Annotated in this window: 52 protein-coding genes (1 of these 52 running past the window's edge); 22 read left to right on the top strand and 30 right to left on the bottom strand. The window is 49.0% G+C overall.

What is annotated here, in order from left to right; translation table 11 throughout:
- Window positions 1-752: the 3' portion of a sensor histidine kinase gene (locus ACJAYR_RS02615; protein WP_415235159.1), read on the top strand. Its footprint begins 685 nt before the window's first position; only the last 752 of its 1,437 coding nucleotides appear in the window; its start codon lies beyond the left edge, outside the window; the stop codon is at window positions 750-752.
- A gap of 6 nt (window positions 753-758) precedes the next feature.
- Here the strand turns inward: ACJAYR_RS02615 and ACJAYR_RS02610 are convergent, their stop codons facing one another.
- The 14 genes from ACJAYR_RS02610 to rplU all read right to left on the bottom strand — a co-directional run bounded on the left by ACJAYR_RS02610 (window position 759) and on the right by rplU (window position 14,780).
- Window positions 759-2,243, bottom strand: coding sequence for a class I SAM-dependent methyltransferase (locus ACJAYR_RS02610; protein ID WP_415235158.1), 1,485 nt, complete (start codon window positions 2,241-2,243; stop codon window positions 759-761).
- 308 nt (window positions 2,244-2,551) lie between these two features.
- Entirely contained in the window at window positions 2,552-3,025 is a 474-nt protein-coding gene (locus tag ACJAYR_RS02605; RefSeq protein WP_415235157.1) for an RNA pyrophosphohydrolase, read from the bottom strand.
- Window positions 3,022-4,593, bottom strand: coding sequence for a divergent polysaccharide deacetylase family protein (locus tag ACJAYR_RS02600; protein WP_415235156.1), 1,572 nt, complete (start codon window positions 4,591-4,593; stop codon window positions 3,022-3,024). The genes ACJAYR_RS02605 and ACJAYR_RS02600 overlap by 4 nt, the downstream gene beginning before the upstream one ends.
- Window positions 4,594-4,623: 30 nt before the next feature.
- Entirely contained in the window at window positions 4,624-5,913 is a 1,290-nt protein-coding gene (locus tag ACJAYR_RS02595) for a S41 family peptidase (RefSeq protein ID WP_415235155.1), read from the bottom strand.
- On the bottom strand, window positions 5,913-7,337 hold the full coding sequence (locus tag ACJAYR_RS02590) for a peptidoglycan DD-metalloendopeptidase family protein (protein ID WP_415235154.1): 1,425 nt from the start codon (window positions 7,335-7,337) through the stop codon (window positions 5,913-5,915). The genes ACJAYR_RS02595 and ACJAYR_RS02590 overlap by 1 nt, the downstream gene beginning before the upstream one ends.
- Window positions 7,324-8,907: a 2,3-bisphosphoglycerate-independent phosphoglycerate mutase gene (gpmI, locus tag ACJAYR_RS02585; RefSeq protein ID WP_415235153.1), complete on the bottom strand. Its 1,584-nt coding sequence runs from the start codon at window positions 8,905-8,907 to the stop codon at window positions 7,324-7,326. The genes ACJAYR_RS02590 and gpmI overlap by 14 nt, the downstream gene beginning before the upstream one ends.
- Window positions 8,908-8,965: 58 nt before the next feature.
- The gene (gene rlmH / locus ACJAYR_RS02580) at window positions 8,966-9,424 is read right to left on the bottom strand and encodes a 23S rRNA (pseudouridine(1915)-N(3))-methyltransferase RlmH (RefSeq protein WP_415235152.1); all 459 of its coding nucleotides are present in this window, start codon (window positions 9,422-9,424) and stop codon (window positions 8,966-8,968) included.
- Between the two features lie 42 nt (window positions 9,425-9,466).
- Window positions 9,467-9,826, bottom strand: a complete 360-nt coding sequence (gene rsfS, locus ACJAYR_RS02575) for a ribosome silencing factor (protein WP_219821642.1) — start codon at window positions 9,824-9,826, stop codon at window positions 9,467-9,469.
- Between the two features lie 84 nt (window positions 9,827-9,910).
- Window positions 9,911-10,516: a nicotinate (nicotinamide) nucleotide adenylyltransferase gene (nadD, locus tag ACJAYR_RS02570; RefSeq protein WP_415235151.1), complete on the bottom strand. Its 606-nt coding sequence runs from the start codon at window positions 10,514-10,516 to the stop codon at window positions 9,911-9,913.
- A 2-nt stretch (window positions 10,517-10,518) separates the two neighbouring features.
- Complete coding sequence (locus tag ACJAYR_RS02565; protein WP_415235150.1) at window positions 10,519-11,805, bottom strand: glutamate-5-semialdehyde dehydrogenase; 1,287 nt, start codon at window positions 11,803-11,805, stop codon at window positions 10,519-10,521.
- A gap of 24 nt (window positions 11,806-11,829) precedes the next feature.
- Complete coding sequence (gene proB / locus ACJAYR_RS02560; RefSeq protein WP_415235149.1) at window positions 11,830-12,954, bottom strand: glutamate 5-kinase; 1,125 nt, start codon at window positions 12,952-12,954, stop codon at window positions 11,830-11,832.
- Window positions 12,942-14,006 carry a GTPase ObgE gene (gene obgE, locus ACJAYR_RS02555; protein ID WP_169544193.1) on the bottom strand — a complete coding sequence of 355 codons (1,065 nt, stop codon included), beginning with the start codon at window positions 14,004-14,006 and terminating at the stop codon, window positions 12,942-12,944. The genes proB and obgE overlap by 13 nt, the downstream gene beginning before the upstream one ends.
- A gap of 112 nt (window positions 14,007-14,118) precedes the next feature.
- Window positions 14,119-14,376 (bottom strand): 50S ribosomal protein L27, encoded by a 258-nt coding sequence (gene rpmA, locus ACJAYR_RS02550; RefSeq protein ID WP_415235148.1) that lies wholly within the window; start codon window positions 14,374-14,376, stop codon window positions 14,119-14,121.
- Window positions 14,377-14,381: 5 nt separating this feature from the next.
- Window positions 14,382-14,780 carry a 50S ribosomal protein L21 gene (gene rplU, locus ACJAYR_RS02545; protein ID WP_169544195.1) on the bottom strand — a complete coding sequence of 133 codons (399 nt, stop codon included), beginning with the start codon at window positions 14,778-14,780 and terminating at the stop codon, window positions 14,382-14,384.
- Between the two features lie 387 nt (window positions 14,781-15,167).
- On the opposite strand from rplU, the gene ACJAYR_RS02540 reads away from it, so the two are divergent.
- On the top strand, window positions 15,168-15,644 hold the full coding sequence (locus tag ACJAYR_RS02540) for a MaoC family dehydratase (protein WP_415235232.1): 477 nt from the start codon (window positions 15,168-15,170) through the stop codon (window positions 15,642-15,644).
- 10 nt (window positions 15,645-15,654) lie between these two features.
- The gene (locus tag ACJAYR_RS02535) at window positions 15,655-16,647 is read left to right on the top strand and encodes a TauD/TfdA family dioxygenase (RefSeq protein ID WP_415235147.1); all 993 of its coding nucleotides are present in this window, start codon (window positions 15,655-15,657) and stop codon (window positions 16,645-16,647) included.
- 96 nt (window positions 16,648-16,743) lie between these two features.
- Here the strand turns inward: ACJAYR_RS02535 and ACJAYR_RS02530 are convergent, their stop codons facing one another.
- From ACJAYR_RS02530 to ACJAYR_RS02520, 3 genes are all read right to left on the bottom strand, one after another.
- Window positions 16,744-18,291 carry an acyl-CoA carboxylase subunit beta gene (locus ACJAYR_RS02530; protein ID WP_415235146.1) on the bottom strand — a complete coding sequence of 516 codons (1,548 nt, stop codon included), beginning with the start codon at window positions 18,289-18,291 and terminating at the stop codon, window positions 16,744-16,746.
- 61 nt (window positions 18,292-18,352) lie between these two features.
- Entirely contained in the window at window positions 18,353-20,806 is a 2,454-nt protein-coding gene (locus tag ACJAYR_RS02525; protein ID WP_415235145.1) for a GcvT family protein, read from the bottom strand.
- A gap of 9 nt (window positions 20,807-20,815) precedes the next feature.
- Window positions 20,816-21,415, bottom strand: coding sequence for a helix-turn-helix domain-containing protein (locus ACJAYR_RS02520; RefSeq protein WP_415235144.1), 600 nt, complete (start codon window positions 21,413-21,415; stop codon window positions 20,816-20,818).
- Window positions 21,416-21,832: 417 nt separating this feature from the next.
- Between ACJAYR_RS02520 and ACJAYR_RS02515 the strand changes: the two genes are divergently transcribed.
- The 6 genes from ACJAYR_RS02515 to ACJAYR_RS02490 all read left to right on the top strand — a co-directional run bounded on the left by ACJAYR_RS02515 (window position 21,833) and on the right by ACJAYR_RS02490 (window position 27,687).
- Window positions 21,833-23,119: a mechanosensitive ion channel family protein gene (locus ACJAYR_RS02515; RefSeq protein ID WP_415235143.1), complete on the top strand. Its 1,287-nt coding sequence runs from the start codon at window positions 21,833-21,835 to the stop codon at window positions 23,117-23,119.
- 76 nt (window positions 23,120-23,195) lie between these two features.
- Window positions 23,196-23,723: a transcriptional repressor gene (locus ACJAYR_RS02510; RefSeq protein ID WP_415235142.1), complete on the top strand. Its 528-nt coding sequence runs from the start codon at window positions 23,196-23,198 to the stop codon at window positions 23,721-23,723.
- A 4-nt stretch (window positions 23,724-23,727) separates the two neighbouring features.
- Window positions 23,728-24,585, top strand: coding sequence for a metal ABC transporter ATP-binding protein (locus tag ACJAYR_RS02505; RefSeq protein WP_415235141.1), 858 nt, complete (start codon window positions 23,728-23,730; stop codon window positions 24,583-24,585).
- Complete coding sequence (locus ACJAYR_RS02500; RefSeq protein ID WP_169544203.1) at window positions 24,578-25,387, top strand: iron chelate uptake ABC transporter family permease subunit; 810 nt, start codon at window positions 24,578-24,580, stop codon at window positions 25,385-25,387. The genes ACJAYR_RS02505 and ACJAYR_RS02500 overlap by 8 nt, the downstream gene beginning before the upstream one ends.
- Window positions 25,388-25,454: 67 nt before the next feature.
- Complete coding sequence (locus tag ACJAYR_RS02495; protein ID WP_415235140.1) at window positions 25,455-25,853, top strand: nuclear transport factor 2 family protein; 399 nt, start codon at window positions 25,455-25,457, stop codon at window positions 25,851-25,853.
- Between the two features lie 58 nt (window positions 25,854-25,911).
- Entirely contained in the window at window positions 25,912-27,687 is a 1,776-nt protein-coding gene (locus tag ACJAYR_RS02490; protein ID WP_415235139.1) for an SLC13 family permease, read from the top strand.
- 4 nt (window positions 27,688-27,691) lie between these two features.
- On the opposite strand, the gene ACJAYR_RS02485 is transcribed toward ACJAYR_RS02490, so the two are convergent.
- Window positions 27,692-28,150: an Lrp/AsnC ligand binding domain-containing protein gene (locus ACJAYR_RS02485; protein ID WP_415235138.1), complete on the bottom strand. Its 459-nt coding sequence runs from the start codon at window positions 28,148-28,150 to the stop codon at window positions 27,692-27,694.
- Between the two features lie 174 nt (window positions 28,151-28,324).
- Between ACJAYR_RS02485 and putA the strand changes: the two genes are divergently transcribed.
- The gene (gene putA / locus ACJAYR_RS02480; RefSeq protein WP_415235137.1) at window positions 28,325-32,029 is read left to right on the top strand and encodes a bifunctional proline dehydrogenase/L-glutamate gamma-semialdehyde dehydrogenase PutA; all 3,705 of its coding nucleotides are present in this window, start codon (window positions 28,325-28,327) and stop codon (window positions 32,027-32,029) included.
- A 161-nt stretch (window positions 32,030-32,190) separates the two neighbouring features.
- The gene (locus ACJAYR_RS02475; RefSeq protein ID WP_415235136.1) at window positions 32,191-34,257 is read left to right on the top strand and encodes an ATP-binding protein; all 2,067 of its coding nucleotides are present in this window, start codon (window positions 32,191-32,193) and stop codon (window positions 34,255-34,257) included.
- 1 nt (window position 34,258) lies between these two features.
- Here the strand turns inward: ACJAYR_RS02475 and ACJAYR_RS02470 are convergent, their stop codons facing one another.
- Window positions 34,259-35,446: a glycerophosphodiester phosphodiesterase family protein gene (locus tag ACJAYR_RS02470; RefSeq protein WP_415235231.1), complete on the bottom strand. Its 1,188-nt coding sequence runs from the start codon at window positions 35,444-35,446 to the stop codon at window positions 34,259-34,261.
- A gap of 59 nt (window positions 35,447-35,505) precedes the next feature.
- A complete protein-coding gene (locus ACJAYR_RS02465) occupies window positions 35,506-36,024 on the bottom strand; it encodes a CYTH domain-containing protein (RefSeq protein WP_415235135.1) in 519 nt (172 codons plus the stop codon).
- Window positions 36,025-36,195: 171 nt separating this feature from the next.
- On the opposite strand from ACJAYR_RS02465, the gene ACJAYR_RS02460 reads away from it, so the two are divergent.
- Window positions 36,196-37,062 (top strand): DMT family transporter, encoded by an 867-nt coding sequence (locus tag ACJAYR_RS02460; protein WP_415235134.1) that lies wholly within the window; start codon window positions 36,196-36,198, stop codon window positions 37,060-37,062.
- Window positions 37,063-37,166: 104 nt separating this feature from the next.
- On the opposite strand, the gene ACJAYR_RS02455 is transcribed toward ACJAYR_RS02460, so the two are convergent.
- Both ACJAYR_RS02455 and ACJAYR_RS02450 read right to left on the bottom strand, forming a co-directional pair.
- Complete coding sequence (locus ACJAYR_RS02455) at window positions 37,167-37,634, bottom strand: MarR family winged helix-turn-helix transcriptional regulator (RefSeq protein ID WP_415235133.1); 468 nt, start codon at window positions 37,632-37,634, stop codon at window positions 37,167-37,169.
- A complete protein-coding gene (locus tag ACJAYR_RS02450) occupies window positions 37,631-38,788 on the bottom strand; it encodes an Acg family FMN-binding oxidoreductase (RefSeq protein WP_415235132.1) in 1,158 nt (385 codons plus the stop codon). Before ACJAYR_RS02450 ends, ACJAYR_RS02455 begins: the two co-directional genes overlap by 4 nt.
- 122 nt (window positions 38,789-38,910) lie before the next feature.
- On the opposite strand from ACJAYR_RS02450, the gene ACJAYR_RS02445 reads away from it, so the two are divergent.
- Complete coding sequence (locus ACJAYR_RS02445; protein WP_415235131.1) at window positions 38,911-40,095, top strand: MFS transporter; 1,185 nt, start codon at window positions 38,911-38,913, stop codon at window positions 40,093-40,095.
- Here ACJAYR_RS02445 and ACJAYR_RS02440 read toward each other — a convergent pair.
- Window positions 40,092-40,898: a metallophosphoesterase family protein gene (locus ACJAYR_RS02440; RefSeq protein ID WP_415235130.1), complete on the bottom strand. Its 807-nt coding sequence runs from the start codon at window positions 40,896-40,898 to the stop codon at window positions 40,092-40,094. The genes ACJAYR_RS02445 and ACJAYR_RS02440 overlap by 4 nt on opposite strands.
- Window positions 40,899-41,051: 153 nt before the next feature.
- Window positions 41,052-42,113, bottom strand: coding sequence for a hypothetical protein (locus tag ACJAYR_RS02435; RefSeq protein WP_415235129.1), 1,062 nt, complete (start codon window positions 42,111-42,113; stop codon window positions 41,052-41,054).
- Window positions 42,114-42,386: 273 nt separating this feature from the next.
- Here ACJAYR_RS02435 and ACJAYR_RS02430 point away from each other — a divergent pair, with 273 nt between their 5' ends.
- Window positions 42,387-44,195 (top strand): ABC transporter ATP-binding protein, encoded by a 1,809-nt coding sequence (locus tag ACJAYR_RS02430; protein WP_415235128.1) that lies wholly within the window; start codon window positions 42,387-42,389, stop codon window positions 44,193-44,195.
- Window positions 44,196-44,204: 9 nt separating this feature from the next.
- Here the strand turns inward: ACJAYR_RS02430 and ACJAYR_RS02425 are convergent, their stop codons facing one another.
- Window positions 44,205-45,146 (bottom strand): glycosyltransferase family 9 protein, encoded by a 942-nt coding sequence (locus tag ACJAYR_RS02425; RefSeq protein WP_415235127.1) that lies wholly within the window; start codon window positions 45,144-45,146, stop codon window positions 44,205-44,207.
- A 200-nt stretch (window positions 45,147-45,346) separates the two neighbouring features.
- On the opposite strand from ACJAYR_RS02425, the gene ACJAYR_RS02420 reads away from it, so the two are divergent.
- The 3 genes from ACJAYR_RS02420 (at window position 45,347) to ACJAYR_RS02410 (ending at window position 48,165) form a co-directional block, all read left to right on the top strand.
- Entirely contained in the window at window positions 45,347-45,874 is a 528-nt protein-coding gene (locus ACJAYR_RS02420) for a peroxiredoxin-like family protein (protein WP_415235126.1), read from the top strand.
- A gap of 435 nt (window positions 45,875-46,309) precedes the next feature.
- Complete coding sequence (locus tag ACJAYR_RS02415) at window positions 46,310-46,801, top strand: cold-shock protein (RefSeq protein ID WP_415235125.1); 492 nt, start codon at window positions 46,310-46,312, stop codon at window positions 46,799-46,801.
- Window positions 46,802-46,980: 179 nt separating this feature from the next.
- Complete coding sequence (locus tag ACJAYR_RS02410) at window positions 46,981-48,165, top strand: CaiB/BaiF CoA transferase family protein (RefSeq protein WP_415235124.1); 1,185 nt, start codon at window positions 46,981-46,983, stop codon at window positions 48,163-48,165.
- 19 nt (window positions 48,166-48,184) lie between these two features.
- On the opposite strand, the gene ACJAYR_RS02405 is transcribed toward ACJAYR_RS02410, so the two are convergent.
- Both ACJAYR_RS02405 and ACJAYR_RS02400 read right to left on the bottom strand, forming a co-directional pair.
- Window positions 48,185-48,883: a glutamine amidotransferase-related protein gene (locus ACJAYR_RS02405; RefSeq protein WP_415235123.1), complete on the bottom strand. Its 699-nt coding sequence runs from the start codon at window positions 48,881-48,883 to the stop codon at window positions 48,185-48,187.
- Between the two features lie 32 nt (window positions 48,884-48,915).
- Entirely contained in the window at window positions 48,916-49,677 is a 762-nt protein-coding gene (locus ACJAYR_RS02400) for an SDR family oxidoreductase (protein ID WP_415235122.1), read from the bottom strand.
- Window positions 49,678-49,831: 154 nt separating this feature from the next.
- Here ACJAYR_RS02400 and ACJAYR_RS02395 point away from each other — a divergent pair, with 154 nt between their 5' ends.
- Entirely contained in the window at window positions 49,832-50,542 is a 711-nt protein-coding gene (locus ACJAYR_RS02395) for a hypothetical protein (RefSeq protein ID WP_415235121.1), read from the top strand.
- 131 nt (window positions 50,543-50,673) lie between these two features.
- Window positions 50,674-51,000 (top strand): GcrA family cell cycle regulator, encoded by a 327-nt coding sequence (locus tag ACJAYR_RS02390; RefSeq protein WP_169544221.1) that lies wholly within the window; start codon window positions 50,674-50,676, stop codon window positions 50,998-51,000.
- Window positions 51,001-51,013: 13 nt separating this feature from the next.
- Here the strand turns inward: ACJAYR_RS02390 and ACJAYR_RS02385 are convergent, their stop codons facing one another.
- Together ACJAYR_RS02385 and ACJAYR_RS02380 are read right to left on the bottom strand one after the other, a co-directional pair.
- Window positions 51,014-53,065 carry a TPR end-of-group domain-containing protein gene (locus tag ACJAYR_RS02385; protein WP_415235120.1) on the bottom strand — a complete coding sequence of 684 codons (2,052 nt, stop codon included), beginning with the start codon at window positions 53,063-53,065 and terminating at the stop codon, window positions 51,014-51,016.
- Between the two features lie 43 nt (window positions 53,066-53,108).
- Complete coding sequence (locus tag ACJAYR_RS02380; RefSeq protein WP_415235119.1) at window positions 53,109-53,447, bottom strand: DOPA 4,5-dioxygenase family protein; 339 nt, start codon at window positions 53,445-53,447, stop codon at window positions 53,109-53,111.
- A gap of 411 nt (window positions 53,448-53,858) precedes the next feature.
- Here ACJAYR_RS02380 and ACJAYR_RS02375 point away from each other — a divergent pair, with 411 nt between their 5' ends.
- Both ACJAYR_RS02375 and ACJAYR_RS02370 read left to right on the top strand, forming a co-directional pair.
- Window positions 53,859-54,536, top strand: coding sequence for a hypothetical protein (locus ACJAYR_RS02375; RefSeq protein WP_415235118.1), 678 nt, complete (start codon window positions 53,859-53,861; stop codon window positions 54,534-54,536).
- 144 nt (window positions 54,537-54,680) lie between these two features.
- A complete protein-coding gene (locus ACJAYR_RS02370) occupies window positions 54,681-55,541 on the top strand; it encodes a crotonase/enoyl-CoA hydratase family protein (RefSeq protein WP_415235117.1) in 861 nt (286 codons plus the stop codon).
- Window positions 55,542-55,586: 45 nt separating this feature from the next.
- Here the strand turns inward: ACJAYR_RS02370 and ACJAYR_RS02365 are convergent, their stop codons facing one another.
- Window positions 55,587-56,228: a hypothetical protein gene (locus tag ACJAYR_RS02365; protein ID WP_415235116.1), complete on the bottom strand. Its 642-nt coding sequence runs from the start codon at window positions 56,226-56,228 to the stop codon at window positions 55,587-55,589.
- A gap of 694 nt (window positions 56,229-56,922) precedes the next feature.
- Here ACJAYR_RS02365 and ACJAYR_RS02360 point away from each other — a divergent pair.
- Window positions 56,923-57,671 (top strand): LamG-like jellyroll fold domain-containing protein (locus ACJAYR_RS02360; RefSeq protein ID WP_415235115.1); only part of this gene is annotated, 749 nt, incomplete at its 3' end.

The following is a 57,671-nucleotide window of genomic DNA, read 5'->3' as shown; positions in this document are numbered from 1 at the left end:
CGCAGTCAGCCAACCATGCGAAATCTGAATTCCTGGCCATTATGAGCCATGAACTTCGGACTCCTCTCAATGCGATTATCGGGTTTTCGGAAATCCTGGAAAAAGAAATGTTCGGTCCGATCGGAACCAGCCAATATAAAGAATACTCTCACGATATTAAGGTGAGTGGCCAACATCTACTTGCAATTATCAACGACATTTTGGATCTGTCTAAAGCAGAGGCCGGTAAGCTCACATTGCAGGAGCAGGACTTGTCGCTGGTTGACCTTGTGAGTTCTAGCCTACGGATTGTAAGGGATAAAGCAGCAGAGAATGGCGTGAGGATTGCGTTTGATATTCCATCTACGAACCAAATTGTTTTTGCAGACAGCCGGCTTTTATCCCAGGTCTTTTTGAATGTCTTATCGAATGCCGTAAAATTCACGCCTAAAGGCGGGTCGGTTACAATCAGTTTCAAACAGTTTGAAGATGGTGGGCTGGATGTTCGGATTGAAGATACAGGCATTGGCATCGAAGAGGAGAATATCGATAAGGTATTTGCTCCGTTCGTTCAAATTGAAAGCAGCCTTGCCAGAAACTATGAAGGAACTGGGTTGGGGCTGCCTTTATCCAAAAATGTGATGGAACTTCATGGCGGAAGTATCCGGCTGGAAAGTAAAATCGGGCAAGGAACAGTCGCCCATATTTGCTTCCCTGCACACCGAAATCGCTTTGAAATGGAGGAGAACAGTCTCCTCCATGCGCAGGCCTAAAGTCATTTACTCAGGTTTTGTCACATACAGAATGTGGCAATGATTGGTTTTGTCTGCCTGAACTTCCAGTTTAGCCTCAGCAGGAATGTTTTTGGCCATCGCCAGCATTTCTTCCTCCGTCCGATATTCCAACTGCCAATCCGTGACGAACTCGACTTGCCATTCCAGACTTTTTTCTGAATCCTTCATACTCCCAATCATCAAGGTTCCGCCGGGCTTCAGGTTCTGGTACAAATCGCGGACCATGCGTTCAGCCCGTTTGTCTGTCAGATAATCAACCAAGCCTACAGCGTAGATAACATCCTGTGCTTCTATTTTTTTGAACAGATTGCCTGCCGCGAGGAATTCAATAAATGTTGCGTGTAGACATTTCACTGAAGCCCGACCGTCAAGACGGGATACTTGCGGATAACAATTCTTGTAAGCATAGTTCAGGGCGTCGTGGTCCTGATCGATTAATGTGAACTGAACCGACGGTGATAAAGTATATCCCTGTAGGAAGTTTGCAGCTTCCTGCGCGGGTCCACAGCCCAGACTTGCGACCTTGAAATCAGTGTGGCCTTTTTCTTGAGCCTTCGATGCGAGCTCAGCAAGCTTCTGCTTGACCATGGTCATCCGGGTTGCGATAAACTCGCCTGTTGAGGTTCCCAGTTTATGGCAAAGCTTGTCATGGGCCGTATCTCCCAGCAGCGCCAGGTTATAGGCATAGTTCATTACCTGAAAATCCCCTGGATAGCCAAGAGGCTTCATATAGGCCCGCCACCAACTGGCGCCGCTCATCAATTTTGGCGTGAGGGTATTTTCAGTGTATCGTTTGGCGGCTTTGATCGCGCTCGGATCGGATCGCATTTTATTCAGTTCGACCATTCCACGTTCTGATATTTTCTTCCAGCGGGCATGAACTTCTTCTTCACAGCTGAGAATAATGTCCTGAATACGTTCATCGCGTCTGGGCGCATTCGCGGGGATGTCTCGTTCCACCTTTTCTAGTGTGTTCCGTGTTGAACGGAGCAGGTAAACAGCATCAGCGATGATGGTTTTGTAGGCATCAGAAACCTGAACAGACAAATCCTGCATGCCAGACTGGATCCGTCGCTTCAGGGCAATGTCGTCATGATGGTCCAGGATATTCTGGATATCGAGATACCCTTTGGTCAGTTCAACCGCGACTTTCTGTTTTCCTTCATGGGCTTCAACTCTTGAAATTTTCCCTTTACCCTGGAAAATTTCGCTACTGCCGAGTTTCAGTTTGACGGGCAGGTCACTTTCGTTCTCTGCGTCCCAAGGGGCTTTTTCCGGGCAGACGAAACTGAGCCCGCTCATGCTCATGTCAAATATTTCAAAGGATTTATCATCGACATCAACGACGACCGATATGTCTTGCATAACAACTGAGGCGCGAAAACGTTCGGCTCGATAGAAAACGCGCTTACCTTCGCCGCCTGTGAGTTCTTCATAATGCTTCATTTTACCGTTACTCTCACTCTTCATTCGGTTAAATATTCCGAATAAGTTACATGGGACGTTTTGAGTTCTCTCAAATGACGACTTTTACAGTTCGGTTACGAAACATTTTTAGTTGATCGGCTTTTAGCCGTGTGTCCCAACAACAATATCGACGCCAAAATTAATAGCGTTAACAAATCATTAAAAAATTATAAGGGTAATTTCAGGTTTAAAACAACAGAGAATATTCAATTAAGAGTATACTAATATACAGGTACTAGATATGGTGTTTAAAATATTAACCATAACTGTACATAGAAAATGGGGGCTTTGGTACACTTTCAAGTGTTGCTCTAGCCGAAGTGAGAAGAGAATCTCTCGACAATTTTTTTGTAGATTTCTTTCTTGAAAGGAACAATCTCGGAAACCAGATTTTCACGCGCTGACCACTTCCATTCAGAAAATTCAGGATGCTCGGTCGCTATGTTTATCTCAGAATCCTTGCCTTTGAAGCGAAAGAGGAACCATTTTTGCTTCTGTCCCCGGTATTTTCCCTTCCAGATATTACCAATCAGATGATTCGGTAAATCATAAGTCAACCAGTCCTCGGTTTCAGCGATCAGATCGGCGTTGTCTGTGCCTATCTCTTCCAGCATCTCGCGAATGGCAGCGTCTCGTGGGGATTCACCATCGTCAATCCCGCCTTGTGGCATTTGCCAATAGTCGGAAGGCATATCGATGCGTTTTCCAACAAAAACTTCGTTCCTCGCATTCAGCACCATAATGCCGGCACAGGGGCGATACGGCAGATCTCTTGCTTCAGTCATTGGATTTCCTGTCGATTAACGGCTGCCGAAACGGGCACTAAGACATATCCTTTCCGCGCGAGCGTTTGTGCCCAGCGGTTTATCCGATCCAACGTGACCGGATAGGGATAGCCAATGCCGACAGCGGTGCCGGTAAAGCGGGCAATTCTTTCAAGGTCGGCCAGCCGTGCGTCAATCGTTGCCCGATCGGCTTTATGATCCAGAAAACGATTATTGATCGCAACGGGTATGTTCAATTTCGCAGCTGTTGGGCCGGCGATGCTTTTGGCAGAGGTGCGCCCATCCAGGAATAAGAGGCCCCGTTCCTTAATAACGCTTAAAATAGGCGCGATATCATCGGGTGATGCGGTAAACCGGGAGCCCATCTGATTGGTGACACCTGAATAGCCGGTAAAGCGTCCCAGCATCCATTCTAGCCGTTTCAGATTTTCCCGATCGGTCAGGCTGGTCAGTAGACTGTGTTCGCCGGGGTCATTCTTAGGATAGCCAAATGGCTCCATAGGAAGTTGCAGCAGAACCTCGTGTCCGGCAGCGCGCGCCTGCTCAACCCAACTTTGAAGATCTCGCCCATGAGGATTGAACGAGAGGGTAACAGAGCCGGGCAGGTTCTGAATGGCCGATCGGGTTGCTTGATTGCTCATGCCCATTTCACTCATGACAATCGCAATTCTGGGGCGATTGAGAGGATCTTCAAATGGTTTGCGGTAGATCCGCCAAGGCTGACGGCCATCAGTGCTGATCGTCGGTAAAAGGCCATAATCCGATTTCGACGTCAGGGCAGGGTCCGGGACAGGGGGAAGAGGTGTATCCTCACCCGGAATTGCTTTCAGCTTTGAAAAACTGGGAACCTGTTTTTCGGCCGTTGGGCTCGTTGGCTTCGTTGTATCCTTTGCCTCTAGCGGGGTTTCAATGGCTGATGGTTTATCAGGTTCGCCGCTTTCCGTCTTTTCCGTTAGTGGTGGGGCGGATGGCTTTGCCTCGGAAGTCACTTCGGTTGATGGTTCTGCAACCTCTTCTGGTGTTTGGCCTGTCTGCGCTACCTTTGGCTTTTCAGAAACTGCCTTTGACGGCTCAGTGACAGCAATCGGGGTTTGCGTCCGATTGTCTGTCTCATCCGATTTTTCTGGATGGGGAAGATCTGGTGTTTTCTCCGCTGTTTTAGTTTGTTCCGCATCCGAAATGGGTGCGTCTTTGTCTGTCTCTGAAGAGATGTCCGCCTGAGTTGGAGCTTTTTCAGTGGTAGGTTTCTTGTCCGGTGGTAGCGAGGCCACAGGTTCTTTTTCCGCCTGCAGCGTTGGTTCTGCCGCCGTTTCAGTAGCCGGTGCTGGGTCCTGAGGTTCCTGAGGAAGCGGCTCTGCTTTATCCGCTGGCGCGTCAACCCGAACGGCCACCCCTATTTCGGTAGTTGCTCCGGTTTGTTGCAACGAATCCGTGCCATAGCTTTGCCAGGCAAGCCATCCCCCCAATCCGGCAACTGATAGAAAAAGGAGGCCATACAGAACAGATAAAACCGACAGTCCTTTCCCGGACGCCGGTTTTACCTGCTTATTATTTCCTGTCGTTTTCAAAAGGCACTCGCTGCAATAAAAAAGCTTCGGTTAGTTAAACGCTTTTTTCGCAAAGAGTGAAACACCTTTCAACAGATCTTTTGCCCGCAACAGCTGATAATCCTGAATTTCTTCATTTTCAGCGACCTCATCTTCTGCCGTTGCACTGTCTTCTTCAGCGCCATTGGCCAAATGATTTCTGAGATCGGCTTCAGATCGGCGGGCTCCGTTCTCGAGAACTTCAAGGCGGGATTGTTTGACTTCGATATCCGGAACAATGCCTTTTGCCTGAATGGATATGCCGGACGGTGTATAGTATCGGGCTGTGGTCATGCGCATGGCGCCGTTGCCTTGCAGCGGAACGATGGTCTGAACAGAGCCTTTGCCAAAGCTTTTTGTGCCCAGAATAACAGCGCGGCGATGATCTCTTAATGCGCCTGCGACAATTTCCGATGCGCTTGCTGAACCACCATTGATAATAACAATAATAGGCTTGCCGTTTATGACATCATCGTCTGTCGCGTTATACCGCTGAGAATCGCGGGCTTCGCGTCCGCGGGTGGAGACAATTTCGCCTTTTTCAAGGAAAGCATCAGAGACGGCTATCGCCTGATCCAGAAGCCCGCCCGGATTATTTCTAAGATCCAGAATGAGACCTCTGTAATCTCCGCCGGCTTCTTCCGCCAGATCACGAATGGTTTTTCTCAGTCCAGTATTCGTTTGTTGTGTAAAACTGGAGATCCGGACATACAGGATATCATCGTCCTCAAGTCGGCCACGAACTGACTGAACAGTGATAATCGCGCGGGTAATCGTGAGTTCGATGGGTGCTTTGGCGCCTTTGCGTCGGATGGTCAGGCCAATATCCGTATCCACCAGTCCGCGCATTTTTTCAACAGCATCAGAAAGAGACAGGCCCAGAACGGGTTCTCCGTCCAGATGGGTAATATAATCGCCAGCCTGAACACCGGCTGCCGCCGCAGGGGTGTCATCAATCGGTGTTACAACCTTTACAAGGCCATTTTCCATGGTCACTTCAATGCCGAGACCGCCAAATTTACCACGGGTCTGAACTTTCATGCCCTGATAGTTTTTTGGATTAAGGTAGCTGGAATGCGGGTCCAAAGAGGCCAACATGCCATTAATCGCCGCTTCGATCAGTTTGGCGTCATCCACTTCTTCAACATAATCCTCGCGGATCTTTGCAAAGACATCTCCGAACAGATTGAGCTGCCGGTATGTTTCAGAGCTGGCTTCTACTTTTCTCTCTGGCGTGGTGATAATCGCCAGAGACAGCGCGATAACTGCTATCGCCATTATGCCCGTAAAAACATGTCTCATTATCCACTGACCTTTCTATTTTCCGACGTCAACCAGGGTACTGGATTGACCGGAGATCCCTTAACTCTCAACTCCATATATAGCGTTGGTTTTCCATTTTTGTCATTCTTCATTTGACCGACAGGTTCACCAGCCAGCAAAAGCTGACCAACAGACCCATCAATGGACCCCATACCGGCGAGAAGAGTATGATATCCTTCTCCATGATCAATAATCAACAAAAGCCCGTAATTTCTAAAAGGACCAGCAAACGCTATCTGGCCATCATAGGGTGAAATCACTGCGGCTTCATCTCTTGTTTCGATCACAATTCCGTTTCTTGTACTGGACGACCCGGATTTTCTAAACCCTGAAATTATCCTGCCACCGACTGGTAAAGGAAGTGTGCCTTTTACAGCAGAAAAAGGTTGCCCACCGCCAATGGCGGCCAATTCCAGTTTCTTTTCCTCTGCGCGGATCGGTTTTTCAGGGGCTGGCGGCGGCCCTGATTTATGAGATGGCACAGGAAGGGGAACAGAAGCGACAGCCGGTGCTTGTTTGTCCGTCTCCGTTTTTGCTTTTTCTTCCTGTTGCTCAGCAAAGAGTTTTGAGGCCGCTTCCTTGGCGGCACGCCGTTTTTCCTCTGCCGCCGCGATGTCAGCCTCTATTCTTTGTCGTTCCTGTTCAAGACGCGCTTTTTTTTCTGTTTCAAGTCTGTTCATCAAGGCGACAAGATCACGGGCTTCAAGGCTGAGCTTTTGTTGTTGTCGCTCTTCTCGCGCGTTCAAACCGGACAACGCCGCGCGAGCCGCACTTTTTGAATCCAGTAAAGCGGTCAGTGTTTCCTGTTCTGATCGTCGGCTTTTACGAAGTTCAGCAAATTTTTGTTGCTCGCTCAGGAACTGGTCTCGGAGGTTGGCAAGGGTTTCCAATTGAACCGACAACAGATCGGCGTCTTTTTTTAGGGCTGGAATCGCCGACCGAAGCAAAGTCGCGGCCCGAAGGTTATTGATTAAATTTTCAGGGCTACCGATCAAGGTACCCTCAGGCTGTCGGGAGAGCTGTAATAAAGCCGAGAGTGTTTTTGCCAACCCCTTATTCTGTTTTGATAGTGTCTGGAGGGTTTGATGTTCAACTTCAGAGATATCCGCAAGCCGTGTTTCGGTTTCCAGAAGTTTTTTATCAATCTTGGTCAACCGATTTGCCGCCGCCACGGATTTTCGCTTAAGCGCCGTTATCTCGCTGGAAAGAAGTTGCAACCGTCCTGCAATTTCATTTTGTCGCTCAGATGAGACAGCAAGTGCTTTTCGCAATTTTGCGAGTTCTTCATCGGGGCTGGCAGACCAGGCTGGTGATGCCAAACAAGTCGTGAAAAGGCCCACAATAACGGCAGCGGCAAGTGTCGCTTTGGATAGGGGGAAGGTCCTGAGATCAGGACGCAGCACGATTTTCCTGCTTTTCATCATTCGTTTCGGCGAGATTGCGACCTGTCATTTCTTCAGGGACCGACAGACCCATAAAGGAAAGAACCGTAGGCGCCACGTCCGCCAATGTTCCGTTTTGCAATTTGCTTTCTGCTTCGCCAACGGCCAGGACAAAAGGAACAAGATTGGTTGTGTGTGCTGTGTGCGGCTCATGACTTGTCTGATCTCTCATCAGCTCAATATTCCCATGATCGGCCGTGATAAGCATGACACCTCCCACTTTTTCAACCGCTTCAGCTAATCGCCCGATACAGCCATCCATTGTTTCGACAGCCTTGATTGCGGCCGACAGAACACCGGAATGACCCACCATGTCAGGGTTCGCAAAATTCACGACGATCAGATCAAATGTTTCATCCGTAATCGCGCTGATCAGTTTTGCTTCTACTTCTGGTGCGGACATTTCCGGTTGTAAATCGTAAGTTGCGACTTTCGGGCTGGGGATCAGGATCCGTTCTTCGCCTTGATAGACCTGTTCTTCTCCGCCGTTCAGGAAAAAGGTCACATGGGCATATTTTTCGGTTTCAGCAATTCGCAGCTGGGTCCGCCCGCTCTTAGAGACAACTTCACCCAAAGTTTGTTTCACTTCGACCGGTGGGAACAGCGCAGGGATACGAGACGCCAGTTGCGCGGAATATTCAACCATTCCAACAATGGCCACCAGTTTAGGCATGGCCCCTTTGTCAAAACCGGTGAAGGTTTCGTCTGTCAGGGCGTCAAGAAACTGACGGGCCCGGTCCGCCCGAAAATTTGTCATCAGGAAAGCATCACCGTCCTGTATGCCTTTGTATCCCTCCCGAATGTGAGGTGTCATAAATTCGTCGGTTTCGCCTTTAGCATAGGCTGCCTCTATAGCATCAACAGAAGATGTCATGACGGTTCCAGTTCCGTGGAACAGGGCATTCCATGATTTTTCCACCCGATCCCAGTTCTTGTCCCGGTCCATGGCAAAGTAGCGGCCGCAGAGTGTCGCAATTTCAACCAGATCCAGAGAGCCGAGCTCTGTTTCGACGTCTTTGATAAATTCAAGGCCACTGGAAGGGGGCGTATCCCGGCCGTCCAGAATGGCATGAATTTTAGTGGGGATACCCGCTTCTTGAAAAATGCGGGCAAGGGCGATCGTGTGGTTCTGGTGTGAATGGACACCCCCTGGAGAGAGAAGTCCTGAAAGGTGGCAGGTGCCACCGGATGCTTTTAACTTTCCAATCATTTCCAGCAGGCGTTCATTTTTGCCCAGCGTGCCCGTATGAATTTCGCTATTGATACGGGGAAGGTCCTGCAAAATCACCCGGCCACTTCCAATTGTCATGTGACCGACTTCTGAATTTCCCATCTGGCCTTCGGGTAATCCGACATCTTCACCAGATGTGCCCAGCAGGCTCATCGGACGAGAGGCAACCATTGCATCCCAGTTGGGCGTGTTCCCAAGGGCGATGGCATTGTCGGTCGCGTCTTCGCGGTAACCCCAGCCATCCAGAATGCATAAAAGGACAGGACGGTTTTTTTGATCGTTGGAAATATCATTCATCATAGTGTTATACCGGTTCGCAGGTTAAATTTCCAATTTTTTCAACAAGATGGTGGCTTGTTCATGCCCGATGATAGGGGTGGTTGGTCAGGATTGAATGGGCTCTGTATAGCTGTTCAGCCAGAAGTCCCCGCACCATAAGATGAGGCCACGTCATTTTACCGAGAGAAAGTTTGTGATCCGCTTGCTGTAAAAGGGAAGGGCAATGGCCATCAGCGCCGCCAATGAGAAAGGCGATATCCTGAACACCGTCATCGATTAATCGGCCGAGAAGCTGGGAAAACTCGACGCTGCCATGTTCTTTTCCATATTCGTGCAGCGCGATAAGTGTGGCACCCTTGGGAATTGCTTTCAGCAGGAGTTCAGCTTCTCTTGATTTAAGCTGATCCCCTTTCAGGGGCTTTTTCTCTTCGACTTCTTTTAAGGTTATTTGCCAGGGCAGGCGGCCAGAATATTCGGCATACAGGTCCTGCAGTGGCCCGCCGCGAAATTTGCCAACGCTGGCAATGGTCAGGCGCATCCTGATCTCCTGAATTCTGGCGGCGACTGATCGCCGCCGTACTTAGTTTGTCATTTCGGCCGACAGCGTGGGCGACCAGATTTTTTCTAGATTGTAAAATTCTCTGACTTCCGGGCGGAACAGGTGAACAATGACGTCTCCTGCATCAACAAGCACCCAGTCTCCATTGGATTTACCATCAATCTGGACATGACCAAAACCGGCATCCTTGATGCGTTCTTTCAAATGGTCTGCCATCGCCCCTACCTGACGGGAGGAACGACCATTGGCGATTACCATATAGTCAGCAAATGAGGTTTTTCCGGAGAGGTCAATGGAAACAACGTCCTCCGCCTTATCGTCCAGCAGGCTCGCTTGGACCAGATCGCGGAGTTGGGCAACAACGGCTTCTTTAGCGTTCATAATCGGGTTAAATCTACTCCAGTAGAAAAATTAAAAAGGATACAAAACAAACAGTATCATTGACTAATGTGGGAATTTTTGCGCTTAAGAGCAAGCTTTTCCTTCGGTCTGGCGAAGATTTCTTATTTGTGTGCTGCTCAATTTATGTTTCGTATGCGAAATAAAAGTCCAGCGTGGGGTCGGACCTGTTGCAAAATTGATAATAGGACGATTAAATCCGGCCGGAAAAACGCGCCTTTTTGCATAGAGCGTTGCGGCTTTTCCTGACAGGGCTTTTTGTGTATATCCGGGGCGATCAAACACAGCAATCGGCACCAGATCAAAAATTTCCCGCCAATGATACCATTTCGGTATTTGAATTAAGTTATCCGCGCCCATCAACCAGACGAAATGGTGAAAAGGGTGGCGTTCCTGCAAAGCCTGAATGGTGTTGGCTGTATAGGTTTCCCGCAAGTCGAATTCGATGGTCGAAATCTTTATCCTTCGGCCCCGCGCGATCTTTAGCGCCGATTGAATGCGATCGTCGGCCCGCCCCATATCCTCGGCAGATTTCAAGGGGTTTTGCGGTGATACTAGCCACCATACCTCGTCCAGATCCAGCGTTCGAAGGGCGGTTTCACTAATATATAAATGGCCTTCATGGGCAGGGTTAAAGGATCCGCCCAGAAGGCCTATTTTACGTGCTCGCATGATTATGGCCGGGTTTGGCCAACACCTTTGACCTGATATTTGAAACTGGTGAGTTGCTCCACACCAACAGGGCCGCGGGCGTGCATCTTGCCCGTGCTGATCCCGATTTCGGCGCCCATCCCGAATTCACCGCCATCAGCAAATTGCGTGGACGCATTGTGAAGAACAATCGCACTGTCAACAACGGATAGGAATTCCGTCGCAGCCGCCTCATCTTCGGTGATAATACAATCCGTGTGATGGGAGCCATAGGTTTCAATATGCTGTATGGCGGCTTTTTGGTTCTCCACGATTTTTACAGCGACAATAGCGTCCAGATATTCTGTCTGCCAGTCCAATTCTGTTGCCTGATTCGCACGGGGCTCCAACTCGCAGACTTTTTTGTCACCGCGAATTTCGCAGCCCGCGTCAATTAACGTCTCAAGAATTGGTTTCAGGTGGCTATCGACCACCGCCTGATCTACGAGCAATGTTTCCAATGACCCACAAATGCCTGTCCGCCGCATTTTAGAATTCAGAACGATATCGCAGGATTTTTGCAAGTCAGCATTTTTTGCCACATAAATATGCACAAGACCGTCGAGATGTGAAAAGACAGGCACACGGCTTTCTCGCTGGACCCGCTCGATCAGGTTTCTGCCGCCGCGCGGCACAATGACATCGACTGTCTCGGACATTGTCAGCAGTTTGCCAACCGCAGCCCGGTCCGTTGTTGGAATAATCTGAATAGCTTCGGCAGGAAGGTTCGCTGTTTTCAATCCTTCTTGCAGGCAATCCCAGATAGCCCGACTTGAATGAAAACTTTCAGATCCCCCTCTTAAGATACAGGCATTGCCTGCTTTCAGGCAAAGTGCACCCGCATCAGCCGTTACATTGGGGCGGGATTCATAAATAATTCCGATGACCCCAAGAGGCACCCGAACGCGCGAAATTTCCAAACCATTTGGGCGATCCCATTCGGCAATAACATCGCCGACGGGATCTGGGAGGGCCGCAATGTCTTCCAAGCCTTTTGCCATCGCTTCAACACGCGCGGCGTCCAGTTTCAGGCGATCCAGAAAGGACGGCGCTGTTCCTTTGTCGAGTGCCGCCTGCATATCTTTCTCATTGGCCGCCAGGATTGTCGCTGTATTTGTTCGCAAAGACTTGGCCGCAGCGGCGAGCGCGGTATTTTTGGCGTCCGTCGGGGATTGTGACAGAATCTGTGAGGCGTGTTTTGCGCCTGTGCCCAGAGTTTCCATGACACTGTCGATCGAATTGTCTTCTGCAATGTTGGAATGTACCGTCATAACCGTTGTCCGTTTTCTTGTGTTTTAATCTAGGACTAACTCATCCCGATGAACAATTTCATCTCGGCCAGAATAGCCCAGAATTTTTGCAATCTCACTACTTTTGTGACCAATGATCCGAAGAGCGTCTTCAGAGGAATAGGCGGTCAACCCGCGCCCTAGTTCTTCGCCGTGCGGCCCTTCAATGGCAATCAGGTCGCCCCGCTCAAACGTACCGATGACTTTTGTCACGCCCGCTGGTAACAGGCTGGTTCCCCGTGACAAGGCCTGAAGGGCACCTGCGTCAACGCAGTAGGTTCCTTGCGTCGACAATCCGCCAGCGATCCATTTTTTGCGGGCACTTCTGGGCGTGTCTGCGGCAACAAAACAGGTTGTCCGCGCCCCGCGTTCAATTGCTGTTAAGGGGTGCTGGATCGTGCCACTGGCGATGTACATGTGACATCCTGCAGCCATCGCGATTTGGGCCGCTTTAAGTTTCGTGACCATGCCGCCGCTTCCAACGTCCGTTTGAACACCTCCTGCCATTGACAGAATATCCTCAGTGAGGTTCGAAACTTCCGAAATGAATTCGGCGTCCGGATTTTGTGACGGGTCTTCTTTATAAAGGCCATCCACGTCACTCAGCAGGACGAGGCAATCCGCACCTATCATCTGTGCGACGCGGGCGGCCAATCGATCATTGTCGCCATAGCGGATTTCGCTGGTGGCGATGGTATCGTTTTCATTGATAACGGGAACAGCACCGAGGGACAACAACGTCGATAAAGTGCTTCTGGCATTCAGATAGCGCCTGCGTTCTTCCGTATCCCCCAGGGTGAGAAGGATTTGCGCCACGTTCAGGTCATATATGCCTAAAAATTCCTGATAGGCATGGGCGAGTTGGATTTGTCCAGCGGCCGCAGCGGCCTGACTTTCTTCCAGCTTTAACACGCCGCTCTTAAGTTTTAGAATTTGACGCCCAAGCGCAATCGAGCCGGATGAGACGATCAGAACTTCCTGTCCGCGTTCGCGCATGACAGAAATATCCTCTGCCAATGCACTCAGCCAGGATTTCCGTAATTTTCCTGTCTCCCCGTCGACCAGAAGGGCCGAGCCAATTTTTATGACAACCCGCTTGGCCGTTGTGAATCTATCGCTTAAGGCTGCCATTTCTCTTCTTCTTCGCCTGCTTCCAACCGTTCGGCTGCTTGTTGTTCGGCTTTTTCATCCTCTTTGTCCGCATGGATGATATCCATCAGTTCAAACAGGACTTCATCAACCTTGTCCCCCGTAACAGCGGAGATCGTCATGACTTTGCTACCAGACAATTTCTCAAGGATCGCGACTTTTTCCGCTATTTCCTCATCCAGTAGAGAGTCGATTTTGTTTAGAACAAGAATTTCTTCTTTCTTGGCTAGATCTTCGGCATAAGCATCCAGCTCACCCCGAATGGTCTTGTAAGAGGCGGCTACATCTTCTTCGGTTCCGTCGATCATATGGAGCAAAACACGGCAACGTTCCACATGTCCAAGGAAACGGTGGCCAAGACCAACGCCTTCTGACGCGCCTTCAATCAAACCAGGGATATCGGCAAGCACAAATTCACGGTTGCCTGCCCGGACAACACCCAATTGAGGAACGAGTGTTGTAAACGGGTAGTCGGCTATTTTTGGTCGGGCACGACTGGTTGCGCTGAGGAAGGTTGACTTGCCGGCATTCGGCAAACCGACCAGACCGGCATCCGCGATCAGTTTCAGGCGCAGCCAGATCCAGCGTTCTTCACCGGGCCAGCCCTCTTCAAATTTCCGTGGGGCACGGTTGGTTGATGTTTTAAACGCGGCGTTGCCACGGCCGCCATCGCCGCCCTTACAAAGAGCAATTTCCTGACCGACCTCGGTCATGTCGGCAATGAGTGTGTCATTGTCATCTTCAAGGACCTGCGTTCCGACAGGCACCTTCAGAATGACATCCGGGGCGGACGCTCCTGTACGGTCGCGGCCCATTCCATGTCCGCCATTCTTGGCTTTGAAATGCTGCTGATACCGGTAATCAATCAGGGTGTTAAGGCCGTCAACACACCGGATAAGGACAGAACCGCCTCGACCGCCATCGCCGCCGTTCGGACCGCCAAATTCAATGTATTTCTCGCGCCGGAAACTGACAGAGCCGGGCCCGCCGTTACCAGACTTTAGATAGATTTTCGCCTGATCTAGAAATTTCATGATAATTGTCGCCGTTTTGCGGCAGATTTTGCTGCCTTGTTAGATAAACGCAAAAAAGGGGAATGGCTAGACCATTCCCCTTCTTCAAATCTTTAAACCGTCGTTGGTGGCTTTACGCCTGACCCGCCACGGATACATAGATCTTTCCGCCACTTTTCTTGGTAAAGGTTACTTTACCTTCAGCAACGGCGAAGATGGTGTGATCCTTGCCCATTCCAACATTTTCACCCGGGTACCACTTAGTGCCACGCTGGCGCAGAATGATGTTGCCAGGAATTACGGCTTCGCCGCCATATTTCTTGATGCCAAGGCGGCGACCTGCGGAGTCGCGACCGTTACGGGATGAACCACCAGCTTTCTTATGTGCCATCTAGCTTACTCCTCGCTTGCTTTTTCAGCGGCCTTTTTAGGGGCTGCTTTTTTGGCTGCTGCTTTCTTAGGGGCTGCTTTTTTAGCGCCTGAAGCTGCAATATCTGTAATTCTCAGAACAGTGATGTCCTGACGATGACCGGCTTTACGACGGTAATTTTGACGACGTTTCTTTTTGAAAACGACAATCTTGTCAGCCCGGCCCTGCTCTAGAAGAGTGGCTGAAACAGTCGCACCTTCTACGGTAGGGGCACCTACTGTCAGAGCACCATCTTCCGCGGTGACGGCTAGAACTTGGTCCAGCTGTACAGTATCACCAGCTTCACCTGAAAGGCGTTCTACTTTGATAACATCGTTTTTGGCGACTTTATATTGCTTGCCGCCGGTTTTGATCACTGCAAACATGGCTGATCCGTTTCGAACATAATGGATGGTCGCCGGGACGTGTTTCCCCGCGCACCTCAATTGAAGGCCGCAATATATCTATGGTCATTGTTAAGTCAACATGATTCACAGTCTTTATTGCAGTTTTTCGACAAAGGGCTCGAATATGGACGTTATTGTAGGGACTGGAGGGACAAATCAAGGTTTGTACTCTGATCCGTGTTTCCTGCTGGGCGGCTGACTGATCGTTTTTTTCGGAAATTTTGTCATAAAAAATGAATCACAGGCGCAAATATACGAATCCTTATTGCTCAGGCTTGCACAACGGGATCAAAAAGTGTGAACTGTTGGTCCATTCCTCATAGAAAAAGAACAAGAGAGGGCAATATAATGAGTGCAGATAACGAGATGGAGCGCTTCGATCCTTTTAGTCATACATTGGTTGAAACAAAGGGATTTGAAGAATTACAGGTAGGAGACCGGTTTCCTATTCCCTCCCGTACCATTGGGGGCGCAAATTTTGCGGCGTTTCAATTAGCATCGGGGGATAATCATCCTATTCACTATGACGAAGAATACTGCAAAGCGCTGGGCTATGAGGGATTGCTCGCCCACGGCTTTCAGGTCCTAATTCAGACTTGCCCGGGCGCAGGATTATTCCCCCATGTCCTTGGAGAATGCATGATCGGCTTTATTGAACAGTCCAGTAAATTCCTGAAGCCGCTTATTGCAGGGGATACGGTTTATCCGTTGCTTGTTATTTCAGATCTGAAAAAACAGACAAAAACGGGTGTTGTGACTGTCAAATCAACGGTCCACAATCAGCGCAATGAGCTTCTGATGGAAGGTGAAATGAAATTCCTTGTGAAACTTAAACCGGAATAAGGATCGAGATATGGCTGGATATCTGTCTTTCCGGGATCAGTCGCGGCACTATTTTGATCGACCTCATGAAGGCCCTGCAACAGAACCGGTGAAGGGAGAGGCCGCCTGGATCGGGGACGCGCTTCGTTCGTCGGAAGGCTGGATTGAAACCTTTACGCCGGAAGAGATTTCAGAAATTAATGCCGCACTGGCTTTTTCGGCAAAACAGGGCAAGCCAACCAAGGCGCTTAGTCCGTCTGACTTTCCGTTGCCGCATTTATCGGAAAAAATACAGAAGTGGCGGAAGGTGCTGCATTCCGGACGCGGATTTCAGGTATTGCGAGGGTTGCCGGTTGATGACTGGGGACCGGAAAAGGCAGAGCGCTTTTTCTGGTGCTTTGGTCTTCATCTTGGGCGACCGGGGGCGCAAAATGCAGCGGGTGATTTGTTGGGTCATGTCGTCGACACGGGGGCCGCGGAAGATGATCCGCTTTCCAGACTATACAAGACGGCATCTAAGATAAAATATCATTGCGACGGGGCCGATGTCGTCGGTCTTTTATGCCTGAATAAGGCGAAGTCAGGGGGGCGAAGCCGGATCGTCAGTTCTGTCACTGTGTTTAACCGGCTTCTGGAGAGTCGGCCGGATCTGGCGGCATTGCTGTTTGAAAGCCGCCCGTTGGATATTCGAAATGAAAGTAAATCGGGCGCCCGGTCGCACATCCGAGTAACACCCTGCACGTATGCAATGGGTCGGTTATCTACGTTTTACCATGCGGATTATTTCAGATCTGCTGTTCGTCACGCGGATGTGCCTGCTTTTTCTGAAATCGATCAACAGCTTCTTGATAATTATGAACGGATTGCCGCTGACCCAGCCCTGTATCTGGATATGGATCTTGAGCCGGGCGACATTCAGCTTTTGTCCAATCATACAAACCTGCATGCTAGAACGGATTATATTGATCAGGAAGATCCTGCCAAAAGACGGCACCTTCTCAGGCTATGGTTGTCTTTAGAATAATAGCCAGAAAGGCGCGGTGTATCTCGAACCTTTCTGGCGGATCCTGTTTTATTCAGAACGCACAGAACCGTATGACGGGGCACTTATGCATGTGTGTTATGGCCTAACGCCAAAGCTGGGGCGCCCGGTTTTTCGAAGGGGCGCTGCAAGATCAGCAAATTCACACAGTAATTTTCGGGTATCGCGAGGATCAATGATTTCTTCCACCATAAAGCGCTCTGCCGTTCTGAAGGGTGATTTATACTGGTTCAGGCGGGCTTCGATTTCCGCGAGCGTGGCGTCAGGATCATCAGAGGCTTCTATTTCCGACTTGTAAGCAGCTTCCAGTCCCCCCGCAACGGGTAAAGATCCCCAGTCGCCGGACGGCCAGGCATATCTGATATTGAAGCGTGATGCGTTCATATGGGCGGCCCCAGCAACCCCGTAGGCTTTGCGCAAAATAATACTGCACCACGGAGTTTTCGCCTGAAATATAGCAGTCATCGCGCGAACGCCGTGGCGAATGGTGGCTTGTTCTTCAGCTTCGCGCCCAACAAGAAAGCCCGGAACATCAACCAGATGAACCACCGGCAGGTGAAACGTTTCAGCAAGGTCGACAAATCGTAAGACTTTATCCGCGGCATCGGATGTCCAGGCGCCAGCATAATGGTAAGGATCGCTTGCCATTACGGCGACGGGCCAGCCATCCAGCCGGGCAAATCCGGTAATAACGGAGCGGCCCCATTTCTTGCCCATTTCGAAAAAGCTGTCTGTGTCGAAAACCGATTTCAGAATTTTCCGCATTTTATAAACCTGTCTTGGATTTCGCGGAATTGCCTCAATCAACCAGTCATCTTTTCGGTCGGCCGGATCCACGCAGGCTGAACGGGCTGGTAGTTGGTGCACGGATGGCGGAAGGTAGGATAAGAACTGGCGTGTTCGCTCGAAGGCTTCTTCTTCAGAGGCGACTTCGTCGTCAACAGCCCCGTTCTTAGTATGAATGTCCGAGCCGCCAAGCTCATTCTTGTCGAGATGTTCCCCAACCCTTGCGACAACGGGCGGACCCGCAACAAACATCTGTGAGGTGCCTTTGACCATCATGGAATAATGTGAAGCGGCAACCCGCGCGGCGCCCAGTCCGGCGGTTGAACCAAGCGCCAGCCCAACAACAGGCACTGTCGAGAGGTTGTCGACAACCACTTCCCAGCCACGAACGGCTGGAATATACGTGCGACCTTCTGTTTCGATCGTTTTTACGGACCCGCCACCGCCGGTACCGTCAACCAGCCGAACAAGAGGCAGTTCCAATTTATTAGCCATTTGTTCTACATGGGTGAGCTTCTCGCGAATGCCGGCATCATTGGCGCCGCCGCGGACCGTGAAATCGTCACCGGCAACAATTACCGTTCGGCCATCCAGTTTGCCCCGTCCTGTGATGAGGTTGGCGGGTTGCATCTGGGTAATATTCCCCTCGGCATCATAGTCTACTTTGCCCGTTACCGAGCCGACTTCGTGAAAGCTGTCTGGATCAAGCAGTTTCTGGATGCGATCTCTAACCGGTAGTTTTCCGTTCTTTATGTGGCGGGCAAGCTTTTCTTCGCCGCCCATTTTTTTGGCAAGTTCTTGACGGCGGCGAAGTTCGTTAATTTCTGGTTCCCAGGACATTTGATTCTCCCCTTATTATTTTTTTAGAATACTAGGGGAGAGCCAATCAAATAGCGAGGGGTTAAGATTTAGGCCGTTCAGATTTTGGATCATACAAGGGGCTAAGGCTTGCTGAGGCGGGATATTTCACGCCGGCAATTTCGATTTCGTACGTACTGGCGAGCAACGCCGATTTATCAAAACGGCCGTCGTATTTTACATATCCCAAACCAACAGCGCCGCCGACGGTATGGCCATAGGCTGCCGACGAAATATTCCCGGCCCGTTTGCCATCACGCCAGATCGGTTCGTCATGCAACAACGTGGCGTCTTTATCTCGCAATGTGAAAATAAGGAGACGTTTGCCATACCCTTCCTGTTTTTGTTTGAGCAACGCGTCTTTTCCGATGAAGCCTTCTGGTTTGTCCCAGTCAATTGTGAAGGCAAGGCCCGCTTCAAGGGGGGTGTCTTCATCCGTAATATCATGACCCCAATGGCGATAGCCTTTTTCAATGCGGAGCGAGTCCATCGCGTGATACCCCGTATGTTTGAGGCCATGCTTTTGCCCGGCAGCGACAATAGTGTCGTAAACATTTTGGGCAAATTCTGTTGGAATATAAAGTTCCCAGCCCAATTCCCCAACATAGGTGATCCGTGTGGCTTGCACCTTTGCGTAAGCAAGATCAATTTCCTGACTGGTACCAAATGGAAAGGCTTTGTTGCTTAAATCGCTGCTGGTAAGAGATGAAAGCAGGGCACGGGAATTAGGGCCCATAATTCCTAAAACCGCATAGGCCGACGTCACATCTGTTGCGGTTACGTGATCTTTTTCTGTGATCTGTTTGTTGATCCAGTGAAGATCCCGCACTTGTGATCCCGAGGCGGTGACCACCATAAAACAGGATTGCGAGAGACGAGTGATGGTAAGGTCCGCTTCGATCCCTCCGCGGGCATTGAGCCATTGAGTATAGACAACCTTACCATTTTCTACCGAGAGGTTGGCGGTGGAAAGCCGGTTCAGGAAAGCTTCCGCATTGGCCCCTTGCACTAGATATTTGGCAAATGAGCTTTGGTCAAACAGGCCAACAGTTTCCCGCACAGCGGTATGTTCGGCCGCGGCATTGTCAAACCAGTTCTGGCGGCCGAAACTATACTTGTATTCCGCTTTCATTCCGTCGGTTGCGTACCAGTTGGGGCGCTCCCATCCTGCTTGTTCACCAAAGCACGCGCCGGCTTGTTCCAATCGATCGTGGAGTGTTGACTTGCGAACGTTTCGGGCGGTTTCGGGCTGACGAAAAGGCCAGTGCATTTGATATAATAGACCAAGACTTTCTTTGGTTCTGTCATACAGATATTGTCGATTGGACTGAAACGGCATTGTCCGGCGAATATCCACATCCCAAAGATCCATGGTGGGTTCGCCTTGGTCGATCCAGTCAGCAAGGACTTTTCCCGCTCCGCCGGCTGATTGAATGCCGATGGAATTAAAGCCGGTGGCCATGAACAGATTTTCCATATTGGGCGCTTCGCCGAGTAAATATCGATCGTCAGGCGTGAAGCTTTCGGGACCATTGAAGAATGTGCGAATACCTGTTTTCTCCAGAATAGGCATCCGCTGCATGGCGTTCATCAGAAAGGGTTCAAAATGGTCAAGGTCGGGGGGAAGTTCATCAAAGCAGAAATCTTCTGAAATTCCGTTGTGTCCCCAAGGTTTCGCAACCGGCTCAAACGCACCGATCAAGAGTTTTCCTGCATCTTCCTTGATGTAGATACTGTGATCGGGGTCGCGCAGGACGGGCAGGTCATTGGGCAGGCCATCGATCCCTTCCGTTACAACGTAGAAATGCTCAGCGGCATGTAGAGGGACCGAGACACCGATGGCGGCGGCGATGTCCCGGGACCACATTCCGCCGCATAAAACCACCTTTTTTGCAGATATGGGGCCGTGATCAGTCTCAACGCCGGTTATCTTTCCGTCACGATGCTGGATATTTTCAACTTTGACCCCTTCATGGATATGGGCCCCATTGTCGCGGGCAACAGAGGCCATGGCACGGGTGGTGTCGATGGGGTTGGTTTGGCCATCGCTTGGTAGAAAAATGGCGCCAAGCAAATCTTCTGTTGTAATCAAAGGCCAACGATTTTTGATTTCCTCCGGGGTGAAAATCTCGCATTCCAGTCCCAGATTGCGGGCCATGGAAGCACCGCGGCGTAACTCTTCCCACCGGCCTTCTGTCATTGCGCAACCTAACGAGCCGTTCTGTTTAAAGCCGGTGGAATAGTCCGTGGTGGTTTCCAGATCACGATAGAGATCACTGGTATATTGAGCCATGCGCGTAAGGTTACTGGTGGCCCTTAATTGCCCAACCAGTCCAGCCGCATGCCACGTGGTTCCGCAAGTCAGGTCTTTGCGTTCCAGCAGATGGACATCTTTATACCCAAGTAATGCAAGGTGATACGCAACAGAGCAGCCGATGACACCGCCCCCGATGATGATGATATCTGCGCTTTGAGGAAGTGAGACTGTTCGTGACATGGCGTTTTCCTAATAATTTGGTGGTGTGATGACCCACGCAATGACAAGATTTTCATCGCCGGGATTGACGCAGGCATGTTCTCCTTCATCAGGCAGGGAAAAACTGTCCCCTTCCTTCAAAGAAAACGTTTTGCCATTTATTGTGATATCGAGAAGACCCTTTAGAATAAGGCCAGCCTCTTCCCCTTTGCGCTGCCTTGGCCGATCACCGGTTCCGGCGCCGGGTTGATAGGTGGTCAGAAGGAATTCCAGCGACCCGCTGAGATTGGGAGAGAGCAATTCTTCGGTCAATCCAGTGCTGGAAAGATCAAGTGTTTTTCGATTTTCCTTGCGAACGATGAAATCCCGTTCTTCTTTTGGGGCATTTGCCTGCCCGCTAAAGAACCAGCTGGCCTGAACGCCCAACGCAGCAGAAATATCCTGCAAGACCGGGATGGTGACCGAGCTTTTCCCCCGCTCTATCTGACTGATATACCCGACTGACTTGCCGATCGTTTCTGATAATTCTGTCAGTGTCAGTCTTTTGGCCCTGCGTAAATCCCGGATCTGGTGACCAATGGCAAGTTCATCCATCGAGGGATGATCTTTATTTTCCTGCATGTCACTCATAATTTGGGTCCAAAATTATTCATTCATGAAATTATTTGGGATTTTTTCACATATGAAAAATTTTGCAACATATTTTTATTATGGGAATAGAGAGTTCGGTTTTTTCAATGAAATTGAGGTGGGGCGCAGCTCAGGCTCGAGAGGGCGACGTTGGCTATCATTTGAAGAAGTTTTTTGGGGGAGCTTGGGGTGCGAGCTGAGACCGGGTGTGTACGGCACCCGGCCTATTCAAAACGCTACTGATTACGCAACTGGTACTCAACTCTTTACGCTACGAGATACGCTACTCTTTAAGCTACTGGCGTGGATAATAGGGGCCGGATCTTAAAAAGCAGTTAGGGAACACGGTTAAAAACCGTTTACTTTTGATTTTTTTTGAAATTTCTGGTTATCCTGTATTTTGCAAGGAGGGCGTGAATGACAGAAGAAAAACTGGCTGAGATTTTTAATCAGTTTTGGGGATATGTTGTTCAATCCCTTTCAGAGCCTCAAGTCCTTGTGCAGATCGGCGCAATCATCATTGGATATGGCCTGGCCCATATCGTTACTCCTAAAATCCAGCATTCCCTTGACGAGCTACAGAAGAAGATATCAGGTGCGTTTTTTCTCAAGATTGCGGACGCTGTTTTTTCAGTAACCCGTCCTGCCATTTGGCTGATCATCCAGTTTCTTGTTTTAGCAGGGATACAGGGGGCAGGGCATCCTTCTTCAATTCTAAGTGTCACCTGTTCGCTTTTGAGTGCGTGGGTTGTCATTCATATTTTCACCCGCCTGATGCAGAACACAACCTGGGCCCGTCTGGTTGCTTTGTGTGTCTGGGTGATTGCGGCGCTGAATATTGTCGGCCTACTGACGCCAACACTCGAATTCCTTGATAGCCTTGCTTTCAGTTTCGGGGATACACAGATTTCAATGCTGAAAATTGCCAAGGGTATTGTGGCAAGTATTATTGTTTTCTGGATCTGTCTGGGGGTTTCCCGCTTTACCGAAGCCCGCATCTACAAATCCAAAGCCCTGACACCTTCGGTTCAGGTATTGCTGGCTAAACTTATTCGGGTTGGCCTTATCGCCGCGGCGATTTTGATCGTTTTATCAAACTCTGGCATTAACATAACAGCCTTCGCGGTTTTCAGTGGTGCGTTGGGCGTTGGTATCGGCTTTGGACTGCAAAAGGTTGTGTCCAATCTGATCAGCGGCGTTATTTTGCTTTTGGATAAAAGTATAAAACCCGGCGATGTGATCGAAGTCGGTCAAACATATGGTCGGGTTCATTCCATGGGTGCGCGATATGCGTCTGTTATTACTCGCGATTCAATGGAATTTTTAATCCCGAACGAGGATCTGATTACACAGCAAGTTGTGAATTGGTCGTATAGTTCAAAGAATGTTCGTTTGAGAACGCCGATCGGTGTGGGGTACGGGTGCAATATTCCCGATGTTATCAAGTTGGCGGAAGAGGCTGCGGCCAGCCAAAAACGAGTATTGAAAACACCTGCACCGCGGTGCCTGATGCGTGGGTTTGGGGATAGCTCCATTAATTTGGAACTGCGGTTTTGGATTGCCGACCCAGAGGCGGGCTGCGCCAATATTACGAGCGATGTTCTGATCGCCGTTTGGCAAATTTTCCGGGATAATGATGTGGATATTCCTTTCCCTCAACGGGATGTGCGTGTCCAGATGGTCGAAAAACCCGAAACAACCTGACTCTTCTTGTTCGGATCAGGATCCACCCACAGTTCATACGTGTTCTGACGGCTGTTTTCTTTTGGAAAAAGGCATTGTGATACGCTTTACCTCTGCCGTATTATGTTATAATGTAACGCTCTTATTCCTGATGAGGTGGGTTATGCACGAATGCCACGAACATGCACTCTGTGTTGAGGATGCTGTTCAAGCGGCGAACCGTATCTGTGAAGAACGCGGTTTGCGCTTCACAGACTTACGGCGACGGGTTCTTGAACTGGTCTGGGAAAATCATGGATCAGCTAAAGCATATGATCTGTTGGAAAAACTCGGTTCCGACTATAGTGCAAAGCCCCCAACCGTTTATCGCGCACTTGATTTTCTTCAAGAAAATGGATTGGTTCATAAAATTAACAGCCTGAATGCCTATGTTGGCTGTAGCCATCCGTTGAAGCATCAGGACTGCTTTTTTCTAATCTGTTCTGTCTGCAATGAGGTGCAGGAATGCTGTACAGGAAAAATCGTGGATGTCGTTCGCGATATGGCTAAAAAAAGCCATTTCTCGCCCCATCACACCACATTGGAAATAGAAGGTGAATGCGAAAAGTGCGAGGCACGAAGCTAGTTAAATGGATAGTTTGATCTCTGCGAAACATGTCTGTGTTTCCCGCGACTCTCAGGAAATCCTGAAAGACATTTCCCTTGATATTGCAGAACAGGATTTTGTAACGATTATCGGGCCGAACGGGGCCGGGAAATCGATGCTGCTTAAATGCCTGATGGGTTTCTATCCGCCGGACAGTGGCCATGTCACCATGCGAAAGGGCCTGGTGATGGGCTATGTACCGCAGCGTCTGGTTGCCGATCCGACTATTCCGATAACGGCGCGCAGATTTCTGACGTTACGCCGAAAAACCGATAAGGCCGGATTAAAGCATGTTATTGAGGAAACGGAAGTCGCCGATTTTCTCGATAAGCCGCTAGCCGTATTATCGGGAGGGCAATTGCAGCGTATTCTTTTGGCCCGGGCCCTATTGAATAGTCCGGACCTGCTTGTACTGGACGAGCCCGCCCAAAATCTTGATATCACTGGACAGCTTTCTTTCTACAAATTGCTGGATCGTGTTTATCGGGAACGGAAAATTAGCGTTTTAATGGTTTCTCATGACCTGCATCTGGTTATGTCGTCGACCCGCAATGTCATCTGTCTGGCACAGGAAATCTGTTGTCACGGAGAACCTCGTGATGTGACGAAAGACCCCGAATTTATTTCATTGTTTGGAACGGATATGGCGGAGTTGATGGCAAGCTATCAACATCACCATTTTCATGATGATGATCCTCATCATCATCTTCACGCTCACAATTTTACTCAACCCCACACTCATCTTCATACAGGGGCCGACATTTGTGAGGACGACCATCCTCAGGGACTAACCGGCACTGACGAAAAGACTGCCGGATCCGGGACGCATAAACATGGTTGACCCTTTTATTCTTCGGGCGCTGGCCGCTGGTGCGGGTATTGCCCTGATCGCGGGCCCTTTGGGTTGTTTTGTCGTGTGGCGACGGATGGCTTATTTTGGGGATTCTCTGGCCCATAGTGCCTTATTGGGCATCGCACTGGGATTGTTGACTGGAATAAGTAGTAATCTGGGCACTGTTCTGGTTTGCAGTGGTTTTGCCCTTATTCTGTTATGGCTTCAGCATACCCGTATTCTGGCCACCGATACATTGCTGGGTATATTGGCGCATGCGGCTTTATCTATTGGTATGGTCGCCCTTAGTTTTGCCGGCAATCAACGATTTGATCTGCAATCTTATCTGTTTGGCGACATCCTGACGGTTCGCACTGAAGAGTTATACTGGATTTTCGGGGGTGGCGCGCTGGTTCTTGTATTGTTGCTGAAAAACTGGCTGGCCCTTACCTTGATGACCATTCATGAAGATCTGGCAAAGGCAGAAGGGGTCAAGACATTTTGGGTCAACCTGATGTTGATGTTGCTGATGACAATTGTTGTTGCAGTTTCAATTCGCATTGTTGGAATTTTATTGATCACCTCTTTGCTCGCTATTCCGGCGGCAACTGCCCGTCAATGGGTGCAGAGCCCGGAAGCAATGGCCATTCTTGCCGCATTTTTTGGTCTATGTGCCGTTGTTGGAGGGATCTTTGGCTCTGCGTATCTGGATACGCCTACAGGCCCGTCCATCGTGACAGCGGCAACTATCATGTTTGCTTTTTTGTTTCCACTCTCTCAGCTATTGCAAAAGTATCGGGGCATCCGTTAGGGGGCGTTTACATCTTCTGCCTGCACGACTAACATGCGTAAATCGCCTGAAAATAAAAGAGAATGCAATGATACAAAAAACGATTGAGAACTGGCACGAATTGTTGAAAACAAAAGACGTGGCGGGGCTGGATGCAATTTTGCACGATGATGTTGTTTTTCATTCTCCTGTTGTTCACACCCCACAAAAGGGGAAGCAGATTACCACCTTGTATCTTGCCGCCGCGTTTAATGTTTTGAACGGCGATGATTTCAAATATTTACGAGAAGTGATAGGCGAGCGAGAGGCGGTTCTGGAATTTCAAACTGTCATTGATGGGATCACGTTAAACGGTGTCGATATGATATCCTGTGATGAAAATGGGTTGATTACAGATTTTAAAGTGATGGTAAGGCCCTTAAAAGCGGTCAATCTGATCCATCAGAAAATGGGCGAAATGCTGGCGGCCCTGGGTAAGGCTTCCTAAGTCAGGCTGTGCAATTCAAGCTGTGCAACTCAAGCAATCCGCATAAGGAAAGACAGGAATGTCAGTCGACCAGATCATTCTATTTACGTTATTTGCCACTGTTTTTATCTTCCTTCTTTGGGGACGCTGGCGGTACGACCTTGTTGCGTTTATCGCCTTGATTATTGGACTGGTTCTAGGAGTGGTTCCGACCAGTGAAGCCTTTTCCGGCTTTGGTCATCCGGCGACCATTATTGTAGCGCTGGTTCTGGTTGTCTCGCGTGGTCTCGTCAAATCCGGGGCGATCGACATGATCACCCGAAAACTGACGGCAATGGAACTTGGATTGTCGCGGCATATTATCGCGATGAGTGGTTTGGGCGCTGTTTTCTCTGCCTTCATGAATAATGTCGCTGCGTTAGCGATATTAATGCCCGTTGATCTTCAGGCCGCGAAAAAAGCGGAAAGGACACCCCGAATTACGCTGATGCCGCTGGCTTTTGCGACTATTTTGGGAGGGATGATTACGCTCATCGGAACGCCGCCCAATATTATTATCGCGGCTTACCGGGAACAGGCGCTGGGCGAAGCATTTGGGATGTTTGATTTCGCCCCTGTTGGCCTATCCTGTGCGGTGGTTGGAATAGCGTTCGTCGCATTTTTCGGCTGGCGATTAATTCCGGTAAGCGAAAAAGACAATAATCCAGCAGGTGATCTTCTTGATCTGGAAGGATATGTTGCCGAGCTTAATGTCGTTGAAGGCTCGGATGTGATCGGCCAGATGGTGCGGGATCTGGATGCGGTTGCTGATGAGAATGACGTGTCGATTGTCGGTCTGGTCCGAAATAACCGACGTCTTGCAGGATACGCGCGCAACGTGGAAATCAAGGCGAAAGACATTCTGGTTGTCGAGGCGGGACCCCAATCCATTGATCAGTTCAGAGGCGCACTGAAGCTTGAATTCGATGGCGAGGAAAGGCATGAGAAAGTTGCTTCAGGCGGTATGACGTTGACAGAAGTTGTCGTGCCAGAAAATTCAATTATCGTTGGGCGTTCTGCATTGTCCCTGCGCTTGCTGGCGCGGCACGGCGTTACATTGTTGGGTGTTTCGCGACAGGGACAGCGGTTTCGTGAGCGGGTACGCCGTCTTGATATTATGGCCGGTGACATTTTGCTGTTGTTGGGCCCTTCCGAGCGGGTGAATGATGGAATTAGCTGGCTGGGTGTGCTTCCATTAGCGGAACGCGGATTGTCGGTCACCCAGTATAAAAAAGCCTGGATGGCGACCGGTATCTTTGCAGCAGCCATCGGCGTTGCCAGTTTTGGAGGTCTGTATCTTGCCGTTGCGCTGGCCATTGTTGTGGCAGCTTATATTCTGCTCGAAATCGTGCCTATTCACGAAGTCTATCAGCAGATTGAATGGCCCGTGATCGTGCTTCTTGGTTCGATGATCCCGTTGGGCGCGGCACTAGAGGCATCCGGGGGCACAGGCCTTCTTGCGCAATCCATTGTTAGTTTGACCGATGGGCTGCCAACCATCGCCGTTTTGGCCGCACTAATGATTGTCATTATGACGTTATCAGATGTGTTGAATAACACGGCCACTGCTGTTGTCGGGGCGCCGATTGCGGTGGATGTTGCGAACCGCCTGGGAGTTAGTCCCGATCCGTTTCTGATGGCTGTGGCTGTTGCCGCATCCTGTGCCTTTTTAACCCCAATCGGACACAAGAATAATACGTTGATCATGGGGCCGGGTGGCTACAAATTCGGCGATTACTGGCGTATGGGGTTGCCGCTGGAAGTTCTTATCGTTTGTGTCGCGACACCATCCATTTTGTTTTTCTGGCCGTTGTAATCCATTAGTCCGGTATGTTGAACGTTACTGTGTCGACAACGGATTCCAGAACGATATAAGTGCTTGTCTGCTGTACTTTGGGGAGCTGGGCAATCGTAGTTCCCAGAAAATGGCGATAGTCCGTTACGTCTTTTGTTCTGACTTTAAGTAGATAGTCAAAATTCGCGGCGACCATGTGGCAGGCTTGTATTTGCGGGACCTTTTGAACAGCAAGATTAAACTCCTGCAAAGCCGCGGTTGTGGTATCGTTGAGGGTAACCTGTACGAAGGCGATGTGACCGGCATCCAACGGGGCAGGATTTAGGTGTGCCCCGTATCCTAGTATGACCCCCGTTGCTTCCAGTCTCTTTAATCGTTCAATACACGGGGTCTTGGTCAATCCAACCCGCGCTGCCAGTTCAGTCATTGTGATTCGAGCATTTTTTTGCATTTCTGCCAGTATTTTCTTATCGATTTTATCCATTTGACTACTTTTTTAAGAAATTTCAGGAAATTTGGTGATCTTATGTAGCATAAGCAGTTTGATTGTTCAAAAAAGGTAAAAAATTTGGTCTCGATGACTGGTTGATTTGCCCTAAAATCTCCACCGAGACCTTGCTGTATTTTGTCTGCTGGCTCTGATTTGAAGGGGTTCCCGATGGAAATGAAGTCTGAAAACCATGAAACTGTTTTGCGCAATGTCATTCGGGACGCGCATCTCGCCGATGAAGAAAAGGCGATACAAACCTTGACAGATTATCTGTCTATCTCAGAAAACACGCGGGAAGCGCTGGTCTCGGATGCGGCAGATCTTGTTCGTCAGCTTCGCCGGGCAAAAAATCCCGGATTAATGGAAACGTTTCTCGGTGAATATGGTCTCAGCACGGAAGAGGGGGTGGCCCTTATGTGTTTGGCCGAGGCCCTCCTGAGGGTTCCTGATGACTCGACAATTGATATGCTGATCAGTGACAAGATCGCCCCGGCAGACTGGGGTCAGCATTTGGGGCATTCCACGTCGCCTTTGGTGAATGCCTCAACTTGGGCGCTGATGCTGACAGGCAAGGTGATTTCACCCAAGGAAACAGAAAACTGGGACGTGGTCAGTAATATCAAGCACCTGATCAAACGCGCGGGAGAGCCTGTTATTCGGAAAGCTGTGGCGCAATCGATGAAGATTTTAGGGCACCAGTTTGTTCTGGGCCGTGATATTTCTGAGGCCATGCAGCGTGCAAAAGGGATGGAGGATAAAGGATATCAGTATTCTTACGATATGCTGGGAGAGGCCGCCCGGACGGCGAAAGATGCACAGAAGTATTTTTTAAGTTATTCCCGTGCCATCGCACGGCTGTCAGAGGCTGCATATCATTCTGATATTCGTGACAATCCCGGTATTTCAATCAAGCTTTCCGCCTTGCATCCAAGATACGAGTTTTTGCAGAAAGAGCGGGTTCTGGAAGAATTGGTGCCCCGGGTTCTCAGCCTTGCCGAGCAGGCTAAAAATGCGCAGATGGGGTTTAATATCGATGCAGAAGAGGCAGACCGGCTGGATTTGTCGCTTGATGTTATTGAGGCTGTCTTTTCTCAGAAGGATTTAAGAGGATGGGACGGTTTTGGCGTTGTTGTACAGGCTTATAGTCCGCGCGCCTTCTATGTTCTTGATTGGTGTTACAATCTGGCAAAGCGTCTGAACAGACGGATCATGGTTCGTTTGGTGAAAGGGGCCTATTGGGATACGGAAATCAAGCTGGCTCAGGTAGAAGGGTTGCCCGGATATCCCGTCTTTACCAAAAAGGCAGCGACGGATGTGAGCTATATGGCTTGTGCGAAAAAATTGCTGTCCATGACGGATCATGTATATCCGCAATTTGCCACCCATAATGCTTATTCAATGACGGCTATAATGGCGTTGGCAGGTGACAAGAGAAACTTTGAATTCCAGCGGTTGCACGGTATGGGTGAAGGGCTGCATGACATCGTCAAGAAAGAAAACTCGACACGTTGCCGGATTTACGCACCGGTTGGTGTACATGAGGATCTTCTGGCGTATCTGGTGCGCAGGTTACTGGAGAACGGTGCCAATAGTTCATTTGTCAATCAGGTGCTGGATGAAAAGGTCCCGGCGCGGGATGTGGTGCGCGATCCAATTTCGCTTTTGGACGGGTTTACTAAACACTCTACGTTCAAACTCCCGGCCCCAAAGAATATCTTCCCGGATGGGCGGATTAATTCAGACGGGATGAACCTTTCGGACCCTGCGGTGCTCGATGAATTTCTGACGAAGCGTGCTCAGTTTGAACGGAAACAATGGACAGCGGGCCCGATCCTCAACGGAACCGAAGAGGTTGGCGAGGCGCAAGCGGTCATCAATCCTGCGGATATTATAGATATTGTTGGGCATGTTTCATCTGCGACGCTTGAACAAGTGGAAAACGCAGTGCAAATTGCGATTGCAGGGCAGGTTGTCTGGGCGAGGCGCCCTGCCACAGAACGCAGTCAAATTCTTCGGCAGATTGCTGATCTTTACGAAGAAAATCGCGTTGAACTGATGACAATTTTAGGCCGGGAGGCTGGAAAGTCTCTGCTGGATGGATTGAACGAAGTCCGCGAGGCCATCGACTTTTGCCGATTTTATGCGAATGAAGCGGAGAAAGAAGCGTTGTCCGCTTCGGGCGATGCATTAGGGGTTTTTGTGTGTATATCACCCTGGAATTTCCCGCTTGCCATCTTTACCGGTCAAATAGTTGCGGCGTTGGTAACTGGGAATGCTGTATTGGCAAAACCGGCTGAGCAGACGTCGCTTATCGCGTCTTTTGCGGCCCGTCTGATGCTCAAGGCAGGCGTTCCTGATGACGTGCTCCAGCTTGTGCCTGGTACCGGGCAGTATATTGGGAACGCTCTCGTATCGCGGCCCGATATCGCCGGTGTCTGCTTTACGGGGTCAACTGATACCGCGAAGGTAATTGGCCGCGCAATGGCAGATCAGGGATCAGCCTACGCGCCCTTTATTGCTGAAACCGGCGGGATCAACGCGATGGTTGTTGATTCTACAGCCCTTCCCGAGCAGGCCGTGCGCGATATCGTAGCATCTGCCTTTCAAAGCGCTGGCCAACGCTGTTCCGCCTTGCGGGTCCTGTATGTTCAGGAAGATGTGGCGGAGAGAACAATTTCAATGCTGAAAGGAGCGATGGATGAATTGATCATTGGAAACCCTTTGAGCATCGATATCGATGCGGGCCCGGTGATTGATACGAAAGCGAAACAGAATATTGAAACCTATTGTGCTGCGATGGAAGAAAAAGGGGCGTTACTGAAAAAGGTTCTTCCCAACGACGCGGTGGCGTCAAAAGGACACTATGTTGCGGCTTCGCTGTTCCGGATTAATGGCATCCATGAATTGGAACGGGAGATTTTCGGCCCCGTGCTGCATGTGGCAACCTATAAAGCAGATCAGGTTGAGCAGGTCATTGAGGCCATAAACAATACCGGGTTTGGACTGACAATGGGATTGCATACCCGTGTGGATGGCCGTGTTCAAAGCTTTGCGGAAAAAGCAAAGGTTGGCAATCTGTATGTGAACCGAAATCAGATCGGGGCAGTTGTCGGGGTTCAACCTTTTGGCGGAGAAGGGCTGTCGGGCACCGGACCAAAGGCAGGCGGTCCGTTATACCTGCATCGTTTTGTTGGCCAAAAAATGAAAAGCGGATCGCCACAGGAGATACGCTTAGGGGAGGCAAAGTCTCCATCGTCCCCTTTGGCCTTACCCTCTTTCCCCGGCACGGCTCTGGACAAGTGGCAGCACCATTCCGACCGCCGGACCGCAATCTTGTCGGTGGCGCAATCATTGGCAAAATTAACCGCTTTTGATAGTCCCGGTTTTGAGAAGAAGGCAAAGGATTTTGATCAGAATATTATGCTTCTGCCGGGACCAACCGGGGAAAGCAACCAGCTTCAGTTTCATGGCCGCGGAACAATTTTTGTTACGGGTGAGGACTGGATGCGGGATAGCCTTTTGGCACTGATGGTCGGTAATCGCGTGATAGTGCGGGCCCCGCAAGCGGATTTTGATATCATGCGCAAGGCTTTGCATTTGTTTTCTGTGCCGGATGCTCTGATTACATGGGTTCCTTCCGAACAGGTTGAAAATGTTGTTCGTGAGTTAGAAGGTCTTTCCTCCTGTGCACTAAGTCGCGGAGCACTGGATGCAAAGCAGGTGCGGATCTGGTTGTCAGAACGGACTGGTCCGATCGTCACTCTGTTGGACGGTGCCAAGGGTTGGCGGGAGTTCGCGGCGGAACGAACCTTGAGCATTGATACAACAGCATCTGGCGGGAATGCCGCCTTGTTGGCCGCGGTTGATGGCTAGAGATTGAAACAAGCGAAGGAGTGATAGAATTGTTTGGGGTTTGAAGGTGATTGTTCACAGTTTGTAAAGGTTCATAATCTAGGCTTTTTTTAGTAAGGTGAGTGACTGTCGCGAAAATAATGTCAAGTTACTCTGTTTTTCTTAAAGCCTAGGTTGTTCGATTGATCCGAAACCCTAAAATTCTGTCTTTTTTTGTCTTGTTGGCGCTTGCCGTCGCGACCTTTGTTGCTGGATACGAAATTGAAAAAGTAAACGAGCAAACGCGCCGCGATATCCAAACAAATGATAGTCAGCGCGCCGCCAATGAAATCAGCATTCGTCTTTCGGCTCAGGTAAGAGAAAGCATTTTCATTCTCAGCGGTCTGAAAGCCCTGATCGAAGGCAATCCCAACTTGAAGCAAAGTGAGTTCGAGCATTATGCTCGGTCGGTTCGCCGCTTGGGGCCAGGTATTAGAAGCATTGCAGCGGCCCCTGATATGGTTGTAACCTATGTGCACCCAATAAAAGGAAATGAAGCTGCTATAGGCCTGGACTACCGTAAAGCACCCGTAGAGCAACGGGCTGCCGCCTTCAGAACCCTTCGCGTTGGACAGCCAATTGTTGCCGGACCTGTTCGTCTTGTTCAAGGGGGCGTGGCATTTATTGTCAGGCTGCCGGTTTTTGTCAGGGACGCGAATGGGGGTACGAAAGACTGGGGAATTCTCGCAGCTCCGATTGATACTGATGTGTTCTTTCAACAATCGGGATTGTTCGAATTTACTGACGAATTCGAATTGGCTATTCGGGGGCATGATGGCCTTGGGGAGCAAGGCAGAGTTTTCTATGGAGATGCTTCTTTATTTACAGAACGGGCTCAGCCTGTGCGTGAAACGATTGGACTGGGCAGTGGGAACTGGGTGTTGGCCGTCACCCCAAAGGGGGGTTGGGTAACTCAGGCGCCTGATCAGATGATCATCCGCATAGCGATGATTTTGACCTTTCTGGTGTTAAGTATCACCTGGTTGACTATTTTTGGCTATTTGAAAGAGCGTAACGCCGCGCGGATTAGACGTCAGCAAATTCTCAAAGAAAAATCAGAATTTCTTGAAATTTTATCCCATGAAATTCGTTCGCCGCTTCAGGGCGTCTTGGGAGCTCAACAATATATACTGGATAATGGGTTTAAAGAATCCATGCGCCCGATTGTTGAAACGGCCCATGAGTCCGGAAATTATATTTTAAGTCTGATTAATGATTATTTGGACCTGCAACGGGCAGAGAGCGGTAACCTGTCAGTTACCTTGACGCCTGTAAATATTCGTAAAGTCATTGATGATGCTTTTCGGATTGCAACCGCTGGCAAGAAAAACAGTAGTCTGTCTATAAAGTTTTCCATTGCTGAAGAGGTTCCTGCAAGGTTGATGCTGGATCAGCGGAAGGTTAATCAGGTTCTCGTCAATATTATCGATAACGCCATCAAATATACGGCCCGTGGATATGCGAATATTTCTGCAGCTTATCATGAGGCAGACGAAGGGCCTGTTTTAAAAATCCATGTGGAAGACACTGGCGTGGGAATAAACAAGGAAGACCTTGAAACCCTTTTTGACCGATTTACCAGAAGCAGCACTGGTGAAAATAGGTCCGGGTCGGGTTTGGGGCTGGCAATCAGTAAATCCCTCGTTGAAGCTATGGGGGGTACAATAACGGTTCGGAGTGAAGTCGCCAAAGGAACAGATTTCTCAATTTCACTTCCGGCTTTTGTCCCAACTGAAACAGAAATCGCCAAATTTGATACTTTGGAAGAGGAAGAGGCGCACGCCTCTGCGCCGGGCAATGGTGATCATCTTTCTGAAATGCGAGTATTGATTGCTGATGATGTGGTTGTGAACCGACTGTTGTTGAACGCCATGCTTTCCACATTGGTAAAAGATGTAATCCTTGCAGAGGATGGTCAGCAAGTCCTCAATATTCTCGAAAAGGAACATGTTGATGTGATTATCATGGATGCTATGATGCCCAATGTCAGCGGGATTGCCGCGACGATGAAAATAAGGCAGCAGGCTCAGTTTGACCACATCCCGATCATCGGATTAACGGGTGAAGAATCCATGAAAAGTCAGGCAGAACTGCTGCGGGCGGGCATGGATGTAGTCCTGTTAAAGCCAATTGATCTTGCGCCGATTTTATCGGCCATTAAAGAGCAAATGGCGCAGCGGGAAAAATTCGCTCTGCACCAAAAACCGTGATTCAATTCAAGCCCTTACAGCTGGCGTAGAAGCTGCTGGTCGCGGGCCAGTCAGAAAAAATACCTTTCACACCAACCTCTTTCGCTAATATATCCAAAACCTTCAGAATGTCCCCGTCCGTTTTAATGGCATTTTTGACAGTCTTATAATACCAGCCCCCGCCGTTTTGCATGGGGCCGGATCGTTCGAGGCTCCATCCGATCAGGGAAAGGCCCGCTTTTCGAGCTTCGAGGGCGTAGGCAGACGGGACGATTTTATTGTCGCTGTTCAAATCCAGAAGCATCCAAATTGGCGGCGCGAGGATCTTAACACCTTGATCCGCAAGTTCTTGCATCGTGGGGGAAAAACTATCCGGGTTTGACGGATTGATTTGCCGGTAACGACCATCCAGATAGGTCGCCTGTTTTCCAAAATCAGGTTCGTTTTTTATCCAGTATAAAACGTCATCAAGATTAAAGGATTGCAGAAAGACACGTGATGGATCGATGCCTTTTTCCTTGTAGGCGTCGACCAGTTTCTGGGCGTATTTTTCCTGACTGAAATTTTCCTGATAAGGCATGGATACGGCGGGTTTTTTGAGTTCCGGAATAAATTTTGCGCCCAGCCGATCGATCAGGTCAATGGAATCTGCATGCGAAAGAAGGGTCCCCTTCGTGGCGTAAAGGTCTGTCCGCCAAGGCGATGTGCCTTTTACATATTCCTGTACCGTTTTAGCTTTCGTGTTCACACCGTCCATTTTTCCGTTGAGGGAGTAAAATTCTGACAGGGTGATATCAGATGTACAGCATTTGGCCGTTGCTTTCGACCCTTCACCTGCGGGAGAAAATGGCTGTGTACACTTACCGGCCAGATCGGGCCGCAGCAGGATATCTGTCGTTTGATGAAGATCGCACTGTGAATGACGGCAGACCAGTTCTTGGTCTTTTGTAAAGGTGGCATCGCATTCTATGATGCCTGCACCCATCCGGGCAGCCGCTTCATACGATTGTTTAGTATGCTCGGGAAATTGCAGAGGCGCCCCGCGATGAGCGATTGAAAAATCTGTTCGGTAAAAGGGCCCGGTTTTACAAGAAGACAATGCCTCTTTCAAAGGCCCTTCTTCCAGATCTTCCAGCAGATAAAAGGGACGTGGCCCAATTTCTGCTTTAACGGAGGTGTCTGCCGCTTTGGCAAGATCAGAAAAACTCATCAGGAGGAGGCCAGTGAAGGCTATCGCCATCAAAGCTCGCGACGCTGGAGAATGCTGGGTCATATGTCTGCCGATCTGTTAATAGAAGGATCATTGTCAAATGCCATACGGATATTGCTGTAAGCAGGCAAAGAAGTCACGTCCTCTCCTGCCCAGTCGGGTTTTAAAAATTTCTCATCCACATGTGAAAGCTCGATTTCTGCGAGAGTCAGCAAGGGGTTGGGGGACTTAAATTCGTCAACTTCCCAGATAAAACCATCAGGGCCTTTTACTGTATGGCGCACTTTGTGGATAATGTGGCCCTTAGCCTGTTTCTGTTGGGACCGCACATCCTCAACTGGAATTTCATATTCGAACTCCTGCCGGTCAATAATGTCAGCGGAACGTGACGGGTATTTTATTGTGAGAAACCCTGTGTTTCCTTTCTGGCGCAGCCGCACAGTCGGTACTTGATCAAGCCCCGTGAGATAATACTGAATAATTTCTTCGGATTTCACGATACCGGATTTCCAGCTATCCGAAGCCACCAGAAATTTGCGTTCAATCTCAACGGTTTTGTCTTTTTGGGGGCGTGTCATTACGGGCCATCGCTTTTGCTTGAATGAAGGGGGATAAGGGCCTCAGTGATTAAGAAGGTTATTATATTTTGACATCGAACCGGCGACAACCTATCTTTCGCGCCGTCGTCGCCATCGGGAATTTCCCATAAAGCCAAGGCGTTTCTTCTTATTGAAAGAAAGTATTGTGTTATGACGCTCCCCCATATTGGTTTGGCGCTACTCATCAACGTTATCTGGGGATTTGCCTTCGTTGCTGCGAAAGAGGGTATTGCTCACTACTCGCCTCTTCTATTTACGGCTCTGCGTTTCTTGTTGGTCGCTGTGTTTCTGGCGTTTTATCTGAAACCGGTAAAGGGCAGCATGAAGACTGTGGCCGCCATTGCCGTTCTGGTCGGCATCATTCACTTTTCATTTTTGTATTTCGGCCTTTTTGTCGCGGGCGGGGTGTCGGCTGTTGCCATTACAATTCAGCTTGTTGCGCCTTTTTCGCTGATCATGGCCGTTATTTTTCTGAAGGAAACTGTAGGTTGGCGCCGGATCGTCGGTCTGCTGATGGCGTTTGGCGGTGTAATGGTTCTTGGTTTTGATCCGGCCGTTCTGGATCAGATCAATGGTGTCATTCTTGTCGCCATGGCCGCCTTTTGTATGGCGGGCGGGATAATCCTGATGCGATTGGTTCAAGGTGTAGGGACTATGGCCATGCAGGCGTGGATCGGCCTCATTTCTTTTCCCGTCATGCTCGCATTGTCTTTCATTTTTGAACAAGGTCAGTATGAGGCCATTACGACCTTTGAATTGCGATCTTTTGCGGCGCTAATTTTTACCGCGGTGATTACTACGATTGTCGCCCATGGCGGTTGGTATTATTTGCTGCAGAAATATCCGGTTGCTGTTCTAACCCCCTATGGCCTTCTCGCACCTGTTTTCGGTGTGGGGTTTGGTGTTTTCCTGTATGACGAACCGATTAGCTGGAAATTTATCATGGGCGGCGCGCTGACCCTTGCCGGTGTTTTCGTGATTAATATCAGAACCGCGAAGAAGACGGCGACGGCATAATCGTCCTGTTTTGTCCGTTCGAACGCTAGAGGCAGTGAGGCGTTTTTTTATCTGGATCGTCTGCGGTCTCTCCTATAATCGGGCGCGGGGTCTAAACCCGTTCGTTAGCGATTATCGTCGAAGTAAATCTTTAATCGGTCGAGATAAGAAAATAGCTGCTTTTTGTCTGTTTCTTCCCAGTCGTCAAAAACACCGCTCATACCGTGGATTAATCTACTTTGGGCAAGGGCATGGGACTGTTTTCCCTGCTCCGTCAGGAAGAGGATTTTGGATCTTCCATCCTCCGGGTTCGGTTCTTCTTTTAAAAATCCGTTTGAGACCATTTTGGCCAAGGTTTTGGTAATACCCGGCTGTGGCTGCTGCATCGCCCAGGCGACGTTAGACACGGTCTTTCCTTCGTCCGGGCGATGGCTGAAATGATTGAGCAGAATGAACTGGGGCATTGGCACGTCCGTTCCGTCCAAGAGTCGTTTGGCCTGAGTACTGCTCAACTGTTCGATAATCCCGATCCAGTTAATGATTTGGAAATCGAGGGCGCTTGCAGAGCCTGTCTTCTTTTTGGTTGTTGTCATGTTCTCATTATATCAGTCAGCTTCCGTCTTGGGGAAGGGGCGGGTTTCTCTTGATACCCAATTCGGAAGAACATTTGTATCCTTTCCTGACCACCAATGTTTAAATGCTGGTTGAAGGCCGTTTGTAATGCCGCCATTTCCGGGTATTCCTGCAGGATCTGACTGACCGGATGCATGGCGATGCCGAGGCTCGTCGCCATCAAATTCAATCGGACATAAGACCGGCCTGCATTAACCTGTGCTTCCCTTGAATTGTCCTGTGTGCTGAGCCAGCCGAAGCCATGGGTGCCGTCGGCCCAGCCAAGCGCATAGTCAAGGCCACCTTGATGAGCGATGGTGCCGGGCGTCATTGCTTTTTCTTTTGAAAACTGACCAAAAGCCTTCAACCACCAGAAAAGCGGCCCGTTTAAATCAATGCCATCCCTGTGTTTCGCGATTTCATCAGCGCCGATACGGGTTCTGATAACACTTTCTTTGAGTGTGCGAGGCGTTCTCATCTCGGTGATCATCGCTTCCTTGGCGAAATCGCGTAAGGGGCGAACGGTGTCTTCGGTGATCGCAAAACCCGTTTTTTGTCCGGGTAAAAGATTAAATGCTTTCATTTGACTGTGATGATCGGCAGAAAGCGAGACCTGCTGGTATGGCTGTTTGTTGGAGCGCCGTTTCAGCAATTGTTCAAACAAAGGATCCGGCTTGATGGCTGGGTCTTTCTGCAATGAGACCCGGGCAATGGCGCGTGCACCAATTTCCAAGGCCTCTTCTGCAGGGCTACCGTCCGGGTAAAGGATCACCGATGGCCGATATCCTCTTTGACGGGCAGCGATGGTCAAGATTTCAAGAAAGGTTCCCTGACCAATTGTGATCTGCCGGGAGTAGGGGTCAGTGTCGGGAAGCAGGCGACTGTCATCGGCAAAAATTGTAATGATGTTGTCCTGCCGCAGATCAGCGATCCAGGATTGCATATTGTGCGGGTTGGGCGCGAGGAGGGCATAGGACAACATCCATTCGCGATCCTCCAGTTTATCGCTCGGCCCCTGCCAGGCTTCTATGGCTTCAGAAGGCATTTGATCGCACTGACTGAGCCCAACGGCGCTGGCTGCCAGAACAACACCTGTACCGCCGAGTGTTTTTAGAAAACGTCTTCTATTCATCATATCCTCCTATTTGCATTCCTCGGAATATAAATATATTCCAAGGAATGTAAAGAAAAAACTATCTTCTGGTCTCACTTGCCGGAATTCAGTACTCTTTCACTCCTTTCTTATTCGGATTTTTCATGACGTCAGTCCCTTATTCCTCCAAGTCTGCCGAACTTCGTCTGACAGGTTACTATTCAGCGTTTTTCGCCGTTTACGGGATCGCGATTCCGCTTTGGCCGCGCTGGCTTGAAGGTCAGGTTTCGCTGGAAAATGTCGGGTTGGTTCTGGGCCTTTCCTACTGGCTGAAACTGGTTGTCGTACCTGTCACGTCGTGGGTTGCGGATACGACAGGGGATCGCCGCCGGGTCATGATTGCCCTTGCCCTGATTGTTTTTATTGGATTATTGATCCTGCCTCACATGAACGGCTGGGTTTCCTACCTTGTGATCTGGGGAATCGCTGGCGCGGCACTGTCTACGGGGATCCCCCTCTCTGATGGGTTGACCATGCGCCTTGTTCAGTTGCTCGACCTGGAATTTGGTACTGTCCGGCGTTGGGGGTCTGTCAGTTTTATGGCGGTCTCGTTAGGCGTAGGTGCGCTTGCTGATTGGGGCGGCTTGGATGCCATCTACTATTCTATTTTAGCGGCGTCCGTTCTTCTGCTGATTGCCGCCTATTTTACGCCCAGGATTTATACCAAACCGGATCAGGGTAAGGCCCCCTTTTTTAAGCCCTTATCTTTACCGAATTTTCCATTGTTCGTCGTAACCGTTGCTCTTCTGCTCTCTACCCACGCCGCATTATATGGTTTCAGTGCGATCTACTGGAAGTCACTTGGATACTCGAACACGGTCATTACTATTCTATGGATCGTTGGTGTGATCGCTGAAATTATCATGTTTAGTGTGTCCGGCCGATTGATAAAGCGGTTCGGGGCCATGCTTATGATAATTGTCGCGGGACTTGGGGGTGTTGTGCGGTGGACGCTTTTGGCCTACGCCACGGACCTTCCGGTTCTGGTTTTTGCGCAGCTTTTACATGCCCTGACATTTGCCCTGCTTTATATGTCGCTGATTGCCTATATGACGAAAAGGATCCCTCCTGCCATATCCGCTTCAGCGCAGGGTTTGTATGACAGTTTGTCCATGGGTGTCTTCTTCGGCATATTGACCATGCTAGCCGGATACCTGTTTGAAATTGACCCCCAATACAGCTTTTTGCTGATGACAGGCTGTGCCCTTCTGGGGGTTGGGTTGGCCGTTATCCTACTGGTTCGTGTTCGCTCGTATGAAAAGGGATTGGAACAGGATGAACGCCCTTAGTCAAAGGGGCTGCTTTTGAAGTTTGTCATCGTGCCACTTTCCAGAAATTTGACTTTATTATTCTCGAAAATAGCCGCCGTTATTTTCCCTTTTCTGCGATAGCTTCCTGTATCGATGCTAATTCTATGAGGGGTTATTTCGGGTTTGAAACCGGACATGATGGTGTGCCCATGGACAACCATGAATTTTCGTTTCGGGCCGCTGTACTCAAGGAAGGGGGCTCTGATCCACATCAAGTCCTCGTCATTCTGATCCTTAATGGATTTATCCATCCGTATCCCCGCATGCACAAAGAGCAGCGGCCCTTTCCGGTAAAGCAGGTCGAGTTTTTTGTAAAATTTGGCGTGGGCTTTTGGAAAATGATCTCGCATCAAGGTCAGGCTTTGGTGAATGTCTTTTCCTTCAAGGGAAAACCCACAAAACCGCGCGTAGCTATACGCAGTTTCTTTCCCGCCATTTTTCCACCAAAGCTCGGCTCTTGTAAGATCGCCAGACAATGTTTCGATCATTAACTGCTCGTGATTGCCTTTTAGAAAAACCTCTCGGTGGTTCTGCTTCTTGGATTGTTTGCGCCGATCCGATAAATAGTTGATAACCTCGGCAGACAGCGGCCCGCGATCCGCGAAATCCCCAAGAAAAACCATGGCGTCATCTTTAACAGGATTGTCTTCACGGTAGCTGTCGACCTGTTGCATCAGGGTTGTCAGTCGGTCGATTTGCCCATGGATATCGCCGATTGCGATCACGCGCTGCGACGGTTCCAGTGCAACTCTGATCTTTTTTTTATCTGAAAATCCGAACATGTATCCCGTTATCCAACTGATGGAGGCAATGTTGCATAACCGGGGGCGTTGGGCAAAATAAAAAGGGCGGCATTCCTGCCACCCTTGGATCTGCTTGTCCTATGAACCCGCCAAGGAAAATAGAAGCCGCAGTAGTCTTGATCGTCCGAACCTTTAAAATTCGATGGCGTAGGAAACAAGAAGGCCAAGGCCCTGATTGTCGATGTTTCCTTCTTCAGCAAACCGCCAGCCACCGGCAATGCCAATTCCATTTTCGAAAGTATATCCAACGGAAAGATCAGCAACATAATCGTCTACGTCTGTACCGCCTGTTTCTGTGTCCCGCCGTTGATACATGGCAGAGGCATTCCATGCACCATACTCAAAGCCCACTCCGGCAGACAGGTAATGGGCCGTATCCCCGTCAATTCCGCCATTGTTATCCAGATACACATATTCAATAAGCGGTGTTGCAGAAATCGTGTCTGTAACGTTGAATTGATAGTCTGCGCCTGTGGCAAACCCATTTTGCCGATCCGTTCCGTCGTCTCCTTCAGCCAAAGAGGAGAAGCCCAGATGATACCGCAAGCCGTCTACAGCCGTGAAATTGCCATCCAGTGCAATTGCGAAAGAGTTCAGTTTTTCGGTATTGCCCGCCCCGCCATCTTTTTTGTCGAGGGGGCCCCGGCTGTCACCAACAGAATCACTGAAGAAACTGGTGTCTTTAAAGAAACTGCTGACAGAAACGGTATGGTAGCCAGCTGCAGAAAAATTAAGCGCGCCTCCAAGACCGATCATTTCGGCAAGTTCGTAATCTTCACTTAGATCTGCGCCATAAAGACCGGGGGCCGCGTCCCATGCGATCCCGAAATTTGGGGTAAATTTACCGGCATATAGTGAAAATAAATCCGTATCGTAATTCACAGTCAGAATGTTGACATAGCCACCAATATCTTCAAATGCTCGGTCATCTGTTGCATCTTGAACGGGCTCTACAGTTGCTTCCAGATTAATGGAGAGAGATTGGGTGAACGCAACCTTTGTTGACAACACAACCGTTGGGTAAAGATCATTGATTTCTGAAGCCTTGTCATCAGAATCGTAGGTCCAGTCATTTTGAAGCTCAAGAGACAGCTCACCGGATATTGTTGGATAAGAAGGCGCCTCTTCGGCGGAAACGTTCAGGGAAAAACAAAGTGCCGGAAGCAGCGGAAGGACCAGTTTTTTCATTGCCATATAGCTTTCTTTTTTCGGGAGAGAGCGGGAGTTGTTAGCTCCAAGACGCGTCTTCATGGAAGTTGTGAAAGGTAATATCGCTTTTAAAAATCATTTGCAATAAAAATTGCGAATAATTCTTATTATTAGAAGGCGCCGTATTCAGTGGCGTTCCGGGTACACCGTTGTAAAAGTCAAAGCGTGTATTACGTAAAACATCTGTTCAGGGTGGCCGGTGAGTGGTAAGCCTAGGCTCAAATATGTTGGAAGTTCCCTCCCCGTCGGAGTTAAAAATTGATTGATCAAGCGAAGTCGAAACAGGAAATGGCAGCTCAACCTGATCGACAGTCGGCAAGAATGTTGTATGGCCGTTTGCTACGGGATTACGTGTCCCGCTACAAGTTTAAGGTTATCGCCGCCATTTTCTTTATGATTTTGGGCGCAGCAACAACAGCGGCGACCGCCTTTCTGATGAAACCAATTGTCGACCGTGTCTTTCTGGAAAAAGATGAAAATACGGTTTTGTATACGACCCTGTCGATTGTTGCCGTTTTTGCGGCGCGCGGTTTTGCGGCTTTCTGGCAAACCGTGTTGATGAATTGGGTGGGCAGTAAGGTTGTAGCGGATATTCAATCGGACCTTTTCAGTAAGGTAGTGAACGCCGATCTGGCGTGGTTTCATGCCAATCCAACGGGGCAACTGATTTCCCGTTTTGTGTTCGACACAACGCTACTTCGAACCGGGACGACACAAACCTTGATTGTTCTAACAAAAGACAGTCTGACCGCTATTTTTCTGGTGGGATCGCTTTTTTACTATGACTGGAAAATGGCATTTTTCATTGTTGTTGTTCTGCCGCCCTCAGCCCTTGCGATTAAACAACTGGGCCGGCGATCCCGGAAAGCGATTAAGAATAATCTCGAACAGACCGGGCATTTCAGTTCCTTTCTGGAGGAAGTCTTTCAGGGTATTCGCGTTGTTAAGGCCTATAGCCAGGAAGCTCAGACCCAAAAGCATGGGGACGAGGTTATTGACCGGCGTTTCAAATATGATTTGAAGGCTATGCAGGTTCAGGCCACTGCGAACCCCATTGTGGAAAGTGTTTCCGGCGGTATTATTGCTGCCGTTATTTATTATGGTGCGAGTAGCGTGACCGCCGGTGAGACAACCCCTGGAACCTTCTTTGCCTTTATCACCGCGGTGATGCTCGCGTATCAACCTATTAAGAGCGTGGCGAAAATTACGCCCCAGATGCAAAATGGTGTTGCCGCCGCTGAGCGCGTGTTTCACATGATGGATGTGGTGCATGAAGTCACCGAAAAAGAAGACGCCAAACCACTTGTTCTAGAAAAAGGGGAAGTGCAGTTTGATCACGTGACTTTTTCATATGGCGGCGAAGAAGCAATTTTACGGGACCTGTCCTTAACGCTTGAGGCCGGCAAACGGATCGCGTTGGTTGGGCCGTCTGGCGGCGGAAAGTCGACGATTATGAACCTCATTCCGCGCTTTTATGATGTTGCCGAAGGGCGCATTCTGATTGACGGGCAGGATACACGGGATGTTACTTTCCGGTCGTTACGGGATAAAATTGCGCTGGTCAGTCAGGATATTTTCCTGTTCGATGATACGGTCCGGGCAAATATCGCCTATGGCGGTGTCGATGCTTCAGAAGAGGATATTATCGCCGCTGCAAAAGATGCGGCTGCGCATGATTTTATTATGGCGTTGCCAGAAGGATATGACACGAAGGTTGGCGCCGACGGTGTCCGGCTTTCAGGTGGACAGAAGCAAAGAATTGCCATTGCCAGGGCCATGCTGAAAGATGCGCCTATCCTGCTTCTGGACGAAGCAACTTCGGCACTGGATACAGAGTCAGAGCGAAAAATACAATCTGCGTTGACCCGACTGATGCAGGGGCGCACGTCCCTTGTTATTGCGCACCGGCTGTCCACTATTCTGGATGCTGATCGTATATATGTTATTGTCGAGGGACGGGTCGCAGAATCCGGTACGCATGCTGAACTTCTGGAAATCAGTGGTGTCTATGCAGATCTTTACAACAAGCAATTCGAATCCGATAGTTCGATTGCCTCTGTCTCCTGACGAGGGATGTCACTGACTGAGGCTGTTAAAAAACGCCTCGATTTCACGGCTGACCCGAGAGAGGGGGAGGACGTCGTTATCTCCACGAGGGGGGAGGTGAATAGGCTGTCCTTCCGGGGCCCCTTTTATAAGGAGCGTGTGTTTTCCAGAGGGGCCATACACAACGGGTTTGCCAATTCCAAAAAGCCCGACTGTTGGAATGCCGACAGCAACAGCGCTGTGCATCAAACCGGAATCGTTTCCGACAAACAGACTGGCGTGAGACAGATAGCAGGCAGCTTCCAGCGGCGTTGTTTTTCCAACGAGGTTTATGATCTGGTCGGATGGCAGACCTTCCACGACAGGCATCGCCTGTTCTTCTTCCCCCGGTGCCCCCAGAATGGCAATACGAGCCCCATGTAAAACGCCGCTTTCGCCGGTTAGAGTTTTCGCCAGATTCAGGAAATTCTCATGATGCCATTGCTTTTGATCGAAATTTGCAGTTGGCGCCAGCGCTAGAATTGGTCGTTTGTCTGTCTGTAAATTCAGCAGGCGGACCGTTTTGGCAAGGTCTGCCGCCGATGGAATAATTAATGGAGGGATAGCATGGTCGACGCCGATAAGACGGGCATTTGCAACCGTTTTATGCACCGTGTCGTCTCCGCCAGTCCAGATATGCCGATGACGAGCGGGCATGATGCTGAAGATGCTGCCGCGATAGTCTACGATGCGATTCCAAAAATGTGGGCCTGCCTTAATGGCGGCCTTGATCCAGTGCCGGTTATATTTTTCTTTTCGCAACGTGATAACGCGTTCAACCTGTGGGATGGCTGCGAAAATATCGGCTGGAATTGTTCCGCAAATCACCGTTACTGGTATGTCAGGTTCCTGCTTAATCAGATAATGCAATATTCCTGTCGTCAGAACAGCGTCGCCCAAACGGTTGGACGTGACAAACAGATTACGTTTCATGATTACCCTTATTATATCAAGCAGACGAATTATTCTGTTCTTACCGGAAAAATGAGAGATAACCCACATGTTTTTGGGACCTGTCAGAATGAACAAGTCTGTGAAGTCAGCTGGAATTTCTTGAAATCAAGGTTTGCAATGGCCATTATATTGGAACGATCATTCAAAAAAACTAAGCCATTTCATTACAGGAGAATAAAGTGTCGTCACATAAACTTGCAGCAGGAACCCCCTTTCCCGTCATTACAGTTCCATTGGTAAATGGTGAACAGATATCGGTTGGCGCTCCAAATGATAAAGATCGCTGGACTCTGGTTGTTGTCTATCGGGGACGTCATTGTCCGCTCTGCGTAAAATATTTGGACAGTCTACAGTCTTTATTGTCCGATTTTGATGCAGTAAATACAGATGTTGTCGCTGTTTCCGGGGATGGTCTTGAAAAAGCCAAAGAGCAGGTTAAGGTGGGTAATCTTACGTTCCCACTGGCTTATGATCTTAGTATTGAGCAAATGAAGTCCCTGGGCTTGTATATTTCCAATCCTCGCTCCCCGGAAGAAACGGACCAGCCATTTCCAGAACCGGGATTATTTGTGATCAGACCAGACGGCACTATTCAAATTCTCGACATTTCAAATGCACCTTTTTCCCGCCCGGACCTGAGTTCGATTTTAAGAGGCATCACATTCATTCAGGAAAAAGGGTATCCTGTGCGTGGAACATACTCGTAAAGCGGGCAAACTGTGACTTAATTGTTACTTTTCTTTCTATCGATCCTGCTGGTTTCGCAAAAAAAGAATTGGTTCAGTTCTTTTATGTTAGACGATTTTTAGCCTACTTACGCGTGTTTTCGAATCATTTCTCGAGAAGCCGTTGACATTCTGAGCAAGGCCGTAAAGTGTTTTGCAGCCTTGTTTCTTGCCCGTTGTCATAAAAATGTTGGGGTGTCTGTTTATTCGTATATGAAGAACATTGAAATGTTTGGTGTTTTTACAGGACTGTGTTTAGGTTAGAAAAGTGGGGGTTTTTCTGATGTGATCACTAAGATGTGACAACAGAATAATGAAGCGTTCTTTCATTTTCTGCTGGCATATTTTGAAAACAGATGAAAAATGAGTGCGTGTAGGATGGTGAAGTGTTGATCGGTAAGTTGGGGACAGGGTGCGATGCAAGAGAATAGTACAGTACAATCGAGTGTAGAAATACGTGATAGTATCGAATGCAAGGTAAAGTGGTTCAATACGGCGAAAGGCTTTGGCTTTGTTGAGCCGCTGGATGGTTCAGGCGACGCGTTTGTCCATATATCCGTTTTACAGCATAATGGATTGCAGGGGTTGCCGGAAGGGGCGCCAATTGTTTGCGATCTTGCGGCAGGGGTACGGGGGCAACAGGTCCAAAAAATTGTGGACCTGGGACCAGCACCGGTTCTGGATCGCACGGATAGTGATTCCGAATTGATAGAGGGCATTGTCAAATTCTTTAACACAGAGAAAGGATTTGGTTTTGTGACCCCAATGGATGCCAGCCGAGATATTTTTGTGCATATGAAGGCACTTGAAAAATCGGGACTTGGTATGTTGGAGGCCGGCCAGCAGGTTCGATTGAACGTCAAGGACGGCGAAAAAGGGCCACTTGCAGAGGGTGTTGAACTCCTTTAAGCCCAAAGAGTTCGGACACTCAAAGAATTCACGGAAAAGCCCCGCATATGTTCGTGGGGCTTTTTTGCGTTATACGAGCCTTTCGTATAGAGGCTTGCCAAAGGCTGTTTGAATAGGGCACTCTTGGCCAACACGGGAAAACCCTGAAAAAATAAGAAATAACAATCAGGAGAAAAGTAATGTCAGGCGTATTATCAGGCATTCGAGTATTAGACTTTGGTCGCTATATTGCTGGTCCTTACTGTGCAACGATTATGGGGCAGTTAGGGGCAGAGGTCATTCGTATTGAAAAGCTGGCGGGGAGTGAAGATCGATATATGACGCCCCTTACCGAAAACGGTGAAGGCGGACTATTGTTTCAAATTGCCCATGACAAAATGGGAATGACGCTTAACCCAATGAAGCCCGAAGGGCGTGAAATTGTTGAAAGGCTGGTTAAAACCGCGGATGTGGTGGTTGCCAATCTTCCGGTTGATACGCTGGAAACCATGGGGCTGGATTATGAAAGCCTGAAAGCGATTAAAGAAGACATCATTTTAACCCACCCCTCTGCTTTTGGAGATGTTGGGCCATATGCAAATAAAGTAGGTTTTGATGGAATCGGGCAGGCGATGTCAGGCGCGATGTATATGTCTGGCGACGGTCATGAGCCACGCAAACTGTATGGTCCGTGGGTCGATTTTTCGACCGCGATGATCAGTTGTATCGGCACACTTGCTGCATTGATGCATCGGGATGCGACCGGTGAAGGACAGGTTGTTGGTACCTCCTTGTTTGGATCGTCTATTTTGATTTCCGGGGTAACCCTGATGGAACAGGCGATGCTGGATCTCAATCGCGTTGGAACCTCGAATAGGGCTCAGGGTGCGGGGCCTGCGGATACATTTCAAACAAAAGATGGCTGGGTTTTGGTCCAGTCCATTGGTCGGCCACTTTTCGAGCGCTGGGTAAAGCTGATGGGCGAAGATCATTGGTTGGAAGATCCACGTTTTGAGACGGATCAGGACCGGGGCGACAATAATGAAATCCTGTCGGAACGAATGGCAAAATGGTGTATCGAGCGTACGACTGAAGAAGCGTTGGAGCAGATGGCTGCCGTGCGACTTCCTTGTGGTCCCGTTCTGTCCCCGCAACAAGTGTTGGAAGATCCGCATTTGAAAGCGATGGGATTGTTGAAAGAGATCGACTATCCCAACGCAGATAAGCCGATTCCGGTTGCCGATTTCCCGGTTAAAATGTCCAAGTCAGATACGTCCATCAAGAAACGTCCACCTACACTGGGTGAACATACGGATGAATTGATGGAGAGTCTGGGGTATTCTAAAGACGAAATTACTGCCTTGAAAGAAAAGCGGGTTATTTGATACTGGGCGGGCCTGTCTCTTAGGATGCAGGTCCGATCCACTGGTTTAGAAAATTATCCAGCCACAACCTTAACGTGTCATCATGTTCGGCGCGGTCTGCCAGTTGCTCTTCAGCAGATTGTGCCCCGGGTTCCACCAGCATATGACTTGCCTTGTCCAGCCATCGACGGTTCATGGCTTCCGTCACTTCCGGGTGAAACTGAATACCAAACGCGTTTGTCCCATATTGAAAAGCCTGATTGTTAAATTCCGGGCTGGTCGCTAAAAGTTCGCACGCCTTTGGCAGGTCAAACCCCTCTTTATGCCATTGAAATGCTTTCATGGGGCTAGGAAAGAGCGGATGCTCATCCTGCGTGGGGTGCACTGGATGGTAGCCAATTTCCATATAACCGTCCGGGTGTCGGTCAACGGTTGCGCCAAGACTGCGGGCCATTATCTGAGCCCCCAGGCATATCCCGAAGTAGGGTTTCTCGGCATTCAGCACTCGGTCAACATACCGTGCTTCCTGAAGAATATAGTCCTCATGGTCATCATTGGCGCTCATCGGACCGCCAAAGACAACGGTGGCCTTATGTTCTGACACATCCTCAGGTAAAGAATGGCCAATGGCCGGGATACGCATATCCAGTTCATACCCGAGGGTTCGAAGTGCTTCGCCCACCCGACCGGGGTCGGAGCGGGCTTGGTGAAGAATTAATAAGATTTTGTTGGAGGACATCCGTAACTCTATACAAAACAATAAACTGAAAATTACATCGCGCTGATGCCGCCATCAAGGACCAGTTCTGCTCCGGTCATAAAGCGGGATTCATCTGACGCAAGATATAAGACACCGTAAGCAATATCATCTGGTTCGCCTATATGTCCAATTGGAACCTGACGGGACAGCTTGGCGATGCCATCTTCTGCACCATGGCGGGCAAACATGGAATCCAGAATTGGTGTTCTGACAAATGTCGGATGAACAGAATTACAGCGAATGCCGTTTTTCTTTTTGGCACAGTGCAATGCAACAGATTTACTTAGATGCCGGACACCCGACTTGGCGGAATTATAGGCAGCCATATTATGGCCTGCAATAATACCGGCAATGCTGGAGATATTCACAATCGATCCGAGGCCGTCTGTCTTTTCTATATGGGCAATGGCGTATTTACATCCTAGAAAAACGGAATCAAGGTCGATTTCGTGAACCCGTTTCCAAGTGGCGAAATCTGTGCTTTCCACATCAGAACCATCGCCAATGCCCGCATTGTTGACAAGAATGTTCAACCCGCCAAAATGGTCAACAGTTTGTTGCAAAATATCCTGCCATCTTTGTTCATCTGTTACATCATGTTGAAGAGCAAGAGCTGCATCACCGATCAAGGAGGCCGTTTCTCGGGCACTTTCTTCATTGATATCAGTAACCGCTACTTTCGCGCCTTCCTTTGCCAGCATTATCGAAATGGCCCGGCCCAATCCACTTCCAGCACCTGTCACTAACGCTACTTTATTGTTCACTCTTCCCATTGAAAATTTCCTGTTGTTTTGTTCCAGTGTGTCTGGAATGCTTTTTATTTAGGGTAATTCTGTGATGAAAGGCAGTTTAACGCTGTCGAAACTGGACACAAGTGAATTACTGTATAAAAGATGTTTAGTTTTCTAATGACGTTGTTTGGATAATATGAGCACGCACACTGTAAATCACGAGTTGCCTCAGTGGCTTTGGCTATGGCTTGTCGTTTTCCTTCTTGCAATTCAATTTGCTGCCCGGTTTGTTTCCCCTGAATTCTCCGCCATGTATATGGAAGGTGAATATGGGTTGATGGAAAACCTGACGGTTGTCATTCTGGTAATTGCGCTGTTTATAGGGATCAGTATTATAAAAAATCACAAGGTTCTACAGTCATCCTATTTGACGGCCTGGTATAGCCTTTTGATCCTTGGATGTTTCTATTTTGCCGGAGAAGAAGCAAGTTGGGGGCAGCATTGGCTCGGCTGGGACACACCGGACGAATTCAAGAAACTGAACGACCAGGAAGAAACCAACCTGCATAATATGTCTTCTTGGCTGGACCAAAAACCCCGGACCCTTATTGAAATAGCGGCCATCATTGGCGGGGTCATAATGCCGGTATACTGGCGAATAAAAAATCGCTTTCCGAAGGCTGGGACTTGGCAAGCCTATTTCTGGCCGACTTGGGTTTGTGTGCCAGTGTCGATCATCATTGGCACAATCAAGCTTCCGGATCGCCTGATCGGTTCTGAAAATATTCCAAATCCATTTGATCTGAATGTAAGTGAAGCCCAAGAGGTTTTTGTGGCAATGGCATTTTTGATATATTTTTCTTCGGTAGCCGTTAGAATGAAGCGCCAAAAGCGCGATTTGATGTAATTGAGCCCGAGAAACCTGATATCGGTAGACTCTTTGAATTTACAGCGATATATCAGGAGCGGGCGGCAGACATGCCGCTTAAAATTTATTAAAGATGAGTCGCAGGGCGTTGACGCTGAAAGAGACTGGATATGAGCTGGACTGAAGAACGCATTGAAAAACTGAGAAAACTTTGGGGATCAGGCAAAACGGCTGCTGAGATTGCTGAAGAATTAGGTGATGTTACCCGCAATGCTGTGATTGGTAAGGCAAACCGTCTTGGTCTTTCTGCAAAAGCCACTCCGGCTGCGGCACCGAAGCCAAAGAAAAAAGTTGTTCCGGCACATCGTGCCTGCCAATGGCCGATCGGACATCCCGGAGAGGCGGACTTTCATTTTTGCGGTGATGAGTCTGTGCCAAGTAAGCCGTATTGCCTCAAGCATTGTAATATGGCCTACCAGTCCAAAGACAATAACTAGACATTGTTTGTGATCACTGAATGATAATGCCCAGCTTGTCTTTATCATTCAGATACTGATATCTGATTTTGGCGTTCAGCTGTTTCTCTTTAGAAATCATTCGGCCTCTATTGTCTCTTTCATACAAATAACCGACAGCCCAGGCAGATGTCGGCCGGCCTAGATTATCCTTTTCTGTAATCAAGGCCCCATGACGTGAAAATTCTGACGTGCCGCTTTTGCGTGTCCGTGTCCACCCTGTCAGCCGACCCTGATCATCATAGTGATAGTCGTCCCGCCAGTCCCTTTTTGGGAAAATCCGGGGGTCCAAATAGGTTTTTTGGTCGTTTCTGTGATCGATCGCCAATAATTTCCCGTTCGGATCATAGTGTCGTTTCTGGATGACCGGGTAAAAAAGATTGATGAAAGATGGGGCCGATATGTGGGTGCCGTTGTCCGCAAATACGCCAATTTCGACCCGGCTGCTTTTTAAGTCGCTCTGGATGGGAGACTGGAACGGCTCGTGCCATTTTACAGTAATTTCTGCCTTGCTCGCGGCTGAATTTTTTGGGGTGATTTTTATTCTGTCAGGGTCACCCTGTAAAATGACCCATTTGTAACTTACCGTTTGCCCCTCTGGAACCCTGGTGCTGGCGGCATCCACGGTTAATTTTTTCTCGAATGCCGTTGTTCTGATGACCCTAGAGATGCTGGCCGGCGTATCAAACAGTTTTTCAGGAAGCTGCCGCATGAACTCATCCCACCCTTTTCTGGGTTCTGTTTCATCTTTTACCGACAGCACGACTAGGGGAGGGATCTCGTCATAAGACAGGTTGTTTGCGATCTTAACCATTTTCAGGGTGTCCAGTATTTTCCCATCAAATACGACGGGGTGGCCCCGGTGGCTTAAATAATCCGCCTTTGAAAGAACCGTCTTTAATCCTTGGCGGAATACCATTTGAACCGTTGGCATCAGCCGCCTGTCTTTAATGAGGGCGTCTTTAACATCTGGTTTTAACGCAGCCAGAATGGCCGCGATCGCGCGCAGGTGTGGCTGGTCAGAGCCAGACTTTCCTTTGGAAATTATAAGATATGGGCTGTTCGCCGGATACAGGTCACCGTCCTTCTTTTTGAAGTCACCAACGGCCGGATAGACGTAAATATGATTGTTTATATATTGTAAGAATAAGCGCGCAGGGTCACCACCCGTTGTATAGGCCAGCCGGGCGAGGCTTCTCCAATATGGGCCGCTATTCAAGGCAGTAGATGAATTCCCAAAGGTCGGAGCATTAAACAGGATGGATGCGTTCAATCCAAAATCAATGTTGTTCCGTTGGGCTGCTTGATCGTACGCGGTCAAAGCAAGCTGAGGAAATTCTTTAGCGTTCAGGTATGAATGCCTGCGGTCACGATTGTCATAAATATCGCCAGCGTTGCCTGCGCCGCGTCCGGACCTGAATAGCTGATTTAGCTGGGCCGCGACGTCTGATTTATTGTTCTGTACAGTTGCCGGGGCTACTTTTCGGCTATTGAACTGAAAGGACGATCGCAACATCCCGATGCGTCTTTCCCATCTTGTATTTTCAGATGTAACTTTTGCCTGGCCGTTTTCGATTTTTAACGCTTTTACCATAGGCCGTTGCGCAGAAGGCTGTGCAAGCAGCTTTTCAACAATTTTCTGAAACCGGTCATCTTTTCGAAGGTTAGTAAGGTTCGGGTCTTTATAGAGCGCTTGTTTGTTGTCGAACCCCATTAAAACTGCGGTATCCAAGGCCATAAAGGCTTCGTCGAGCCGTGCCTGAATAGCCAATAGGGAAGCCTTCAGATAATGGCTTTCCATATGCCACGGGTATTTTTCTGTAAGATTGTTTAGGCCGGTTTCCGCATTTTCAAACCGTTTGTTGGTTAGGGCAGCAATGACAGCTTGCAACTGTTTGGCAATAACAGGGATTGCAAATTCATCCCGCTTTGGCGGTTCCGACAGGTTGGTCGATTGCTGCGCGATTGCATTATCTGACAGCAGAGAGACAGTTAGTAGAAGGCAGGCAGCGAGCATGCCATAAGGGTATCTTCGGTTTTTAAACATCTTTGGATTATAGCGCGATCAACTTGGTGCTGAGTAGTAAAATCTATAATTTGCGGTAATCCAGATTTCTTGGTTTCCCCAGCCAGATTGCGAGGGTTGTATGGTCTTCCAGGTCATTACCGGTCTCGGGATGGATAAGAATATCAAGTGGCCCCCGATTTAGATTAAGCCAGGGAACGACTTTGCCAAATTCTTCGGTGCTTATGATTACTTGAAACATCGGGCTGGGATGTGGGCCGACGGGTTGGTCATGCCAACGTCCAAGGATGACTGAAAATTGTCGTTCCATTTCTTCGCGTATTTGCTCAGCATGCGAACGCGAGTCCGCAGTATAGTAAATATGGGCGTGATATCCGGCGATATCGGAAAGCGGCCTGGTCAAGTGCAATTCTCCGTTGAAATGTTTGGCAGCCTGTCGCGCAGGTTTGCCGATACGATATACCTGTTCAAGGCAAATATAAAGAAATGTGATCGAAATTACCGTTCAGTACAGTGTCTCTTACGGCGGAGCTGATTCTTTAGGGGCACTTGGAAAGATTGATCTAAGCTGAGGAGACTACGCTTATGGTTAATTATTTTTCATTATTTTTGAATTTTATACCCAATCTGGGGGGCAGTGTGGGGAATACCACTAAAATCTTATTTACAGTTTGACAGTAATCGGGCTCTCACTAGTATTGTATTAATGTTTTGTTAATAAATGCGCATTCTCTGGTGTTGAGGATGTTGCATGGGGTTTGTTGAATACAGGCTTACCAGAGGGTACTGGGTGCTTACAAAGAAAGAGGGCCAAATGAAAAAATTAAATAAGATACTCACTGCAGCGGCGTCAGGACTTGTTCTGGCATTGGTGTCTGCTGCGCCAGCACACGCATTGCTGGTTGGGGTTTCAAATTCTCAATCAACTTTGGATAACGTTGCCACAGGAGCGTTTGCTGAGATTCTGGATCCGAATAATCCGGTTCAGGTGGCGAACTCAACAGTTTCTAACCTGGCGCAACAGGGATTTACGGAACAACGCGGTGTTCTATTGACGTCTGCGCTGGATGTTGACGGTGGTACCGTTGCTGCAGGTCATCGTGTGGATAGCCATATGATTTTTCTGAATAAAGCTGATCAAACATCAGGCACCTTGAGAAGCTTGGGGGTGACTTGGGAGTTTGACGGTCAGATCTTGGGTGTGATGTCAGATGCTGGCGGCTTAAAAGAAGCGGCCTCGAATGCACTGCTGGGTGCTGCGGGTACAATCTATCCTGGGTCTTTTAGTAACCGGGGTATGGAAGGTGCCGACACCTATTTTATGCTTGGGAATTTGCTAACAGTTGATATGTTGGTTACTCAACCAGGTGACTGGATCCGGGTTGTGACTGTATCAGCAGTTCCGCTTCCTGCAGCGCTTCCTTTGTACGGTGCTGGCGTGGCTCTTATGGGCTTCCTTGGGTGGCGTAAACGTCGGAAGGCTGCTGCCTGACAGATAAAGAAATTCAGAAAAACGGCGGCTTTTCAGTCGCCGTTTTTTTTGTCCGTGATCTTGCGGGATAGCGTGAGTTCCGGCAAAGTGAGGTTGCAATAAAAACATCCATATATTTTTGGACATAATAATAAGGAAGAATGCATGTCTTACGAACAGATTACCTATGAAACGGAAGGTCCTCTTCTGATCATTACTTTGAACCGCCCTGACAAAATGAACGCCTTCACACATGTTATGCGCGATGAACTGATCGATGCTTTTGATCGGGCCGATGCAGATGATGAGGTGCGGGCTGTTATCGTGACCGGTGCAGGACGGGCCTTTTGTGCAGGGGCTGATTTGTCCGCGGGTAAAGAAACGTTCGATTACAAGGCAAGAGGGCTTTCCGATGGGACTGAAATTCGCCGGGATGGTGGAGGGCAAGTGACTTTGCGGATGTTTCAGAGCAAAAAACCGATCATCGGGGCGATCAATGGGGCCGCTGTCGGTATTGGGGCCACTATGACTCTGCCGATGGATATTCGTATCGCTTCTGATGAAGCCCGCTTCGGCTTTGTTTTTTCCCGCCGCGGGATTGTGCCGGAAGCATGTAGTAGCTGGTTTCTTCCAAGACTGGTTGGAATCTCTCAGGCGCTGGACTGGGTGTATTCAGGGCGGGTTTTTCCTGCTCAGGAAGCTTTGGAAGCCAAACTGGTCAAATCGCTTCATCCGACGGAAAGTTTGCTGGTAGCAGCAAAGGAGATTGCCATGGGTTTCGTGGATCAGACATCGGCCGTATCGATTGCATTAAGTCGTCAGATGATGTGGCGCATGCTGGGGGCTGATCATCCAATGGAGGCGCATAAGGTGGATAGTCGTGGCATCTTTTTTATGGGGCAAAGTCCGGACGTCGCAGAAGGGGTAACTTCTTTTCTGGAAAAAAGGCCGGCGAAGTTTTCTATGAAACCTTCACAAGACATGCCTTCCTATTATCCGTGGTGGGAAGAGCCGGAGTTTAAATAAACTTGCAAAAAAAAGGGAGCCTAATGGCTCCCTTTTAACATTCTATCAAACTTGGTTTTTCCGCCGTCCGAGCCAGCCTAGGCCGAGGAGGGCTCCGCCAAAAAGCAACAGGGCGGGGGGAAGAGGGACAACCGAAATACGAATTGCCATGTCATCAAAGTCATGATCGCCTGCACCGTCACCGAATAAGGCGATGATCGACCGTCCATCATTTGAAAGGGCTGAGAAGGCAATCGCGAGTGGGTTGTCAATGTTGCCGTTTTCAGCTTCCTGTCCGCCGCCTCCGGAGGTGGTGAACTTGAAAGGTAACAAACCGTTTGCGTTCGGGGTCAGGGAAACCGTGACACTGGATGTGCCAGGCAGGTCAGAATCTGTGCTGAATAGAATACCAAATCCAGCCAGTTCGATCGCCTTGTTAATATACCCAGCTTCTTTTCCCAGGTAATCAAACCGGACAGTTGCCGGGCCAGACAAAGCCAGTCCTTCATTTGTGTTTGTGCTGTTAAACACAGTGACCTGATCTACATTGGCTTGCAAACCTGTCAGTTGCAAATGTGATGCTCCGCTGAAATTCGACGGCAAAGTGACGCCTGACTGTCCGCCTACTAACGAAAGCGTGGCGGCGTGGGCTGCCATTGGCGTCAAAAGCGCAATTGAGATTGCGATAATTTTAATCAACTGTTTCATCAACCAGTACTCCGATATTAGAACTGTCGGGCGTACCCCCGAAAATCATTACTCGTTTATTCTGATCCTGTTTTAGGGGAGCTACCGGTTCTGTGTCATCCCTCATTCGAAGGAAAATTTGCATAAAAGTTTCAATATTATAGTTAATTTTCTTAAGGGTTTCATGATTTTGCCAAATTTGCGCCTTGATTGGGGGTGAAAAGCAGTCTTTCAGAAAGGTGCAGATTATTTTTTTGTGATTTTTTTGCGGCAATTTTGCGGGCGCCCGACATGCTTTTTGTGAGGGTGTTTTTGTTTATTCGGTTCTTCTTCAATATCGCAAAGTGATGGATAGTAGAGAAGACAGATTGCTGAAAAACATAAAAATAAATATCGCCAATAGGAAATCTAGTTTTGTAAAATTTAAGCGTATTTATTTATTTGTATTAGTCTAATTATCTATTTTTTGGCTCATTTGTATCGTATTCTAAAGTAATAGTAGTGATTTTTATTATAATTTTACTTTTAATATAATTTTGAAACAATTTTATGTAATTTTTTTACTGATTATTTGATAAATATTGTTCAATTTTTTTAGTCAATATTTAAAACCGGTAACTAATTGTTTATCAATTGAGACTACCTTCCCCTGATATTGAGTTGATGTACATGCGCCTCCGATCTAATCGGATAACGCTACAGGAGAATAAAAAAGATGAGTTCCACAATCACTGACACTGAAAACGGATTGCTAGAAAACGCGGCTTCTGATTTTGGCAGTTCGAAAAATTTTGGTCAGGATCCTTCTCTTAACGGGATGGATAGCTTTACAATAAGCGCCACTTTTGAGCTGGATACATTGTCAGGTGGAACACAGGCCCTTGTCTGGAACACACAGCAATATGGTCTCATTCTCCATAATGACACGCTTTATGTTTATCTGCGCGGCACCGATGGACGCATGGACGTTTTTCCAGTTGCCGATGCATTCGATAGTACTGGATGGCATGATGTTCAGGTTGTTGTTGATGATCAGTCGGGCACACTGGATATTTGGGTCGACGGCGAGAACTCATATTCAGGCTCAAGTGAAAACATCCAGTTGGGAGGCACCCAATATTCTGGCGTCACAGCAGGCGTAACCCCTTGGGGTCATCAGCTTCAGGGGCAAATCGCTGATGTTTCCATTACAGACGAAGCGCTGGAGATCGACGGAAGTCAATCAATTTACGAACGCATGTATGCAATGGATGAGGGCGACAACGCCTCTACGTTAGAAGCTGCGCCGACTGATCCGGACGGACCTGCAGAAAACACAGCCGCTGAAGTTTCTGGCACCGACACAGGATCCGTTACGGAAGATGCCAGCCTGACCACAAGCGGCAAGCTGACTGTATCCGATGCGGATGCGGGTGAAAGCAGCTTTCAGGCAGGTACTCAAACAGGGGCCCATGGCACTCTGTC

The organism is Sneathiella sp., from assembly GCF_047631475.1.
GTDB lineage: Bacteria > Pseudomonadota > Alphaproteobacteria > Sneathiellales > Sneathiellaceae > Sneathiella.
The sequence above is the reverse complement of the archived record's forward strand: the minus strand, read 5'-3'. Positions and strand labels throughout refer to the sequence as shown.

Bases quoted from the DNA above. Each gene is read 5' to 3' on its own strand.
- ACJAYR_RS02610 (WP_415235158.1), bottom strand. From the start codon at position 2,243: ATGAAGAGTGAGAGTAACGGTAAAATGAAGCATTATGAAGAACTCACA.
- ACJAYR_RS02605 (WP_415235157.1), bottom strand. From the start codon at position 3,025: ATGACTGAAGCAAGAGATCTGCCGTATCGCCCCTGTGCCGGCATTATG.
- ACJAYR_RS02595 (WP_415235155.1), bottom strand. From the start codon at position 5,913: ATGAGACATGTTTTTACGGGCATAATGGCGATAGCAGTTATCGCGCTG.
- gpmI (WP_415235153.1), bottom strand. From the start codon at position 8,907: ATGATGAATGATATTTCCAACGATCAAAAAAACCGTCCTGTCCTTTTA.
- rlmH (WP_415235152.1), bottom strand. From the start codon at position 9,424: ATGCGCCTGACCATTGCCAGCGTTGGCAAATTTCGCGGCGGGCCACTG.
- rsfS (WP_219821642.1), bottom strand. From the start codon at position 9,826: ATGAACGCTAAAGAAGCCGTTGTTGCCCAACTCCGCGATCTGGTCCAA.
- nadD (WP_415235151.1), bottom strand. From the start codon at position 10,516: ATGCGAGCACGTAAAATAGGCCTTCTGGGCGGATCCTTTAACCCTGCC.
- ACJAYR_RS02565 (WP_415235150.1), bottom strand. From the start codon at position 11,805: ATGACGGTACATTCCAACATTGCAGAAGACAATTCGATCGACAGTGTC.
- proB (WP_415235149.1), bottom strand. From the start codon at position 12,954: ATGGCAGCCTTAAGCGATAGATTCACAACGGCCAAGCGGGTTGTCATA.
- obgE (WP_169544193.1), bottom strand. From the start codon at position 14,006: ATGAAATTTCTAGATCAGGCGAAAATCTATCTAAAGTCTGGTAACGGC.
- rpmA (WP_415235148.1), bottom strand. From the start codon at position 14,376: ATGGCACATAAGAAAGCTGGTGGTTCATCCCGTAACGGTCGCGACTCC.
- rplU (WP_169544195.1), bottom strand. From the start codon at position 14,780: ATGTTTGCAGTGATCAAAACCGGCGGCAAGCAATATAAAGTCGCCAAA.
- ACJAYR_RS02540 (WP_415235232.1), top strand. From the start codon at position 15,168: ATGGAGCGCTTCGATCCTTTTAGTCATACATTGGTTGAAACAAAGGGA.
- ACJAYR_RS02535 (WP_415235147.1), top strand. From the start codon at position 15,655: ATGGCTGGATATCTGTCTTTCCGGGATCAGTCGCGGCACTATTTTGAT.
- ACJAYR_RS02530 (WP_415235146.1), bottom strand. From the start codon at position 18,291: ATGTCCTGGGAACCAGAAATTAACGAACTTCGCCGCCGTCAAGAACTT.
- ACJAYR_RS02525 (WP_415235145.1), bottom strand. From the start codon at position 20,806: ATGTCACGAACAGTCTCACTTCCTCAAAGCGCAGATATCATCATCATC.
- ACJAYR_RS02520 (WP_415235144.1), bottom strand. From the start codon at position 21,415: ATGAGTGACATGCAGGAAAATAAAGATCATCCCTCGATGGATGAACTT.
- ACJAYR_RS02515 (WP_415235143.1), top strand. From the start codon at position 21,833: ATGACAGAAGAAAAACTGGCTGAGATTTTTAATCAGTTTTGGGGATAT.
- ACJAYR_RS02505 (WP_415235141.1), top strand. From the start codon at position 23,728: ATGGATAGTTTGATCTCTGCGAAACATGTCTGTGTTTCCCGCGACTCT.
- ACJAYR_RS02500 (WP_169544203.1), top strand. From the start codon at position 24,578: ATGGTTGACCCTTTTATTCTTCGGGCGCTGGCCGCTGGTGCGGGTATT.
- ACJAYR_RS02495 (WP_415235140.1), top strand. From the start codon at position 25,455: ATGATACAAAAAACGATTGAGAACTGGCACGAATTGTTGAAAACAAAA.
- ACJAYR_RS02490 (WP_415235139.1), top strand. From the start codon at position 25,912: ATGTCAGTCGACCAGATCATTCTATTTACGTTATTTGCCACTGTTTTT.
- ACJAYR_RS02485 (WP_415235138.1), bottom strand. From the start codon at position 28,150: ATGGATAAAATCGATAAGAAAATACTGGCAGAAATGCAAAAAAATGCT.
- putA (WP_415235137.1), top strand. From the start codon at position 28,325: ATGGAAATGAAGTCTGAAAACCATGAAACTGTTTTGCGCAATGTCATT.
- ACJAYR_RS02470 (WP_415235231.1), bottom strand. From the start codon at position 35,446: ATGAGTTTTTCTGATCTTGCCAAAGCGGCAGACACCTCCGTTAAAGCA.
- ACJAYR_RS02465 (WP_415235135.1), bottom strand. From the start codon at position 36,024: ATGACACGCCCCCAAAAAGACAAAACCGTTGAGATTGAACGCAAATTT.
- ACJAYR_RS02460 (WP_415235134.1), top strand. From the start codon at position 36,196: ATGACGCTCCCCCATATTGGTTTGGCGCTACTCATCAACGTTATCTGG.
- ACJAYR_RS02455 (WP_415235133.1), bottom strand. From the start codon at position 37,634: ATGACAACAACCAAAAAGAAGACAGGCTCTGCAAGCGCCCTCGATTTC.
- ACJAYR_RS02450 (WP_415235132.1), bottom strand. From the start codon at position 38,788: ATGATGAATAGAAGACGTTTTCTAAAAACACTCGGCGGTACAGGTGTT.
- ACJAYR_RS02445 (WP_415235131.1), top strand. From the start codon at position 38,911: ATGACGTCAGTCCCTTATTCCTCCAAGTCTGCCGAACTTCGTCTGACA.
- ACJAYR_RS02440 (WP_415235130.1), bottom strand. From the start codon at position 40,898: ATGTTCGGATTTTCAGATAAAAAAAAGATCAGAGTTGCACTGGAACCG.
- ACJAYR_RS02435 (WP_415235129.1), bottom strand. From the start codon at position 42,113: ATGGCAATGAAAAAACTGGTCCTTCCGCTGCTTCCGGCACTTTGTTTT.
- ACJAYR_RS02425 (WP_415235127.1), bottom strand. From the start codon at position 45,146: ATGAAACGTAATCTGTTTGTCACGTCCAACCGTTTGGGCGACGCTGTT.
- ACJAYR_RS02415 (WP_415235125.1), top strand. From the start codon at position 46,310: ATGCAAGAGAATAGTACAGTACAATCGAGTGTAGAAATACGTGATAGT.
- ACJAYR_RS02410 (WP_415235124.1), top strand. From the start codon at position 46,981: ATGTCAGGCGTATTATCAGGCATTCGAGTATTAGACTTTGGTCGCTAT.
- ACJAYR_RS02405 (WP_415235123.1), bottom strand. From the start codon at position 48,883: ATGTCCTCCAACAAAATCTTATTAATTCTTCACCAAGCCCGCTCCGAC.
- ACJAYR_RS02400 (WP_415235122.1), bottom strand. From the start codon at position 49,677: ATGGGAAGAGTGAACAATAAAGTAGCGTTAGTGACAGGTGCTGGAAGT.
- ACJAYR_RS02395 (WP_415235121.1), top strand. From the start codon at position 49,832: ATGAGCACGCACACTGTAAATCACGAGTTGCCTCAGTGGCTTTGGCTA.
- ACJAYR_RS02390 (WP_169544221.1), top strand. From the start codon at position 50,674: ATGAGCTGGACTGAAGAACGCATTGAAAAACTGAGAAAACTTTGGGGA.
- ACJAYR_RS02385 (WP_415235120.1), bottom strand. From the start codon at position 53,065: ATGTTTAAAAACCGAAGATACCCTTATGGCATGCTCGCTGCCTGCCTT.
- ACJAYR_RS02375 (WP_415235118.1), top strand. From the start codon at position 53,859: ATGAAAAAATTAAATAAGATACTCACTGCAGCGGCGTCAGGACTTGTT.
- ACJAYR_RS02370 (WP_415235117.1), top strand. From the start codon at position 54,681: ATGTCTTACGAACAGATTACCTATGAAACGGAAGGTCCTCTTCTGATC.
- ACJAYR_RS02365 (WP_415235116.1), bottom strand. From the start codon at position 56,228: ATGAAACAGTTGATTAAAATTATCGCAATCTCAATTGCGCTTTTGACG.